The organism is Paraburkholderia sp. GAS334 (assembly GCF_050436625.1).
GTDB lineage: Bacteria > Pseudomonadota > Gammaproteobacteria > Burkholderiales > Burkholderiaceae > Paraburkholderia.
In genome coordinates this window covers 173,015-229,039 of record NZ_JBNDMO010000005.1, presented here as the reverse complement: position 1 = coordinate 229,039, position 56,025 = coordinate 173,015, and the positions used below count along the sequence as shown (strand labels likewise).

Sequence of the window (56,025 nt, the reverse complement as noted above, 5' to 3'; positions counted from 1 at the left end):
GCGCAGTGACGATGTCATCTTTCAGCAAGAGCGGTCCAAACAACTCTGTACCCCAGGCAAGTTGTGGAAGGGCGGTGAATCCGTGTGCTGATGCAATCGACCCGATGCTGCCTTCAAGCATCGTGCCACCATACAGGGACACGCCGGCTGCGTCCGCAATGGCGGCTGTACGCATCATTCCGTAGATTCCACCGGACTTCGCAATCTTCAGTGCAAACACGTCCGCACATGCACCGCGCACGAGTTCAAGGGCGTCCTCCGGGCCTGTCACTGCTTCGTCAGCCATGATGGGCACGATGAAACGTGATGCAAGTCTGGCGAGGGCGCCGCGCTGTTCTCGCGGAGTGGGTTGCTCGATGAGGTCAATGCCAGCAGCTTCGAGCGCTTCGATGCCGAGCGCTGCATCAACCTCGTTCCAGGCCTGATTCACGTCGACGGTGACTTTGGCGCGGTCGCCAAGCGCAGCTTTGATTTGTGATACGTGTGCTACGTCATCGCGAACACTACGCCGGCCAATCTTCAGCTTGAAAGTATTGTGGCGACGTTCGGCAAGCAGCATTTCTGCTTCATCGATGTCGTGCTGGGTATCGCCACTTGCGAGCGTCCACAGGACCGGAAGCGTCTTGCGGACAGCGCCACCAAGAAGCGTTGAAACCGGAACGCCCAGGCGCTTGCCCTGAGCGTCCAGCAGAGCCGTTTCAAGAGCGCACTTGGCGAACCGGTTTCCCCGAGCAACCTTGTTCAGCTTGAGCATCGCGTCGTTGATGTTGGTCGCGTCTTGCCCAACGATTGCGGGTGCAAGGTAAGTGTCGATGGTCAGCTTGATGCCTTCGGGACTCTCCTCGCCGTACGACAGACCGCCAATCGTAGTGGCTTCACCAATACCCTCGATGCCATCGCTTGAGCGCAGACGGACGACGACCAGGGTTTGTTGCTGCATCGTCGCCATTGCTAGCTGATGCGCGCGAATGGTTGGGAGGTCAACCAGAATCGCTTCGACGGAGGTGATTTGGGCGTTCATACCTGGAATGTTGGAGTTGAGGGGTCGCTGAAGTATTGCGTGCCCAATAACCCCCTGTCCAACACCATCGACGTCTAGTGCCATACCTCTTGGGTATGGCAGATATCACCGCCCGACGTCGTTGCGAGGCGCGTAGGGTATCTTTTCCTCCTCGTACAGCCGATAGATGAGTTCAAGCATTTCCCGAATGTCCCGCGACTCGTCGAGCGCACGCATGCTCATGATGATTGGGGAAACCAGAGTGGGGTCGTCCAGTTCCTTGTAGCTCACATCGTCCCGCTTCAGGCCGTACACACTACTCGGCACAACAGAAATTCCTTCCCCCGCTGCTACGAGGCCTAGCGCAATCTGCAACTCACGTACTTCATATATCCGGCGAGGTTTGAGACCACGGTCTTCGAATGCCGATAGCACCTGGTCTGCGTAACTCGGTCGCGGCGCCTTAGGAAAAACAATCAGGGTCTCGTTGACCAGGTCGCTAAGAGCGAGGACGGGCTTGACGAGTGAGAGTGGATGGCCCTCCGGGAATGCAACAATCATCTTCTCTTCGCGAAGAATCACCCGACGGATGTTTGCGTCCTCATGCCGGATACGGCCGAACCCGACATCAATCTGACCGTCCTTCAGCGCTCTAATCTGGTCCATCGTCGACATCTCGTGGAGGCTGAGTTCGACTGTAGTGTTCTCATCGCGGAAGCGTCGGATGATTTTGGGCAGCATTCCGTACAACGTCGAACCCACGAAGCCGACAGAGAGGCTGCGCTCGATGTTGCCCACGCGCCGCGTCATTGATTCGAGTTCGGACGTCTGGGCCAGCAACTGGACGGCGTGAGCATAGAAGAACTTACCCGTCTCGGTTAGCTTCAATGGGCGCGAGTCACGCTGGAATAGCTGCACCTCAAGAATCTCTTCAAGTTGCTGTATCTGACGACTTAAAGGCGGTTGGGCCATGTTCAGTCGCTGTGCCGCGCGCGTGAAATTGCGTTCCTCGGCGACAGCGACAAAATAGCGAAGATGCCGCAGTTCCATCTCAATACCTCGTAGATATAGACCGATACTAAATCAGTGTTGGACGGGGCCTTCCGACGCCCATTATTCTGCTTTCACACTCTGTTTCAGTGCCCGATTATACCTCCCAAGCATATTTAAATGGGCGCTAAACCAAGGGTTAACCCCACCAGAAAATAGAGATTCAGGAGCAGACATGAGCGTTGAAGTGTTTGATACAAAGGAAGTGCAGGACCTGCTGAAGGCCGCTGCGAATCTCGGAAGCCAGGATGGCAATACTCGCGCAAAGCAGATTGTCAATCGCCTGCTGGGCGACCTGTTCAAGGCCATCGACGACCTCGACATGACGCCCGACGAAATCTGGGCTGGCGTCCACTACTTCAACAAGCTCGGCCAGGACGGCGAAGCTGCGCTGCTTGCTGCTGGTCTCGGTCTGGAGAAATACCTCGACATCCGCATGGATGCGGAGGACAAGGCGGCTGAAATCACCGGCGGCACGCCGCGTACCATCGAAGGTCCGCTGTATGTCGCCGGTGCGCCCGTGCGCGATGGCGTATCGAAAATTGATATCAATCCGGACGAGGATGCCGGCCCGTTGGTCATCCACGGCACGGTAACCGGTCCACATGGCAAGCCCGTTGCAGGGGCGGTGGTCGAATGTTGGCACGCCAACTCGAAAGGGTTCTATTCGCACTTCGACCCGACCAGCGCGCAGAGCGAGTTCAACTTGCGCGGAGCGGTCAGCACCGGTCCCGATGGCAAGTATGAATTCCGTACGCTCATGCCGGTCGGTTATGGCTGCCCGCCGCATGGCGCGACCCAGCAACTGTTGAACGTGCTCGCCCGCCATGGCAATCGCCCAGCGCATGTGCACTTCTTCGTCACCACCGACAAGTACCGCAAGCTGACGACGCAAATCAACATTGAGGGCGATCCGTTGATCTGGGACGACTTTGCCTACGCCACCCGCGAGGATTTGATTCCCCATGTGGTCGAAAAGACGGGCGGCACTGCGCTGGGTATGAAAGCCGATACGTATAAGGAAATCGAGTTCAACATCGAGTTGACTCCGCTGGTTCAGGGCAAGGATAACCAGGTCGTCCATCGCCTGCGTGCGTCTGCTAACGCCTGACCGCTGAACGCGGCTGCTACGTCGTACCACTGCTGCCGCTCAATTCTTCGCAAGAATCTTTCGACACCGATGCGCGTGCTCCATAACCAGGAGCACGCGTAGGGAGAGCACTCATGTCTGCAATTATCGACAAAGCCTCGCAACTGGATGAACTGCTGCACACCGCCGTTCAGGACGACAAGCAAAACGGTGTATTCCGTTGCCGCCGCGACATCTTCACGAACGCCGATTTGTTCGAGCTCGAAATGAAGCATATTTTCGAGAGCAACTGGGTGTACCTGGCGCATGAAAGCCAGATTCCCAACAACAACGACTACTACACCACCTGGATCGGCCGCCAGCCTGTCGTGTTAACGCGTGACAAAAGCGGCGAACTGCATGCGGTCATCAACGCCTGCGCGCACAAGGGCGCGATGCTGTGCCGGAAAAAGCACGGCAACAAAGGCACCTTCACGTGTCCTTTCCACGGTTGGAGCTTCGCCAACACCGGCAAGCTGCTGAAAGTGAAAGATGTGAAGACCACCGAATACCCGGTGCAATTCAATACCAACGGTTCGCATGACCTGAAAAAAGTCGCACGCTTCCAGAGCTATCGCGGCTTCCTGTTCGGCAGCCTCAACGCGGACGCGATTCCACTGGAGGACTACCTCGGCGAGACCAGGGTCATCATCGATCAGATCGTTGACCAGGCCCCGGACGGGCTGGAAGTGTTGCGCGGCAATTCATCGTACGTCTACGACGGTAACTGGAAGATGCAGATGGAGAACGGCTGCGACGGCTACCACGTCAGCACCGTGCACTGGAATTACGCTGCGACGATGGACCGGCGCAAGGTCGAGGGCACCAAGGCCGTGGATGCGAACAGCTGGAGCAAGTCGGTAGCCGGAGTGTACGGGTTCGACCACGGCCACATCCTGCTGTGGACCAGGACGATGAACCCGGAAGTGCGGCCGGTCTATCAATACCGCGACGAAATCAAGGCACGTGTGGGCGACGTGAAGGCGGACTTCATCGTCAACCAGACCCGGAATCTTTGTCTGTATCCGAACGTGTTCCTGATGGACCAGTTCAGCACGCAGATTCGCGTCGTACGTCCAGTCAGCGTGGACAAGACCGAAGTCAGCATCTTCTGTTTCGCTCCGAAGGGCGAGAGCGCAGCCGACCGGGCGACCCGCATCCGTCAGTACGAAGACTTCTTTAACGTCTCGGGTATGGGCACCGCAGACGACCTCGAAGAGTTTCGCGCCTGCCAGGCTGGCTATGCCGGCACCACTGCGTTGTGGAACGACCTTTCACGCGGGGCGCCGTTGTGGGTCGAAGGTCCCGACGCAAACGCGAAAAGTATGGGCCTGAAGCCGCGTATCTCAGGCGAGCGTAGCGAAGACGAAGGCCTGTTTGTGTGTCAACACGAATACTGGGTGCACCTGATGCGCGACGCACTCAAAAAGGAACAAGGGGAGGCCTTGGCATGAGCTTCGATTATCAGAAAATTTGCGCCGTGCTGTTCCGCGAAGCGCGCCTGCTCGACGACCGTCAATGGGACGACTGGCTTGCCTGCTATACCGAAGACGTCACTTACTGGATGCCGGCGTGGGATGACGATGACCAGCTCACCGACGACCACGAGAGTCAGATTTCGCTGATGTATTACCCCGACCGTGGCGGCCTGGAAGACCGTGTGTTCCGCATCAAGACCGAACGCAGTGGTGCTTCGATGCCTGAACCACGTACCAGCCACAACGTCACCAATGTGGAAGTGCTGGCCGAGCGCGACAACGAAGTGGACGTGCGCTACAACTTCAACACGCTCAGCCACCGATACAAAACCACCGACCAGTTTTTCGGCACGATGTTCGTGACTCTGCGAAAGGTCAACGATGAACTGTTGATTTCCTGCAAGCGAATTGTGCTTAAGGACGACTACATCCGCCAGGTGCTCGACGTCTATCACGTTTGATGTCGAGCATCGGCGGAAATTAGAAGTACAGGAGGCAAAATGTCCAGCTACAACATTGCACTGAATTTTGAAGACGGCGTGACCCGCTTCGTCACATGCAAGGTGGGCGAGAAGGTGCTTGATGCCGCCTTTCGCGCGAAGATCAACCTGCCGATGGATTGCTCTGATGGCGTATGCGGTACCTGCAAGTGCCGCGCCGAGAGTGGAAGCTACGATCTTGGCGACGACTACATCGAAGATGCGCTGAGCGAGGACGAGAAGGAAAGTGGTCTCGTGCTGACCTGCCAGATGGTGCCAGAAAGCGACTGTGTGATTGCAGTGCCGGCATCTTCCACTGCATGCAAGACCGAGCAAAGCAAGTTCGCCGCGACCATATCAAAGGTGGAGCCGCACAACGATGCGGCCATCGTGCTCGAACTGGATGTGGATGCGACCGCGCCGGTATTCCTGCCAGGCCAGTATGTCAACATTGATGTTCCAGGCAGCGGCCAGCACCGTTCGTATTCTTTTTCGTCGGCGCCGGGTGAGTCGAAAATCAGCTTTCTGATCAAGAAGATTGCCGGTGGCGTGATGAGCACCTGGCTCGAATCCGCACAGGCAGGCAACAAGGTGGAGCTGACCGGACCGCTCGGCAGCTTCTATCTGCGCGCTGTTGAGCGGCCGTTGCTGTTCCTCGCCGGCGGCACAGGCCTGGCACCGTTCCTGTCGATGCTCGAAGTGCTGGCTCGCGCGAATTCGCAGCAGAAGGTTCATCTGATTTATGGCGTAACGCGAGACCTCGATCTCGTGCAAGTCGATGCAATCGACGCGTACGTGGCGAAGTTGCCGAATTTCACCTACAGCACCGTCGTGGCCGACACGGATTCGTCGCATCCCCGCAAGGGCTGGGTGACGCAGCACATGCCGGCGGAGGCCGTCAATGATGGTGACGTGGACGTATACCTGTGCGGGCCGCCGCCGATGGTCGATGCGGTGTGTAAGCATTTCGACGACAACGGCGTGAAGCCCAACAGCTTCCACTACGAGAAGTTCACTCCCAACGCAGCACCGAGGACGGCATGAGCACGCAACGATTTGCTGGCAAGGTCATGGTGGTCACCGGCGCCGCACAGGGCATTGGTCGCGCGGTGGCGCTTCGCGCGGCCGCCGAAGGCGGCAAGGTGCTGTTCGTCGACCGCGCCGACTTCGTCTCCGAGGTCGCCGCGGAAGCGAGTGGCGCGGACACCGCCGGGTTTGTCGCCGACCTCGAGACGTATGAAGGCGCTGCGTCGGCGATGGCCTTTGCCGTGCGCAGGTTTGGTGGCATCGACATTCTGGTCAATGGTGTCGGCGGCGCGATTCGCATGCGTCCATTCGCTGAGTTCGAACCCGCACAGATTGATGCGGAAATTCGGCGTTCCCTGATGCCTACGCTGTATGCCTGCCATGCTGTTCTGCCGCACCTGCTTGAGCGCCGCGGCGGCACCATCGTCAACGTGTCCTCGAATGCCACGCGCGGTATCCGCCGCGTTCCGTATTCGGCGGCGAAGGGCGGTGTCAACGCGATTACGCAGTCACTGGCGATGGAATACGCGGAGCACAACATCCGTGTGGTCGCCACTGCGCCGGGCGGGACCGACGCGCCTCCGCGACGTGTCCCTCGCAATATCGCTGGCGACAGCGAGCAGGAGAAGGCCTGGATGGGAGATGCGGTGAAGCAGGTCACCGAATCAACCTTTTTCAAGCGCTACGGCAGCATCGACGAACAGGTCGCGCCGATTCTGTTCCTCGCTTCGGACGAGGCAAGCTATATCACCGGCACCATATTGCCAGTTGCCGGTGGTGACACCGGCTGACTCAGGCATGCCTTGAGCCAACTGCGCCGACACGTCGTATCGAGCTCTGTACAGACAGCTACGGCCGCTTTTCCCAACGTGACATGTAGTCAATTTCGGAGCAGGGCCGACGTAACGACTGCGACGTTTCATGATCAACGTGACCGTCTACATCATCGGCATATGTAAATGATGCGGATCGTTAAGCGTCTCCGCGACGCGTTGTAAGGCGTCGCGGCAATCGTCGCGATCTTGCGGCCCGCCGAGGCACACGCGGATGGCGTTGGGCGGATTGCCGTCAGTCGAGAACGCGGCACCTGCCACCACACCGACGCCCTGATTGCGCAGTTGCAATGCCAGCTCGGGTGCGCTCCAGTTGCATTGCGCCGGAACAGGCAGCCACAGGTGAAAGCCGTCGACGTGCGCGTCGTAGCGCAATTCCGCCAGTTCCTGCGCGGCGATCGCCTGGCGCGCATTGGCCTCCACGCGAATCGCGTCGAGCATCTCGCGCGCGGTGCCATCGTTGACCCATTGCGTCGCCAGCATCACCGTGAATGGACTGGGCATCACCGTCGTTGCGCGCAACGCGCCGGCAATGCGTTGTGTTTGCCGCGCAGTCGGCGCGCGCAGGTAGGCGACGCGCAAACCGGCGCCGAGTGTCTTCGAAAAGCCGGTGATGTGATAGGTCAACTCGGGTGCGAGCGCGGCAAGCGCGACAGGCTTGCTCGTCGGCAGCCAGCCGTATGCGTCGTCTTCGATGATGGGCACGCTATAGCGCAACGCGACGTCGGCCAGCGCTTCGCGGCGCTGACCCGACAACGTGAGCGTGCTTGGATTCTGCAGCGTCGGATTGCAATAGAACGCGCCGGGTTTTTCGCTCTTGCATAGCGCTTCGAATGCATGAGGCAGCGGCCCTTCGTCGTCGCGCGGCAGCGGTTGCAGGCGCACGCCGAGTTGCGACGCGATAGCCTTGATGCCTGGATACGCGAGCGTGTCGAGGCAGATCGTCTCGCTGCGGCGCGCGAGTTGCGAAACGAGCGCAACGAGCGCGCTATGAATGCCCGGGCAGACGAGCACGGTATCGTCTGCGCAATGGGGCAGACGCTCCTTCAGCCAGGTGCGGCCCGCCGCGCGATCGTCGGGCGTGCCGCCGAAATCCTGATAGCGCAGCAGGCGGTATGGATCGGCGTGCGCGAAAAGACTCGCAGCCGACTCGCTCAGACGCGCCGCAAGTTCGGGCGGCTCGGGTGGCATGTTCATCGACATCTCGACACTGCTGCCGCCCGCGAGCGGCAACGTCTGCGTCCGGCCGCGCACGAAGGTGCCGCTGCCGGCGCGCGCATCGAGCAGGCCGCGCTTGCGCGCTTCGGCATAGGCGCGCGCGACGGTCGTGTAGTTCAGTTGCAGCGCGGCCGCCAGATCGCGCAGACCCGGCAGACGGTCACGCGGACGCAGACGCCCACTCGCGAGGTCTTCTTCAATCAGATCCGGAATCACCAGATAAGCCGGTTTGCGGCTATCGGTTAATCGCTTGAGCCAGTGATGCGTGAGACTGTCCATGCTAAACATTCCTTAATGCGGTCGATCAAAAGTAGCACGCGGCTCGCAATAAAAATAAATCATTTCTCATCCGGTCTGAAAGTTGATCGCATTGATTGGATGAATGCACGTTTTCGGGGTTTGCCGCACCATGAGCACGCACGACCATATCTTGCGCTGCGCTGAGACGGTGCGCAGCCGGCTTCGCGATTCGGCGCAAAGCCGCGTCAGACAAGGCATTCAAAGATTTTTTTCGGGTCACTCGAACAATTGCCGTTTGAATGATTGGAAGTTGATCGCATGTTTCGGGCCGGATGGTGGCATATCCGTTGCGTTATTGAATTCGCCAGCCGGCCATTTTCCGGTGGCCAGATACGATCAATTACACGACTTATTGGAGAGTGATATGCCTGCCGTCAATAAACCTTTGCATCAGAAAGGCGATTTTCTGGTCGATTACGAAGAGAAGGTTTTCCCCGACGTCAAAGCCGAACCCGGTGAAAAGGCGCTGGTGACGTTTCACACCGTCGCGTTCGAAGGCTCGATCGGTTTCGTCAATCTGTTGCAGGCCACGCGTCTGCAACGCAAGGGCTTCGATACTTCCGTGTTGCTGTACGGGCCGGGCGTCACGCTCGGTCTGCAACGCGGCTTTCCGACGCTCGGCGACGAAGCCTTTCCGGGTCATCTGAACTTCAACAAGCAACTGACGAAGTTCATGGAAGAGGGCGGCAAAGTGTACGCCTGCCGCTTCGCATTGCAGGCGCTGTACGGTCAAGGCGAAGCGTCGCTGATCGAAGGCATCCGTCCAGTCAATCCGCTCGACGTGCTCGATATCCAGCTTCTCCATCGCAAGGAGAACGCGCTGGTCATCCACACGTGGACCGTTTGAGCGCGGGCCGGATGCCGATCATGTCCGACCAGCGAATCATCCGAGCGGCCGCGGTGCAGATTGCACCGGAGTTCGATCGTCCCGGCGGCACGCTCGACAAGGTGTGCACCGCGATCGACGAGGCTGCGGCCAAAGGTGTTCAACTGATCGTCTTCCCCGAGACGTTCGTGCCGTACTACCCGTACTTTTCGTTCGTGCGTCCGCCCGTCTCGTCGGGCGCCGACCACATGCGGCTGTATGAGCGGGCCGTTGTCGTGCCGGGGCCCGTGACGCAGGTGGTCGCCGAACGCGCGCGCCGTCACGCGATGGTGGTGGTGCTCGGCGTGAACGAGCGCGATCACGGCAGCCTGTACAACACGCAGCTCGTGTTCGACGTCGACGGTCGCCTCGTGCTCAAACGCCGCAAGATCACGCCGACTTTTCACGAGCGGATGATCTGGGGGCAAGGGGACGCGGCGGGACTGAAGGTCGCGCATACGGGCATCGCGCGCGTCGGCGCGCTCGCGTGCTGGGAGCACTACAACCCGCTCGCGCGCTATGCGTTGATGACGCAGCACGAAGAGATCCATTGCAGCCAGTTCCCGGGATCGCTCGTCGGGCCGATCTTCGCCGAGCAGATCGAAGTCACGATCCGTCATCACGCGCTCGAATCGGGCTGTTTCGTCGTCAACTCGACAGGCTGGCTGAGCGAAGCGCAGATCGATTCGGTGACGAGCGATCCGAAGCTGCAAAAGGCGCTGCGCGGCGGCTGTCATACCGCGATCGTGTCGCCGGAAGGACAGCATCTCGCCGAGCCGTTGCGCGAAGGCGAAGGGATGGTGATCGCCGATCTCGACATGTCGCTGATCACGAAGCGCAAACGGATGATGGACTCGGTCGGCCATTACGCGCGGCCCGAGTTGCTGAGCCTTGCGATCAACGATCGTCCCGCGACCCCGGTCGCGCCGATGAACACGGCGTTCGAGCGACCCGGCGCCGATGCCGCTTTCGATACCACGGGTGGAGGTCAGGATGAATGCCAGCGCGAATCTGCCGGCCATGAACCGGCAGTCAACTGAAGTGGGAACCGAACGGCACAGGCAGATGATGCAACTGCGCACTGAGTTGCAGTCTGCGGGCCTGCGTCTGGTCGATCCGAATGCGGGCGTCGCGAGCCGGCGCGGCGGCGCGGGGCCGTCAGATCACAAGGCGGTCACCGTCGACGGCGTGACGATCATGGTGCCGGTGCATACGAGTTCGGCGTGGAACTCGCCATTCGTCGCCAGTGCGCCGGATGAAGCGGGCGCGAGCGCGCTGCTGCGCGGCACGATACCGATCGCGGACATCAGTTTTCCGAAGGCGCCGCGCTTCACGCGTTTGCAAACGCTGGACGGCGTGCCGTATTCACACATTGCCACGCTGCACGGTACCGATGTGCTCGCGACGACCGTGCTGCAAACGTGCATCCGTTATGAAAGCCGCCGCAAGACCTGCAAGTTTTGCGCGATCGGCCAGTCGCTCGCGGCGGGCCGCACGATTGCGCGCAAGACGCCTGAACAGCTCGCCGAAGTCGCGCGCGCGGCCGTGCTGCTCGACGGCGTCAAGCACATGGTGCTGACGACGGGCACGCCGCCGACGAGCGATCGCGGCGCGCGGATTCTGTGCGAAAGCGCGTTCGCGATCAAGGCCGCTGTCGATCTGCCGATCCAGGCGCAATGCGAGCCGCCCGACGACGACCGCTGGTTCGAACGGATGAAAGCGAGCGGTATCGATACGCTCGGCATGCATCTGGAAGTGGTGACGCCTGCCGTGCGCGAACGCGTGATGCCCGGCAAGGCGAGCGTGCCCGTGTCGCGCTATATGGAGGCGTTCAAGGCCGCCGTCGCGGTGTTCGGCAGAGGGCAGGTGAGTACGTACATTCTCGCGGGACTTGGCGACACCGCCGACGCGATCCTGTCAATCTCGCGTGAACTGATTGCGCTCGGCGTCTACCCGTTCGTCGTGCCGTTCGTGCCGATCAGCGGCACGCCGCTCGAAGATCATCCGGCGCCGACGCCGGAGTTCATGAAATCGGTGCTCGCTCCGCTCGGTGCGATGCTGCGCGACGCGCAGATGCGTTCCGCCGACATCAAGGCGGGCTGCGGCAAATGCGGCGCATGTTCGTCGCTGGCATCGTACGAGGAGTAGCCATGTTCTGCGAAGCCGTCGATGAGCTGGACGCATTGCCGATTGCATTCACGCCGGCGGAATACCGCGTGAAATGGGCGACGCTACCGTGGGAGAGCAACGAAGCCTATGCGCTGCGACGCGCGGTGTTTTGCGTCGAGCAGGGCATCTTCGCCGGCGACGACCGCGATGAAATCGACGCTCACGCGAAGCTGCTGGTCGCATTGAGTTGCATCGCGGGCGTGCCGGAGCAGGTAGTCGGCACCGTACGGATTCACGAGACCGAGCCGCATGTGTGGCTAGGCTCGCGGCTCGCGGTGCATGCGGCGTTCCGCTCGCACGGCAAGCTCGGCTCGACGCTGATCCGGCTCGCCGTGAGCAGCGCGCACGCGCTCGGTTGCGAAACTTTTCTTGCACATGTGCAAAGCCAGAATGTGCCGTTGTTCCGGCGTCTGCACTGGCAATCGGTTGGCGAGGAGATGCTGTTCGGCCGCGCGCATCATCTGATGGAAGCGGACCTCGCGCACTATCCGCCGTGCTTTACGCCGGAGAGCGGGCTCGTCACGTCGTCGCGGGGACGCTCATGAGCATCGCTTCGCTCGTTCAACGGCTAAGGGACAGCCGCGGCTTTCAGCATAAGACCGATATTGCGGGAGTCGTCGCGTCGTTGGCGCAGCGCATGCCGCACGGCGTGCGCGATCTCGCGCAGGAGGTCGCGGTCGGCGACGACTGCGCGGCGATCCGCGATGGCGACGGCTACCTGCTCTTTGCGATCGAAGGGCTGGTGAGCGATTTCGTGAAAGCCATGCCGTGGTTCGCGGGCTACAGCAGCGTGATGGTCAACATCAGCGACGTGTACGCGATGGGCGGCCGGCCGCTTGCCGTCGTCGATGCGTTGTGGAGCGACGGTCTCGGCGCGGCCGAAGAAGTGCTGGCCGGCATCGCGGCGGCGTCGGTTGCGTACGGCGTGCCGGTGGTTGGCGGGCATAGCAATACGCGCAGCGCGCAGCCGCAACTCGCGGTGTCGATTGTGGGCCGTGCGCGCGCGTTGCTGTCGAGCTTCAATGCGCGCGCAGGCGATCGCCTGGTGATGGCCGTCGATCTGCGTGGCCGCTTCGAAGAGCCGTATCCGTTCTGGAACGCATCGGTCGGCGCGCTGGCGCAGCGCTTGCGCGACGATCTCGAACTGCTGCCCACACTCGCGGAATGCGGCCTGTGCGATGCCGCGAAGGACATCAGCATGGCCGGCGTGCTGGGCACATCGTTGATGCTGCTCGAATGTTCGGCGATGGGCGCGCGAATCGATCTGGACGCGATTCCACGACCGCAGGGCGTCGACTTCGAGCGCTGGCTCGGCGCGTTTCCGAGCTTCGGGTTCGTGCTGTCGGTGCGCGCGGAACACGTTGACGAAGTGCTCGCGCGCTTCGATGCACGCGACCTGGCGTGCGCAGTGATCGGCGAAGTCGATACGTCGCGCGAAGTGGTGCTCACTCAGCGCGGCGACGCGGCGCTGCTCTGGAATTTCGGCGATGGGCCGTTCATCGGCGCGCCTTCGGGAGCGCGCACATGAAGGCACGTTCCCTTCGAATCGCGCTCTTCACGCATTCGGTGAACCCGCGCGGCGGCGTCGTGCACACGCTCGAACTCGCGCGTGCATTGCATGACGCAGGGCATCGCGTAACGATCTTCGCGCCGTCGGCCGGCGGGGCCGCGATGTTCCGGGCGTCGCCGTGCCGGATCGTGCTCGCTCGCGTCGCGGCGAACGCGAGCGACACAGTATCGATGGTGCAGGCGCGTATCGACGCGTTAAAGGCCGCATTGCTGGCCAGCGATCCGGCGAGCTTCGACGTTCTTCACGCGCAGGACAGCATCAGCGGAAACGCACTCGCCGAGCTTCGGCATGAAGGCGCGATCCGCGGGTTCGTGCGAACGGTCCACCATCTCGACGACTTTACCGTGCCGCGCCTCGCAGAATGGCAGCGGCGCGGGTATGCGGATGCCGATGCCGTTTATTGCGTCAGCGATGCGTGGACGTGCCGGATGCAGCGCGACTTCGGCGTGAACGCGGTGACCGTGACGAACGGCGTCGATCTAAAGCGCTTCACGGCAACAGGTGACAATTCCGAGGACACGGCGCTCCTCGCAAGATTCGGCATTGTCGGCGCGCCCGTCGTGCTGGCTGTCGGCGGCATCGAGGAACGCAAGAACACACTGCAACTGCTCGAAGCGTTCGCGGCGCTCAGGCAGACGCATGCCGATGCGCAACTCGTCGTGGCGGGTGGCGCGAGTCTTCTGGATCACGACGCCTATGGCAGGCGGTTTTCCGAGCGTGCGGCGGCGCTGGATCTTGCGATTGGCGCGGGCTGTCCGATCGTCGTCACCGGCCCGCTCGACGACGACGTCATGCCCGCGCTCTTGCGCCGCGCCGATGTCGTATCGATGGTTTCGTTGCGCGAGGGTTTCGGGCTGGTCGTGCTGGAAGCGGTGGCGTCGGGCACGCCGGTTGTCGTCTCGCGGATTGCGCCGTTCATCGAGTACCTCGATGAACGCGTCTGCTGCTGGGCGCAGCCTCACGACGCGCACAGCATCGCTAGCGCGCTGCGCCGTTCGCTCGATGCGCGCGGGGGGATCGATTTCTCTCACGCGGTACCTGAGTTGTTGCAGCGCTTCAGTTGGACCGCGAGCGCCCGCCGTCACATCGCGTTATACAGGCGGCAACTGCAACTCACGCCCGCCTGAACCCATCACTTATCGAGGATATGTCATGCCAGTCATGCACTTCAGGGTCCAGTGGCCCGATGGCACCGAGGCCAACTGCTATTCGCCGTCGACGGTAGTCGGAGAGTTCTTTGCCGCGGGCGAGAGCTACGCGTTAAGCGAATTTGTCGAACGCTCGCGCGAGGCTTTGCATATCGGCTCCGAGCGCGTGCGCGAGAAGTACGGCTTCGCCTGTTCCGCCGCAATGGATCAGCTCGCGCAGATCGAGCAGCAGGCCGAGGGCTTTTCGTCGAACCCGCTGGCGGTCGTGAAGGTCGTCGAACTTTTGTGAAACCTGAATGCGACGTGCCCTTTGATGAAGCGATGGCAGTGGGCGCCGGAACATTCATACGGAAGCCAGGAAAAAACCATGTCGAACACAACCGTTAGCCTTCAAGCGGCACATGCGAATCGTCACTACACGGTCATCGTCGCCGGTGGCGGCCAGGCTGGCCTGTCAATCAGCTACTACCTGAAAGAGGCAGGCATCGATCATCTCGTCCTCGAGAAGCATTCAGTCACGCACACCTGGCGTTCGCAACGCTGGGACGCATTCTGTCTCGTCACGCCGAACTGGCAATGCGCACTGCCGGGCTACCCGTATCGTGGCGACGACCCGCATGGCTTCATGAAGAAGGATCAGATCATCGCGTATCTGGATGGCTTCATTGCGATGGTCGACGCGCCGGTGCTCGAACACACCGAGGTCAAACGCGTGAAGCGTGACGCCGATGGACGCTACAACGTGTCGACGTCGAATGGCGAGTTCACCGCGGATCACGTCGTCGTGGCGTCGGGCGGTTATCACACGCCGATCGTGCCGCGCATGGCCGAGCGTCTGCCCGCCGGGATTGTGCAGATACAGTCTTCACAATATCGCAATCCTGAGGTCTTGCCGGATGGCGCGGTGCTCGTCGTCGGCTCGGGGCAGTCCGGTGCGCAGATCGCCGAAGATCTGCATCTGGCCGGGCGCAAGGTGTACCTCGCGGTCGGCGAGGCGCCGCGCTGCGCGCGTTTTTATCGCGGACGCGACGTGGTCGACTGGCTCGCGGACATGCACTACTACGACATGCCCGTCGAGCAGCATCCGTTGCGCGAAGGCGTGCGCGACAACACGAACCATTACGTGACAGGCCGCGACGGCGGACGCGATATCGATCTGCGGCGTTTCGCGCTCGAAGGCATGGAACTGTATGGCCGGCTCGAGGATCTGTGCGACGGCCGCCTGCAGTTCGCGCCGAACCTGATCGAGAACCTGGATAGCGCGGACGATACCTACAACCGTATCAACGCGAGCATCGATGCGTTCATCGACAAGCAGGGCATGGACGCGCCGCGCGAAGCGGCCTATGAGCCGGCATGGCGGCCGGACGGCGAGCGCACGTCGCTCGATCTGGCGGCGAGCGGCATCACGTCGATCATCTGGTGCATCGGCTTCACGCCGGACTTCAACTGGATCGATGCGCCCGTGTTCAATGGACGCGGCTATCCGGCGCACACGCGGGGCATCACGCCGCAAGCGGGGCTGTATTTCATCGGCTTGCCGTGGCTGCATACGTGGGGTTCGGGGCGCTTCTCGGGCGTCGCGCGTGACGCGGCTTATGTCGTCGAGGCGATTCGTGCGTCGGTCGATGCGTCCGTCCCGGCAACCGATAGTCTCGCGGCCTGACCGACCGAAGCCTATGCAGAACACGACTGGACGCTATCGCGCCGGCATGCCGCAACTAAGCTTCACCGGCCTGTCGGAGAACTGGCTGCTGAAGGAATGCGGGCATCGCCATTGGGAGGCGCTGGCCGCGCACACGGGGCGAGCCACGCCGGATTTCAGCGACGACAACGGCGGCCGATCATATGCCGCCTTCACCGCGATCCGCCTGTGGGCGCACGGTTTCGATGCCGTGCGCGAGAACGACGACTTCGAGATTCACACCGCGTTATGCAGGACCGGTCCGGTCCGGCACTTCAGCACTCACCGCATCGTGCGTGGCGGTGCGTCGATCGCGGAGGTGTCGATGTCGTCGACGTTCGTCACGCGCGGAGAAGCGCGCAACAATCGCTCGGTCGCACGCGCAACGCTTGCCGCGCTGGCGGGTGCGGTCAGTCCGGCGCCCGACGAAGCGCTTGCCATGACGCAAACGGGCAAGCGCCTGAGGGCAGGAGACTGGGCATCATGCGAAGGTCTTGCGCCTGCCGTGCACGAGGCCGCCGAGTTTCTTCCATGCCCGAACAACGACTTCAACGGCGCGGACTTTCTCTACTTCGCGAGCTTCCAGTCGTTCGTTGATCGCGCCGAATGGCAACGGCACCGGTTTGCGGAGCCGCCCGTGATCGCGAGCCGGTCGCTGCACTTCTATGGCAATGTCAATGTCGGCGACGCGTTGAGCGTGCAGGTCATTGGCGAGCGCGAAAACGGGCAGGGCATCACGCATTGGAGTGAAGTGCGACGTGGCAGCGACAACCTGAAGATCGCCGATGTCGTCACGGAAAAACACTGGAGACAGCGATGAGATCCGCCGTCAGACGCGAGGCGCCGATGCGAGTGCGGTCCCGACGGCGCGCCGTGCCGCTGAAGACGCTTTATACCGCCTCCGATCTAGCCAACGTCGCGCATCTGAACGGTATGCCTGGCACCGCGCCGTTCGTGCGCGGTCCGTACGCGTCGATGTACACGGCGAAGCCGTGGACGATTCGACAATACGCAGGCTACGCAGAAGCCGCCGATTCGAACTTCGCGTTTCGCACTGCGCTCGAGGAAGGGGCGCAGGGTTTGTCTGTTGCGTTCGATCTGCCGACCCAGCGCGGCTACGATTCTGACGATCCGCGCGCGAGCGCCGATGTCGGGTTGACCGGGGTCGCGATCGATACGGTCGAAGATATGATGCGTCTTTTCGCGGGCATTCCACTCGACCGAACGTCGGTATCGATGACGATGAACGGCGCGGTGCTGCCGGTGCTGGCTGCCTTCATTGTTGCGGCCGACGAGCGCGGCGTGGACGCGGCACAGCTCACCGGCACGATTCAAAACGACATTCTCAAAGAGTTCATCGTGCGCAACACCTGCATCTTCGCGCCTGAACCGTCGTTGCGAATCGCAGCCGATGTGGTCGACTATCTTGCGCAGCATGCTCCCCGCTTCAACGCACTATCGGTGTCCGGCTATCACTTTCAGGAGGCCGGCGCCGATCCCGTGCTCGAACTGGCGCTGACGATGGCCAATGCGCGCACTTACGTCGAAACGCTTGGCGAGCGCGCAATGAGTGCCGACGACGCCTGTGAGCGCATGAGCTTCTTCTTCGGCGTCGGCACGGATTTCTATGTCGAGGTGGCGAAGCTGCGCGCGGCGCGTCTCGTCTGGTCGGAACTGGCAACACAGTGCGGTGCGACTTCCGATAAAGCGCGCGCTCTCCGGATGCATTGCCAGACGTCCGGCTGGTCGCTGACCGCGCAGAAGCCGTCGAACAACATCGTGCGCACCACCGTCGAAGCGCTGGCGGCCGTATTCGGCGGCACGCAGTCGCTGCATACGAACGCTTACGACGAAGCGCTCGCCTTGCCGTCGGCATCGTCGTCGCGCCTCGCTCGCGACACGCAACTCATGCTTCAGCACGAAATGGGACTGTGCGACGTCGTCGATCCGTGGGCCGGTTCGTACATGATGGAAGCGTTGACGGCCGACATCGCAGCGCGCGTCCGTTCGCTGATCGGCGAGATCGACGCGCGCGGCGGCGTCGTGCAATCGATCCGCTCGGGATGGATTCGCGAACGCATTCACGAATCGGCTGTGACGCTGCAGGCGGAAATCGATAGCGGGCAACGAATCGTGGTGGGCGTCAATGCGTTCGTTCATGGCGATGCGGACGAAGCCCACGCATGTTTCGAGCTGGACGGAAAACAGGCGCGTGGCCACCAGGTGCGTCGAATCGCAGAGGTCAAACTGCGGCGCAATGCGGAGCATGTGGCGCGTGCGTTGGGAGCGCTTGAAACGGCCGCGCGCGAGGGCACAGGCAATCTGCTCGCGTTGACGATCTGCTGCATGCGTGCGCGCGCGACAGTCGGTGAATGCACGCGCGCTCTCGAAGCCGTGTGGCCGCGTCCTGGAATCAGTTTGCATGCTAGCGCTGGCATTTATGAAAAAACGCTTTCATCGGATGCAATGTGGAAGGCTGCCTGCGACCAGGTCGACAGGTTGACATCGACGCTGGGACGCAAACCCCGCGTGATGATCACGAAGCTCGGGCAGGACGGCCACGATCGCGGCGCGCAAGCGGTGGCTGCCGCGTTGTTCGATGCGGGCTTCGACGTCGTGTCCAATGAGCTCTTCATCGCGCCCGCGGAAGTTGCGCAGCGCGCGCTGGCAAATGACGTCGACATGATTGGCGTGTCGTCGCTCGCGGGCGCCCATGTCGAGTTGACGTCGCAATTGATGCATGAACTGCGCGTGCGTCGTGCCTCGATACCCGTTGTGCTGGGCGGGAACGTTCAGGCGGAAAGCACGAGTGTGCTGAAAGCGCTGGGCGTCGCCGATTTTTTTCTGCCTGGCACACGTATGCACGAAATTGTGCTGCGCATGGCGCGGCTCGTGGAGGGCGTCGCAGACCGGCAAGCGGGCGAAATGGACGAGCGAACGGTGGCGTGAGCAGCTGACGGAGGCACGCGAAGCGCGAGGCCGGGTTACGGCAATGACTTTTCTCACGCGTTCATCGCCGCCGCGATGGTTGCCGTCATCATCTTCGTGTCGGTGTGTCGAATCGGGCGTTGATTGCACAGCGTTGTCGCCGTTAATATGAAAGGCTCAGGCGCATTCCCGCGCGCCGGAACGACGGACGTTTGATGAGACGATACGAAGTACTCGCCAACACGATGGCGACAGAAATACGCTCGGGCAGCCTTGCCGTCGGTGCGCGTATGCCCTCGCTGCGTCAGGTCATCGTGCAGCATGGTGTCAGCCAGTCCACTGTGTTTCGTGCGTACTATCTGCTTGAAGAGTGGGGCCTCATTCGCGCGCAGGAGCGCTCCGGCTACTACGTTGCGCGGGGCGCGGCGGTGTCGGGCGAACGGGCGCCGCGGCCGGCGCGGACGCTTGCCGACTCTGCGAAGGTCGATATCAGCGAGCTGGTCTTCAACGTTCTTGAAGCTGCCAGACATCCGGGCGTGGTGCCGCTCGGCTCGGCGTTTCCGTCTCCGTTGCTGTTTCCGTTGCCACGGCTTGCAAAGTCGCTTGCACAATCGGTGCGGCTTATCAGTCCGTGGAGCACGGTGGTCGATTTGCCGCCTGGCAATGAGGCGCTGCGTCAGCAGATTGCGCTTCGCTATCTTGGCATGGGCCTTTCGCAGCCGATGGAGGAGATCGTCGTGACCAACGGTGCGCTGGAGGCGTTGAACCTGTGCCTGATGGCAGTGACGCGGCCAGGCGATGTGGTCGCGGTGGAGTCACCTGGTTTCTATGCGGCGCTGCAGGCGATCGAACGGCTCGACTTGCGTGCCGTCGAAATTCCGGTCGATCCGCTGACTGGCCTCGACCTCGACGCGCTCGCGCAAGCTTTGGACAGACATCCGATCCGCGCGTGCTGGTTCATGACGAACTTTCAGAATCCCACTGGCGCAACGTTGTCGCTGGAGAAGAAGAAGGCGTTAGTCGAATTGCTCGCGCAACATGACGTGCCGTTAATTGAGGACGACGTCTACGGCGAACTGCATTTTCAGGCTGACTATCCATTGCCTGCGATTGCATTCGACAAGAAAGGACTTGTGATGCACTGCAGTTCTTTCTCGAAGACGCTCGCGCCCGGTTACAGAATCGGCTGGGCGGCTGCCGGTGGATTTGCGGACAAGGTGCAGCGGCTCAAACTGATGACGACGCTTTCGTCGAGCATTCCCGCGCAAGCGGGCATCGCGGACTATCTGCAGCATGGTGGCTATGGCAAGCACCTGCGCAAGCTTCGCGCTGCGTTGTGCGCGCAGCGCGAAGCGATGGATGCGGCGCTGCGCCGCTGGATGCCGCCCAGCGTTCGCTGGACGTTGCCGGCAGGCGGTTATTTCGTGTGGCTCGAATTCCCCGACGAGATCGACGCGTTGGAACTGCACAGGCTTGCGATCGAACATGGTTTCAGCCTCGCGCCGGGACCCATTTTCTCGGCGACCCGAGCGTTCAGAAACTGTGTGCGGCTCAACTTCGGGCATCCATGGAGCGCGAAAATCGATCGCGCAATGCGTGTCCTCGCCGAACTCGTGCAGCAGGCGATACGGCGCGATAACGCCCGGCACTCGTGAGTCACATTTAACACGTTACCGCCACCTGTTGCACTGAAAACGAGTGGCCCTTCTTTACACGCGATGCGTCAGATCGCGCTGATAAAACGCTGGGAATCGATCAAACTGCTTCCGCGCGTCCGCTGGATCGAGGCCCTCGTTCAACACAGCGCTCGAAAAACCCGTGCGCTCCATCTGGAGCAACTGGTCGACGAGCACGTCACCGGTTGCACGCAAGTCGCCTTTGAAACCGAGCCGGCGACGCAGCAGATACGCCTGGCTATACGCGCGGCCATCGGTGAATTGCGGAAACTCGAGCTCGATGCGGTCAATGCCATCTAACGTGTCTTTCAACGACAACGGGTCTTCGTCGTTAGCGAGTCTGAGCACGCGCAATGCGTACTCCGCCTGGTGCTCGGGCATCGTCAGAAGCCGGATGCGCTCCGTTGTCATGCGAGATCCTCCACTTTGACGCGGACTTCATCGGCCGCCGACCTGAACGGACCCAGTCCGATACGCTGGACGGTTTCGGTGAACCGTTCCGTTTGTCCTTCCACATCGCATCGCGCGTCGCGATAGGTGGCGATAAGCGCCTCCACGACGTCCGGCACTTCCGCCGCCGAAAACGACGGCCCGATCACCTTCCCCGCGCGCGCGGCGCCGCTTGCATTGGAACCGTCGGCGCCGCCGAGCGTGACCTGATACCACTCTTGTCCATCCTTGTCGACGCCGAGAATGCCGATATGACCGCTGTGATGATGGCCGCACGAGTTGATACAGCCGCTGATGTGCAGGTCGATTTCGCCGATATCGTGCAGTTCGTCGAGATCCTGATAGCGCTCCGTGATGGCCTCAGCAATGGGAATCGAACGGGCGTTGGCGAGTGCGCAGAAGTCGCCGCCGGGGCACGCGATCATGTCGGTCAACAGATGCACGTTTGCACTCGCGAGACCCGCGCTGCGGGCTGCCTGCCAGAGATCGAACAGGTCGTCGACATGCACCCACGGCAGCACGACATTCTGCGTATGCGTGACGCGTGCTTCACCGGCAGAAAAGCGCTCGACGAGATCGGCGACGAGATCGAGCTGTTCTGCCGACGCATCGCCCGGCGCCTGGTTCAAGCGCTTGAACGAGAGCGTGACGATACGCATCGATGGATTTTTATGCGACGCGACGTTGCGCTGCAGCCAGCGCGCGAACATGGGATGTTGCGCAGCCATCGCGTTCAGCGCGGCAAAAGAGGCTTGCGGGTCGTGCGCGGTTCTCGCGCGTCGCTGCGGCGGCACGAACGACGCTCGCACGCGATCGAGCTCCGATTGCGGAATCGTGTGAGGCCCGCCATCCTCTTCGACGATCGCGCGGAATTCCGCTTCGACGTCGTCGATGTAGCGTTGTCCCTCGGCCTTGACGAGGATCTTTATGCGCGCCTTGTACTTGTTGTCGCGCCGTCCATAGCGGTTATACACGCGTACCACCGCCTCGATGTAGTTCATGATGTGCTGCCACGGCAGGAACTCGCGCAGCACCGTCGCGGTCATCGGCGTGCGCCCCATGCCGCCGCCCACGGAGACACGAAAGCCCAGATCACCATGCTCGTTCGACAGCAGTCGCAAGCCGACATCATGCCAATCGGTGGCAGCGCGATCGTCGATGGCCCCCGTTATCGCGATCTTGAATTTGCGTGGCAGGAACGCGAACTCGGGATGCAACGTCGTCCATTGCCGCATGATTTCGGCGAAAGGACGGGGGTCGGCGATTTCGTCGGGCGCCACGCCCGCGCGTTCATCACACGAGATGTTGCGAATGCAGTTCCCGCTCGTCTGGATACCGTGCATATCGACGCTTGCCAGCAGATCCATCACGTCGGCTGCTTTCGACAGCGGAATCCAGTTGAACTGTACGTTCGTGCGGGTCGTGAAGTGCGCGTAATGCGTCGGCAGGTTCAACGTGCCCAGCTTGCGCTGGGTCGTTGACGCGAGCTCGTACACATTCGCTTCGGGCGCGTCGTATTCGCGCGCGATGCGCGCCAGCACGCGCAGCTGTGCGGCCGACAGTTCACCGTATGGCACGGCGACGCGCAGCATCGGCGCGTGGCGTTGCACATACCAGCCGTTCTGCAGGCGCAGCGGACGGAATGCGTCCTCGTCCAGCTTGCCGGCCTGCCAGCGCTCGAGCTGATCACGGAACTGCGCAGCGCGGCTGCGCACGAACGCCTTGTCGAATTCGGTGTATTGATACATGGGGAAGTTTCTGCGGACGTGTCGCGGTAGCCGAAGTTAGCTGTCGCGCGCACGCGAGACAAGAAGCAGATGTCGACGAAACGAACGCAGCAGACGGGTTTCCGGTTTACCTCGCCCGACGCGTGTGACCCGTTTCCGCCTGCTGTCGTCAAACCGGAGCCAACTGCTGCTGTCTCGTGCGCCGCAACCGCTTTATGATCAAGTGGAGGGCAATGCTTTGCCGTTGGTCAACCGCGAGGGGTGTGCCGTGACTTTCCTTAGAATGTTGAGAATCGTGCTGTGGAGTTTTTTTGGTGTAGGCAAGGGCGCGTCGCATCAGGCCGACATGGCGGCGATAAAATTGCCGTTTCTGCCCTTGGTGGCGATTGGGCTAGCGGGAGGTTTCGGTGTGCTCTTATTCTGCCTTGCGCGGTTTGCGACGACCGTAGCGCACTGAGCCATCTGAGCAAACCGGATGACGTGTGCTGACTGATGAAGCATCAGTTGAAAAAATTTGCGTTAAACCAATAGGCCAAATTTGTTTCCAACTTTCGCTTTATTAGTCACCACGCACGCAGCGAAACCCCGCATACACGTATTGATATCGCGGCTGGAACCAGTTGCGAAACGTCGGACGTAGCATGCACGCCGCCGTGCGCGCCGATCCGCCTTTGAGCACGTAATGCTGGCCGTCGAAGAAGTTCGCCGAATAGCCCAGATAAAACGGAAATGCCTCGAAGCCTGGCAACGCATCGAACAACGTCGACGTCCATTCCCAGCCGTTGCCGAACTGCCCTTCGACGCCGAACGCGCTGACGTTATCCGGATGCGCATCGACGGCCTGAGGATCCCAGCTACGGAAGTCGAAATTGCCGGACGCCGCGTGCGGCGCGCCGTGCGCTGCGCGTTGCCACTGCGCTTCGGTCGGCAGCGTCTTGCCGGCCCAGCGTGCGTACGCGCTGGCTTCGGCGTGGCTCACATACACGGGCCAGTTTTCGGGCAGCGGAATATCGTCGAACATCGTGCGCAAGCGCCAGCCGCGCGCGCCATCGCCGTTACCTTCGCGCAGCGACCAGCTGGCGGGGTGTCCGATGTGTTCGGCTTCCTTCCACGCCCAGTCCCTGTCGGTCCACAGCGACTTGTCGCGATAACCGCCTGCCTCGACGAACGCGCGATACGCGCCGTTTGTCACCATATGACGGTCGATCTCGAACGCGGGCACATCGACGCGCAGTTCGCCGAATTCGTTATCCCAGCCGAAGGCGCCGGCTTCGCGCGACATACCAAGAACGGTCGAGCCAGCCGGGACGCTGACCATCGAATTGCCTGTGATCTCGCCGCTCCCGAACGTCGTGTTGACGGATTGCTGCGGCACGACCTTCTGCTCGATGGGCAACTGATGCAGCATGTACGCGAGCGTTTCGGCGTGCATCAGCCGATGCTCGATCGCGACGTGCAGCAGTTGCTCTGCTGACGCCGTGCGCATGCCTTCATTCGTGATTTCCAGCGACGTGAGCTTCTGGTCGATCTGCGCGCGCGCCTGCGCGGCATATTCACTGACGACCTCGAGCGATGGCCAGTCGGACGGCACATCAGTCGGAAAGCCGTCGTCGACCGGATCGATGCCGAACGCGAAAAGCTGGTCGAGTTCGGAACTGAGCGCAGGGAGGTCGAACAGGCGTCGATCGAAGAGATTTCGATCGAACGCTTCGAGATGGCCGATGTAGAACACGATCCGGTGACGTTCACGGATCGGACGCTCGTAAAGAAACTCGGGTTTGACGACGGCAAACAACGCGTCGGTGACGCGGCGGGCTTCGATGAGTCGATGGACGAGCGGGTGCTGCAGTGCGGGATCGCGATTCATTGCGCCGGGTCTCCTTGGAGGGCACGGTACGGAAACTGTACGTGCTTGCAGAAGGCATGCCAAACCGCAATGATATCCGCCATTTTGCGGCCGCGCTCTTGCGCGCGGCCCGGAGCGACCGAGGCGGCGGCCGCGTGCGCTGACTAGAGCTGACGCAGTCCGTCAAAATCGACGATGCGGATGAATTTGCCCTGCGTGTCGATCAGGCCGCGCTTTTGAAATCTTGACAGCGTACGGCTGACCGTTTCGAGCGTGATGCCAAGATAGCTGCCCATTTCCTCACGCGTCATGCGCAGATTGAATTCGTTTGACGAATATCCACGCTGCGCATTGCGTTCGGACACATCCACCAGGAAAGCAGCCACGCGCTCGTCGGCACTCTGCGAGCCGAGCACCATCATCTGCTTCGCCTCGCGCACGATCTGATCGCCCATCAGCTTGTGCAGCCGGTCCTGCATCGAACCGATTTCACGGCACAGACGTTTGAGCGCCGGATACGGGACGATACATACCGAGCTGTCCTCAAGCGCGACCGCGCTGCACGCGTGGTGGTCGGTGCTGATGCCGTCGAGGCCAAGCGGCTCGCCTGCGAGTTTCAGCCCGGTTACCTGTTCGCGGCCGAGACGGTGTGCCATCACCGTTTTCAGCGCGCCCGACCGGACGGCGTACAGGTTATCGAACGGGTCGCCGGTTCGATAGAGCGCTTCGCCACGTCGCACCGTGCGCGCATTGCAAATGAGCGCCTCGAGCTTTGGCAGATCTTCGGCGCGCAGGCCTTGCGGCATGCAAAGCTGCCGCATCGCGCATGTCGAACAGCGGGCCGCATCGCGCCCGGCGCGCACGGACGGGACAGCGCGGGCGGACCGATGCGCGGCAGACTGGGAAAGCGCGACGGGAGTGAGCATGTTCGGAAGGCCGGGAAAGTGATGATGTCCTGATTGTCCCACCGGCCTCTGCATGGCCTGAGTGACAAAAGGACGCGTGGGCGTCTTGTCTGAAAATGTCAGGCGGCGCTGGTTTTTTCTGGCGACGGTTGCCCGTCTCCGACTGCGGAAGGCACCAGCAAGACAGGCAGCTTTGCCTGCCGTACGCAGCGTTCCGCGACGCTGCCGAGAATCAGCCGCTGAAAGCCGCGCCGGCCGTGCGTGCCCATCACGAGCAGATCCGCGTTGAACGCGGCGGCGGCCTTGAGCACCAGCACGGAAACATCCTCGAGCGACGAGGCTTCGCCCGTCGCGACGGCGCCTTGTACGCCGGCGTCACGCATGAGCTGCAGTAATTCCGCGTCGAGTTCCTTGCCCTGTGCGATCAGACTGTTGCGCAGGATCGACGGGTCATAGCCGGGCGCGTCGAAATACATGGGCGAGTTCTCGACGGCGTAGAACGCCTGCAACACTGCACCGTTCGACTTCGCGAGATCGAGCGCAGCGTGGAACGCACGGCGCGACGTTTCGCTGCCGTCGACCGCAACCAGGATACGTGAGTACATGAGACCTCCGCAGCAGAGGGGTCGACGCACGATGCGGAACGACCCAGGAGAAAGGGCACTGCGAGAACACTACGAGCGCACTTGATTAAAGCCTGAGATTAAATGATCACCTAAAACCGCAGACATTTCCTTGATGTAAATCAAGTCGTAAGGTCGGGGTACTTGACCGCGAGGAAGCAGCGGAGCCATACCGGGCGAGGCTTTCAGCCGCCACACGGCTTGCCGTCTATCAGAATCAGGCGGGCACGGCGCAAAGTTTGCCTTACAATCATGCTCTATTCAGACAAGCTGCGGCATCGATGATGAACGAGCGGAAATCCTCGGGGTTGCCCGAAAAGATCTACGGCGACATCCTGAACCAGATCCTGGAAGGCGAGTACAAGGAGGGCGAGCGGTTGCCTACCGAGCACGCGCTGGCGGAGCGCTTCGAGACATCGCGCCCGACGGTGCGGGAAGCGCTCGCGCGTCTGCGCGCCGACGGCATCATTGTCACGCGGCACGGCTCGGGAACCACGGTCGCGCGCCGGCCCGATCCGGACGTGCGCCGCTTCGCGCCGCTCGAAACGCTCTCGGACATCCGTCGCTGCTACGAATTTCGCATCGTCACGGAGGCGGGCGCTGCGGCGCTGGCCGCGCAGCAGGCCGAAGCCGACGATGTCGCGGCGATCCAGCATGCATGGGATGAGCTCGAACGCATCATCGAAACACAGGGCATTGGCGCAAAAGACGACTTCGCATTCCATCTGGCAGTCGCGCGGGCGTCGAAGAACCAGTTTTTCATCACCGTGATGTCGTTCATCGAAGAGCAGATCGTGTTCAGCATGAACCTGTCGCGCAATCTGTCGCTCGTGAAAACGCTGGAGCGGCAGCGTCTCGTGCAGCGCGAACATCTTGCCGTGCTGGAGGCGATCCGCAGCAAGGACTCCGCCGCCGCTGGCCAGGCCATGCGCGCTCACCTCGAAAACGCGCTCAACCGGATGTTCGGGTCGTGAGCGGCGAATAAACGCCGCCCTGTGCGCAACTGTCCGCACACCGGCCTGCACACCGGCCCACAACCCGCACGCATCAGGCTGCGGCAGCCATCGGCCCGAATAGCGCGGCCCGCGTCTGCGGGCTGACCGCGATCTCCAGCGCCACCGCATTTTCCACGCCGATCCGCAGCGGCGGCCCGAGCCGTCGCAGCTCGATGCCCGTCTTGCGCAGCAGGCGCTCGATCGGCGTCGTCGTCACCGTGACGTAGCGCGTGATGCCCATCCGGTCGGCGAATGTCACGAGTTCGTGGATCGCGTGCATCGTCAGATCGGCAAAGCCAAACGTTTGCTCTTCGCCGCCGGTCTCGACGACAAAGCGGCTCAGTTCCCAGATATGCCGCCCGACCGGCGCTGCGTCGCCATGCAGCAGTTGCGGGAACGTGTCCTTCAGCATGTTCGGGCCTTCGGTCGTCATCAGGCGCCAGCAGCCGCGCACGGCGCCCGCCTTGTCCTGTATCAGCATGTAATGCGGGCCGAGTGCGTCATAGCCGTCGATCTCCATCCCCGCGATCGTCGGAATGTCCCATCCAAGCCGCCCATGAAACACACGGGCGCGCAGCCGGTACATCTCGTTGATGTGATCGTTGTCAAATTCTTGACGCAGGCCAATCCGGATAGCTGCTTGCATGTCGTTCTCCATTACGCGTTGGTTAGCCAATACGCATGAAAACTTATGCATTTCGGGTCGAAATACCACCTACCTACCTGGATAGGTGTGCCCCGTTCCGGAGTCCGTGGAGAATCGATTTACCGATCCCGGCAGCAGCCAGTCAAACAGGCGGACATCATGGAACTACTAGAAAATTATTGGCAACCGGCTCATCGCGCGGCCAGCGCGGACCGTTCGTCGGAGGCGTCTTCGTCCGTGGACCGCGTGCTGATCATCGCGTTCCGGAAAAAGAAGAAGGAGAGCCAGCGGCGCTTCTGGGCGCGGTTCGGCGTCACGCAATCGCGTGGCAGCCGGTTTGAGTCCGGCGCGGAGATTCCGGCGCCGGTGTCGATCCTGCTCGGTCTTTACTTCACCCGGACGGTCTCCGACAGCGATCTTGGCCGGGCGGAACGTGCGCTGCACGACCGCAAGGTGTTCGACCTCGTCAATCAGGGTCAATAACGCCGAGTTGCGTTGCGATGACCGCGGCCGCGCGCCGCGAGTTCACGCCGAACTTCGTCCGGATGTTCTTCATGTGAAAGTTCACGACGGCTTCCGAGCAGTTCAGGATGTGTGAAATCTCCCACGTGGACTTGCCTCGCGCAGTCCACTTCAAACATTCGCGTTCGCGCGGCGTGAGCTTCGGGATCAACTCCTGCGTATGTGCGTTCACGTGACGCTGGCTCGTATCGATCACCAGATCGCGCAACAGCACAAGATTCGGCAGCGCGACATCCACATGCCGCCAGAAATCGTCAGTCGGCGAGCTGTCGTTGACGAAGCACAGCATGCCCGCTTCCTGCCTTGGCCCGTGAATCGGCAGCGTTACGCCGGCGCGCAGGCCGTACGCGCGGGCTTCCTCGTACATGGATTGTTGCGGCTCGGTCGCAAAGATTTCGGGCGACCACACGAGCGGCGAGGAACGGGTCGCGCAGTGCGAGACGGTCGGGTCGATGTGCATGTGGCCCTGCTCGACATAGGCGCGTCGCCAGGAAGGCGCGTAGGTGCTGCGCACATAGGCGTCCTCCAGACGCATGCCCGGGCGCGGCAGCATCGCCAGCAGAACCTGGTTGAAGCCCCATCCGTCGGCGAGACGCGTGATGGCGTCGAACCAGGTGGTTTCTTCGGTGGCCTCGAGCAGCGGTGACATCTGCTCAATAAAATGTAATGGCACGGGCGACTCCCTCAGATCGCGGCGGGCCAGGCCGCTAATAATAACGGTGCGAACGCGTGGTTTGCGCCTGTCTGTTTCATTAATCTATCACCATTTTTATTCTGCTCCGCAAGCCGTATGAACATTGCGGGTTTCAGAAAGCGGCATTCCGCGTTGATTTTTTGCATTTTGCCGCGCCCCTGCCAGCGGGCGTCTTTGCTGTGTGGCGACTGGACGCTATATCAGCAGGGACATAGCGGGAAAATGCGGCGTTTTGAATCGGATTTAATTGAACCGTGTCGATATGAGTCGATTAATTTCCTCGTTGACGCGAGGCCGACGGAAATCTTTTTGGCGCACCCACGCGCAAACGGCGGATTCGCGTGACGAGCGCTTCGTGTTGTCATACGAGACAGATAACGATAAATCGACATATCGCGCCGCAGACAGCTGGAAAGCGTCATAAAACCGGTTGAGAATCAGGCTTCCATGCTGCGTCGCGGCGTGGATCGACCTCTCCGGTACGGATCAGGTAGTCGCCCGACTTGTTTGACAACTTGGGCGCACGGTGCTACCCTGGCATGCGCGCTCCGACCCGATCCGTGCTGCTGAGGTGCCATGAACGTCTCCCCGATTTCCGACAACGAGTTTGCCGCCACCGTGATGGCGGTGCCGCCGCTTGCCCGCCGCGCCGACTATTCGCTCGATGCTGTCGAGAACCAGAAGCTGATCCGGCACATCGAGTCGGGCGGTGTGCGCACGCTGCTGTATGGCGGCAACGCGAATCTCTATCACGTCGCGGTCAGCGAATATCGTGAACTGCTCGATCTGCTCGCGGAAAGCGCCGGCCACGCGACGCGCGTGATCCCCGCGATCGGCCCCGACTACGGCAAGATGCTCGATCAGGCGCGCATCCTCGCGCAGACGAACTACCGCACCGCGATGGTTCTGCCGCTCGGCGGCTTCACAACTTCGGAAGGCGTCGAGGAAGGCCTCACGCGCATCGTCGATGTGGCGGGCATGCCGCTCACGCTCTATATCAAGAGCGAGGACTACGTCGACGTCGATACGCTCGCGCGTCTCATCGATCGCGGCACGCTGATCGCCGTGAAATACGCCATCGTCCGCGACAATCCCGGCGATGACGCCTACCTTCGGCGTCTGCTCGAAAGCGTGAGCCCGTCGAAGGTGATCTCGGGCATGGGCGAGCGGCCGGCGCTCGTGCATGTGCGCGACTTCGGCCTCGCCGCGTGGACCACCGGTTCGGGCTGCATCGCGCCGCATTCGGTGATGGCGCTCCTGCGAGCCGCGAAAGAAAACCGCACGGCCGAGGCGCAGCGCATCTACGACGCCTTCATGCCGCTCGAAACGCTGCGCGATGACATCTCGCTGATCCGCGTCCTGCACGACGCGGTGACCTTCTCGAAGATCGCCGACATGGGCGCGATCCTGCCACTGCTCAGTTCGACGCCGGTCGAACATCATGCGAAGATCAACGCTGCGGCTGAGGCGCTGCTCGCATTCGAGCATCAATACGCGGAACCGTCAGCGAAGGCCTGACGCCGCTTCCCACTATCTGATTTGCGCTGCGTGGCGAGGGAAGGCTGTCGCCCGCAACGTTCGACTGGAGTTGCAAGATGCAGATCACAGGAGACATGCTCATCGGCGCGTCCGCGGTGCGGGGCGCCGAGGGCACACTGCGCGCGTTCGACCCGGCCCGCAACGCGGAAATCGAACCCGTCTTTGGCGCGGGCAGCGCCGCCGATGTCGACCGGGCGTGCAAACTCGCTGCGCTCGCGTTCGATCCGTACCGCAGCGCGCCGCTCGAAACCCGCGCGCGCTTTCTCGAAGCGATCGCCGACAACATCGTCGCAATCGGCGACGAACTGATTGAACGCGCGCATATCGAATCGGCTTTGCCGAAGGCGCGCATCGAAGGCGAGCGCGGCCGCACCGTCGGTCAGCTAAAGCTCTTCGCTTCGCTCGCGCGCGAAGGCCGCTGGCTCACCGCGACGCTCGATTCGGCGTTGCCTGATCGCAAGCCGCTGGCGCGTCCCGATCTGCGTCTGCAGAAGATTCCCGTCGGACCCGTCGCCGTCTTTGGCGCGAGCAATTTTCCGCTCGCGTTTTCGGTGGCTGGCGGCGACACGGCGTCGGCGCTGGCGGCGGGCTGCCCGGTTGTCGTGAAAGCGCATCCGGCGCACCTCGGCACGTCGGAACTCGTCGGCCGCGCGATCCAGAAAGCGGTCGCCGACACGGGCTTGCCGGAAGGCGTGTTTTCGCTTCTCGTCGGCGCTGGCAATGCAGTTGGTGAAGCGCTGGTCGCGCATCCGGCGATCAAGTCGGTCGGCTTCACGGGGTCGCGTCGCGGCGGTCTTGCGCTGGTCGATATTGCATCGAAGCGTCGCGAGCCGATTCCGGTATTTGCCGAGATGAGCAGCATCAATCCGTTCTTCCTGCTGCCCGGCGCACTGGCTAAGCGTGGTCAGGCAATCGCTTCCGCCCTCGTCGATTCGGTGACGCTCGGCGTCGGCCAGTTCTGTACGAATCCCGGTCTCGTGATCGTGCTCGATAGCCCGCACACGCAGGCGTTCATCGACGCCACCGCGCAGGCGCTCGCAAAAAAGGAAGCGCAGACGATGCTGTCGCCGGGCATCGCTTCGGCGTACAAGGCTGCCGTCGAGCAACGTGCCGAAACGGATGGCGTGCGCAGCGTCGCGCAGGGCACGCCTTCGCGCGCATCGTGTCCGGCGCTGCCCGCGCTCTTCACGACGAGCGCCGCGCAGTTTCTTGCTGCGGCGGAACTTGAAGACGAAATCTTCGGGCCGACTTCACTGATCGTCACGTGTGGCGACATCGACGAAATGATCAAGGTGACCGGGTATATCGAAGGCCAGCTCACGGCCACATTGCAACTCGAGCCGGACGACTACGATCTCGCGCGCAAGCTGCTGCCGACACTCGAGCGCAAGGCCGGCCGAATTCTCGCGAACGGCTTTCCGACGGGCGTCGAAGTGTCCTACGCGATGGTGCACGGCGGGCCGTTCCCGGCTACGTCGGATTCGCGCGCGACGTCGGTCGGCGCAACGGCGATCGAGCGATTCCTGCGGCCAGTGTGTTATCAGGATTTGCCGGCGGCGCTGTTGCCTGAAGCATTGCACGACGACAATCCGCTGAAGCTGTGGCGTCTGCGTGACGGCAAGCTCGGGCAGAGCTGATCGTCGGTTGATTGTTTGACGAACGTTGTCGCGCGTCGCGATGTGCTCCGCTCCCGTCACCAGTAACGGGAGCGCGGCGGCAACCGGCAGAGCACGCGCGGCGCGATCCGCCAGCGGCACGCTTCCATCCACCGCGCATCGCACACAAGAAGCGCATAAGAAGCGCATAAGGAGACTCATGACAGACAACAACCGTCGCTATCCCGATCCCGCCATCCGCGTTCTCGATCATCGTTTCAACGCGCTGCGCATCGCTTCGGCATCGGTCGAATGCCTGTATCAAGGCGCGCGCTGGTCTGAAGGGCCAGTATGGTTCGGTGACGGGCGCTATCTTCTGTGGAGCGATATCCCGAACAACCGCATCCTGCGCTGGGACGAAGAGACCGGCGCGGTCACGCCGTTTCGTCAGCCGTCGAACAACGCAAACGGCCATACACGCGATCGCGAAGGACGCCTTGTCAGTTGCGAGCACCTGACGCGCCGCGTCACGCGCACCGAATACGACGGCACGATCACCGTGCTCGCCGACGGCTATCTCGGCAAACGCCTGAACTCGCCTAACGACGTCATCGTGAAGTCGGACGGCTCGATCTGGTTCACTGACCCAAGCTTCGGCATCGATGGTTTTTACGAAGGCGAAAAGGCGGAGCCGGAATTGCCGCAGTGCGTGTATCGCATCGACGGGCAGAGCGGCGAAGTTACCCTCGTTGCCGACGATATCGAAGGTCCGAATGGCCTGGCATTTTCGCCCGATGAATCGCGACTGTATGTGGTTGCATCGCGCGAGTCGCCGCGCACGATACGCGTGTTCGACGTCGCCCCCGATGGCCGCACGGTGGATAACAACCGCGTACTGATCGATGCCGGCAAAGGCACGCCAGACGGCTTTCGCGTCGATATCCACGGCAACCTGTGGTGCGGCTGGGGCATGGGCACGGACGAACTCGACGGCGTCCGCGTGTTCACGCCGCATGGCGAGGCGATCGGACATATCGCGCTGCCGGAGCGGTGCGCGAACGTGTGCTTCGGCGGACGCCATCGCAACCGGCTCTTCATGGCGGCGAGCCACGGCCTGTACTCACTGTACGTGAATACCCAGGGGGTAAAAGGCGGCTAGGCACGCGACTGCAAGTGGATAGAGTTGCCTGACATGTACCGGGCTAAACCCGTAGAGCGGCGCGCTTTCTGGGAAATCAATATGCCGTTAAGCCATTGTCTATAAAGGGATTGACGGAAATCACGGCTCGCGGGAAAGCATAGCCGGCACCCTACAATTTGCTTGACGTCAGATGTGCGCGTTGGCAATGTTCCATAACGCGAGACACGTACCGCCGGCAGCGCACCTGAACTGGCGGACTTCCATACCAACGAAGCGAGGAGATGCAATGACTATTTCCGGCATGTTGTCAGTGAGGATTGCGGCTGTCTGTCTGGCGGTCGGCGCGGCATTCGCGCCTGCTGCGCGCGCGGCGGATCCGGTGACCCTGAACATCGTCGACGTCGCGGGCGATCTTCAACTGACGCAGAAGGGCTTCGAGGCTTTCAAGGCGAAGTACCCGAACCTCGTTTCGAACATCACTTACACCAACGCACCTGCGCCGCAACTGCCGGGCAAGATCAAGGCGATGCAGGCCGCGGGCCGTTCCGACATCGATCTCGTGCTGACGGGCACCGATGCGCTTGCCGCCGGCATCGAACAGAACCTGTGGCAGAAGCTGCTGCCGGACAGCGCGGCCGCTTTCCCGGGCGTGCTCGATAACTACGCGCCGGGTCCGCGCAGGATGCAGGACCTCGCGCAAGGCTTCGGACTCGAAGTGGCGTACATGCCGGCGGGCCCGCTGCTCGAATACAACCCGGGGAAGGTCAGCGATCCGCCGAAGACGCCCGAGCAGTTGCTGCAATGGTGCAAGGCGCATCCGGACAAGCTGATCTACGCGCGTCCGGCTAACTCCGGCCCGGGCCGCACGTTCCTGATGGGCCTGCCGTACATTCTTGGCGACAAGGATCCGCACGATCCGATCAACGGCTGGGACAAGACGTGGGCTTTCCTCAAGCAGTTGAACGACTGCATTCCGTATTACCCGGGCGGCACATCGGCCGTGATGAAGGAGCTTGGCGAAGGCACGCGCGACATGACCGTCAGCGTGACGGGCTGGGACATCAACCCGCGTGCGCTCGGTATCGTGCCGGCCGAATTCCGCGTGCAGGCGTTCGACAACATGACGTGGGTCAACGACGCCCACTTCATGGTGATTCCGAAAGGCGTGCCGAAGGAAAAGCTCGATGTGCTCTACAAGCTGATCAATTTCATGCTGGAGCCGGCGCAGCAGGCACTGACCTATGACGACGGCTACTTCTATCCAGGCCCGGCGATCAAGGGCGTGACGATCGAACAGGCGCCCGCGCAAAGTCAGGACGTGTTGAAGAAGTTCGGCCGGCCCGAGTATGCGAAGTTGCTGGCGGATCGTCCGCACGTTTTGCCGTTGAACGCGGCCGCGATGGTTGCTGCGTTCCAGAAGTGGGACCGCGAAGTCGGCGCACAGAAGACGAAGTAAGGGTGTTTCCAGGTCGCGTTAAGGGTATCGCTTTTCCGCGCTGCCCTTCACGCGGCAGCCATGGCAAAGGCACGTTTATACGATCGGCGCGGTGGAGCTGGAGCATCTCGCGGTGCCGTCGCCAGTATCAGGAAACCGTCATGAAGCATCACTTTGAGCAGTTGCGTCTCGATTCGGTCAGCCGCAGTTTCGCGAATGCCGAAGGCCATGCGATTGCGGCCCTGCAGGGTCTCGATCTGAACATTCAGCGCGGCGAATTCATCGCGCTGCTTGGGCCTTCGGGTTGCGGCAAATCCACTGCCCTGAATTGCATCGCGGGCCTTCAGCCGTTAACGGGCGGCGGCATCTGGCTCGACGACACACGCATCGACGTGTTGCCGCCGGAAAAGCGCGGCTTTGGCATGGTGTTCCAGAGCTACGCGCTGTTTCCGCACATGTCGGTGCTGGAGAACGTCGGCTTCGGTCTGAAGATGCGCGGCGTTCCGAAAAGCGAAGCCGCGCGTCGCGCGCGCGAAGCGCTGCAACTCGTGCAGCTTGTTGGTCACGAACGCAAGCTGCCGGGGCAGTTGTCGGGCGGTCAGCAGCAGCGCGTCGCGATTGCGCGCGCGATCGTGATCGAGCCCCCGCTCATTTTGATGGACGAGCCGCTGTCCAATCTCGACACCAAACTGCGCATCGAAATGCGCGCCGAAATCCGCCGTATCCACAACCAGCTTGAACGCGCGACGATCTACGTGACGCACGATCAGGATGAAGCCCTCTCGATGGCGGACCGTATCGTCGTGATGAAGGAAGGCGTGGTGCAGCAGGTCGCATCGCCGAAGGAAGTCTATGGCCGGCCGAAGAATCTGCACGTCGCGCGTTTCATGGGTTATCGCAACGTGGCTGAATTCACGCTCGAGGGTACGCAGGGCGAAGGTGTCGCGATGACGGCGAACGGTGTGCGGCTTGTCGGCACGCCGATGGAAGGATTCAACAGCAAACGCGTGAGCGTGGCCCTGCGTCCCGAAGACCTGGAGCGCGCAGCGCCAGGCGCGGAAAACGCATTCGACGCCGACGTGACGACCGTCGAATACGGCGGCCGCGATTCGCTGATTCGCGTGAAGACGGCGTTCGGCGAGCTTTGGGCGCGTCTAGCGGGCGAGTTCACCGAAGGCGAGCGCATCAGTCTGCGCGTGCCGCCGTCGCGCACGCTGGTGTATGACGGAGAAGCGTCATGAGCACGGCGCTGCTGTTGCCGCCGCGCGCGCCGCGCGACACCAGGGCGTGGCTCGTCGCGCCTGCGCTGATCTTCATTCTTGCGCTCTTCATCTATCCGTTTGCCTACGGCCTCGTGCTGTCGTTCCAGCCGATGAACGGTGGCGGCGTGTGGGGCAACTACAGGACGTTCTTCTCGGACACGTCGATGTGGCCGACGATCATCGTCACGTTGAAGCTCGCCGTGCCCGCGACGCTGATCAACGTCGGTGTGTCGATTCCCGTGGCGTTCGCGTTGCGCCGCAATTCTCCGTACCAGAAGTTCGTCACGACACTGCTTGTGATTCCGGTCACGCTCGGCACCGTGCTGATCGCCGACGGCATGCTGACGTACTTCGGTCCGAACGGCTGGTTCCCGCAGGCGTTGCAGGGCCTGCATCTCTATTCCAGCGAAGTGCGGCTCACGCATAACTACTGGGGCGTGCTGATCTCGCTGATTGTGTCGGGCTTTCCGTTTGCGTTTCTGCTGACGCTCTCCTACGTGACCGGCATCGATCCGACGCTCGCCAGTGCCGCCGCGACGCTTGGCGCAGGTTCGTGGCAGCAGTTCCGCCAGATCTATCTGCCGCTGCTGGTGCCCGGTCTGACGATGGCCGCGTGTCTGTCGTTCGTGCAGGCGTTTTCCGTGTTTCCGTCGGCGGTGCTGCTGGGCGCACCGGCGGGGCCGACACGCGTGATGTCGATCGCGGCCGCTGAAGCCGCGTTCGAAAGTTACGACTATTCGCTCGCATCGGCCATTGCGATGGTGATGGGCTTTGTGCAGCTGGTAGTCGTTGCAGCGATGCTCGGCGCGCGTCGGTTCTTCTATAGCGGACCGGTGACGGGAGGGAAGGGCTGATGGCAACCGATCACCACGCCACGCGTCCGTGGTCACCTTCGGCGACGCAGTCTGACGGTAATCGCAAGGGTGGTAACGATGGCGCGCAACCGTCGCGCGCGGAGAAGCAGCGCACGAGTCTGTCGGATCGTCTATGGAAAGCGTTCGTGTGGGGGGTGATGGCTTTCTTCCTGCTGAACGTCGTGCTGCTGATCGCGACAGTCGCGGTCAACTCGATCGCGACGCGCTGGTTTGGCACGCTGTTGCCGCAAGGTTTCACGCTGCACTGGTACGCGCAGGCGTGGCGCGACTTCCAGCTGGCGAACGTATTGTGGGTGACCGTTGAAGTCGTGGGTGCGGTCGTGCTGCTGTCGGTCGCGCTCGGCGTGCCGGCGGCCTATGCGCTCGCCCGCGTGCAGTTTCCCGGCAAGCGCTTCGCCATGCTCGTCTTCCTGCTGCCGCTGATGGTGCCGCCCGTCACGTACGGTATTCCGATGGCGACCGTGATGTACAAGGTCGGCCTGGCCGGCACGCTGTCTGGCGTGATCCTCGCGAATCTGGTGCCGGCGCTGCCGTTCGTGATTCTCGTGATGACACCGTTTATCGAACAGATCGATCCGAACCTGGAATCGGCGGCGCGCATTTTCGGCGCGAACACGTTCCGGTATTTTCGCTACGTGCTGCTGCCGCTGCTCGTGCCGGGTATGCTGGCGGCCGGGCTGCTGGTGCTGGTGCGTACGATCGGCATGTTCGAGCTGACATTTTTCACCGCCGGACCGGCCACGCAGACGCTCGTCGTCGCGTTGTATTACGCTGTGTTTTCAACCGGTGTACGCGCGCCGCAGTCGATCGACGCGATGGCGATGATCTATATGGCCATTACGCTGATCTGGGTGCTGATCGCGTTGCAGTTCGTGAGCCCGACGCAGATCGTGTCGCGCGTGAAACAACAGAAAGCGTGACGCGTGCGCATGCACGCGCAACGTTGTATGTAACCAGGACGTGGCTGGAGATAGTGTGACCAAACGGAAGACGCCCGAAGAACTGCGCAGCCATCGCTGGTATGGCGTGAACGATCTGCGTTCGTTCGGCCATCGTTCGCGTACGGCGCAGATGGGCTTCAGTCGCGAGGAATATGCCGGCAAGCCGGTGATCGCCATCCTCAACACGTGGAGCGAGATGAATCCGTGCCACACGCACTTCAAGCAGCGTGTGGAGGAAGTGAAACGCGGCATCTGGCAGGCCGGCGGCTTCCCGATCGAGCTGCCTGTGCAGACATTGTCCGAGCCGTTCCAGAAGCCGACGACGATGCTCTATCGCAACTTCCTCGCGATGGAAGCCGAAGAGACGTTGCGCTCCTATCCTGCCGACGGCGTCGTGCTGATGGGCGGCTGCGACAAGACCACGCCCGCGCTGCTGATGGGCGCGATCTCGATGGATCTGCCGGCTATCTTCCTGCCCGCAGGCCCGATGCTGCGCGGTAACTGGAACGGCGCAACGCTCGGCTCCGGCTCCGACACCTGGAAATACTGGGCCGACCTGCGCGCGGGCAAGATCACCGAAGAAGACTGGCAGGGTGTGGAAGGTGGCATCGCGCGCTCGCCGGGCCACTGCATGACCATGGGCACGGCTTCGACAATGACGAGCGCTGCCGAGGCGCTCGGCTTCACGCTGCCCGGCTTTGCGTCGATTCCCGCGCCCGATTCCCGCCACGCGCAGATGTCGGCGAAAACGGGCATGCGCATCGTCGAAATGGTCTGGGAAGACCTGAAGCCATCGGACATCATCACGGCCGGTTCGATCGATAACGCCGTGACGACCTGTCTTGCGCTGTCCGGTTCGACGAACGCGATCGTCCATATGATTGCGCTCGCGCGCCGCGCGGGCGTCGAACTCACGCTCGACCGTTACGACGACATCGCGCGCCGCACGCCGGTGCTTGCGAACATCCGTCCGACGGGCTCGTATCTGATGGAAGACTTCTTCTATGCAGGCGGCCTGCCGGCGATGCTCTCAGAACTCGGCGACCTGATCGACCGGTCGCAGAAAACGGTAAACGGCCAGACGATCGGCGAGAACATCGCGGACGCGAAAATTTTCAACGACGACGTGATCCGTCGCCGTCACGCGCCGCTGTTGCCGGACAACGGTCTTGCGGTTCTGCGCGGCAACATCGCGCCCGATGGTGCAGTGATCAAACCGGGCGCGGCCGATCCGAAACTGCATGTGCATACGGGCCGCGCGGTCGTCTTCAGCGACTACAACGATATGGCGGCGCGCATCGACGACGATGCACTCGACATCGACGAGAACAGCGTCATCGTCCTGCAGCACGCCGGGCCGGTCGGCGCGCCGGGCATGCCGGAGTGGGGCCAGCTGCCGATTCCGAAGAAGCTGTTGCAAAAGGGCGTGCGCGACATGGTGCGCATTTCCGACGCGCGGATGAGCGGTACGAGCTACGGCGCGTGCGTGTTGCACGTCGCGCCGGAATCGTTCATCGGCGGGCCGTTTGCGCTGGTGCGGGACGGCGATCTGATCGAACTCGACGTGCCGCAGCGCAAGCTGAACGTGCTCGTATCAGACGAGGAACTCGCGCGCCGCAAGGCCGCGTGGGTGCAGCCCGCGCCGCGCTTTGAACGCGGCTACGGCGCGATGCACCAGGTCCACGTCCTGCAGGCCGACAAGGGCTGCGATTTCGACTTCCTGCAACGCGGCGGCGCGAAGAGCAAAGACGAGCCTGAGATTCACTGATCAGTACCCGACGCGATAAACCTGCCCGGTCTGCGCGCCCTCAACGCTACGCAGGTAAGCCAGCGCCGCGCGCTTCGCGCTCACCGGCTCGAAGCCGCGGAAAAACGGCGCATACGCGTCCATCGACTCTTCCAGCACCGTCGGGCTCACGACGTTGATGCGGATCCCGCGCGGCAGTTCGATGGCCGCGCCGCGCACGAAACCTTCCAGCGCCAGATTCACCGAGGTCGCGCTCGCGCCGAGGCGGATCGGCTCGTCAGCGAGAATGCCGCTCGTCAGCGTGAACGAGCCGCCGTCGTTGACGTATTGATGCGCGCCGAGTACGACATTGATCTGACCCATCAGCTTGTCGCGCAGGCCGACCCAGAATTGCTCGACCGTCATGTCGGCGAGCGGGCCGAAGTGCACCTTGCCGATCGTGGTGACCACAGCGTCCACCTTGCCGACTTCGCGGAACAGACGCTCGACGCTTGCCGGATTCGTGCTGTCGACGCGATATGCGCCACGCGTCGCGCCGACCTCGATGACCTCATGCGGCGCCTTGAGTTCGCTGGCGACGGCCTGCCCAAGCGTTCCCGTTGCGCCGATCACGATAACCTTGTTCATGTTGATACTCCACAAATGGGGAATGGGAAAATCAGGAAATGGCTAACCCCGATTGTCGAGGCATCGGGGCACGCGATAAAGATGCGCGCGGGCACAGGTGTCGAAACCCGCAGTTCGCAATCGTGCAACGTGTGGCCTGACAAAACCCGAATCAAACGCAATTCAAAAAAGAAAGCCCGCGTGCCGCAAGCGATACACGGGCAAATCAAACACAGGACAGACGAAAAAGGCCTACTTGCCGCGTTGAATTTCGATCACGCGCGCGGGCCTCAGATGGTTCAGCACATAGTGAATGCGGCCGCGATACTGTCGGGCGCCGACGGTGCGTGGGTCGTCGAACTGATAGTCGAGGTCATACGGTTTCTCGGGCACGACCATGCCTTTATCGATCAGCGTGTAACCCGGCTCCAGAGCCAGCAGAAGATGGTTGCCGCCCACGCGGCTATCGAAGCCGGCGATCTCGCCGAGCATATCGGGCACGCTGTTTTCAAGCGATGCATTGCTGCAGGTCATTTCGTCCGGACTGATCCGGCCTTGTCCGGCAATTCGTGCCGCTTCGTGGTTCTTGCCGTCGGTATCGACGGTGCTGTCATGCGTGCGGTCGTTATGCATCTCCGCGCTGACCGGGCCTTTGGCGACCGGCTTCGCGGCGTCCCCCTGCGGTTTTTTGACGTCGATGCTGTCCATAGCGGTACCTCCATTCAGGAACTTCGGGCGAAACACCTACCCGTACTGCCAGCAAGACCCGTTCCGGCAACCGCTCATTCAACGCCCGCCTGGGTGCCGTTTAGCTTGCTCGCATGTCCAGCAAATTTTTGCTTTTTTTCCGTGGAACACGCATTTTCTACAGAGTATGATCTTAGTCCGAACGAGATGTCGCGTATCAAATCACGGCCGCTGTGAACGGCCGCTGGCGGCCCGGCCGCAACACAATACCGCGCGTCACTCACATCATCTACGAGGCAGTCAGGGCGGGTGACTCATGCACTTCGATGCTGCATTCACACATCGCGGCTACTTGCTGAACTGTGCGCCGGCGCGAGCCGGCGATGGCATGTACCAGCCGTATGTGGTGATCTCGCGTTCCAGCGACGGTGAGCTCGTCGCCAACCGGTTTTTCCCCGTCGATCTCCGCTTCGCTGACGAAGCCTCTGCGATCGCACACGCGCGTGACTGGGCAGTGCGCTGGATCGATGCGAGCAGCGTGACAATCTGACTGCGGCGCCGGCCGCGCTCCGTCGCAGCGTGCGTCACGCGGACGGACACAAAACGCGGTAATCTTGGGGACACTTCACCTTGAACCGCACGCCGGCGCCGTCCTCATCATGTCAAATGTGTCTTCTCATAACTGGGGTCTCGAACAGATCGTCGCCGAACTGCGGGCGTCGCGCGAAGAACTGCATCGAACGCGCCACCCTCGCGGTATTCGCGAACTGCCGTCGCGCGATGGCGTGATCAATATCGTCGCGGGTCTGCGCGCGGCGCTGTTTCCGACGCATTACGGCGCGCCCGACCTGACGGATGAGAGCGTCGACTATTACGTCGGCCACACGCTCGAAAGCACGTTGCGACTGCTCGCCGAACAGATCCGCCGCGCGCTGCGTTTTCTGCCGGAATACGCGGAGACGCCCGACGCCGAACTCAGCGTGCACGCATTCGACGTCGCGCGTGAATTCGGCAAGCAGTTGCCCGGCATCCGCGCGATGCTCGTGAGCGACATCCAGGCCGCGTTCACCGGCGACCCCGCCGCGCAGCACATCACCGAAATCCTGCTCTGCTACCCGGGCGTATGGGCGATGACGCACCACCGTCTCGCGCATGCGCTGCACCGGCTCGGCGTACCCCTGCTCGCGCGATTTATCAACGAGATCGCGCACTCGGCCACCGGCATCGATATTCACCCGGGTGCGACGATCGGGCCCAGCTTCTTCATCGACCACGGCACGGGCGTGGTGATCGGCGAGACCGCGATCATCGGCGAACGCGTGCGTCTGTATCAGGCGGTAACGCTCGGCGCGAAGAGTTTTGCGGCGGACGTCGACGGCTCGCTGGTGAAGGGCAACGCGCGCCATCCGATCGTCGAGGACGATGTCGTGATCTACGCAGGCGCGACGATTCTTGGCCGCGTGACGATCGGCCGTGGCTCGGTGATCGGCGGCAATGTGTGGCTCACGCACAGCGTGCCGGCGGGCAGCAGTGTGTCGCAGGGCAAGATCCGCGAAGGCGATCGCAGCGACGAGGGCAAACGCTGATGTCGCCACGGCCGCCCGCGACGCTCACCGGCTGAGATCAGCATGCAGCGCGGCCGCGTCCAGATGGTTCGCTGTGCCATTGACGGCGTCGAAGCGACGGTCGCGGAAACCGCGCATGCCTTTCCGCGTCATTCACATGATGGCTTCGGTATTGGCGTGATCGTGCGCGGCGGGCAGCGTTCGGCGAGCGGTCGCGGTCCGGTCGAAGCGCGCGCCAATGATGTGATCACCTGCAATCCCGGCGAAATCCACGACGGCAGTCCGCTCGACGCGCGCGGCCGCGCCTGGCGCATGCTGTACCTCGCGCCATCGCTGATGTTCGAAGCCGCGGGCGAGCTGACGCTCACCCCCTCGCGCTCCGTAGAATTGACGCAGCCCGTCGCACATGATCCCCTGTTGAAGCAGCTGTTCGAGCGCGTGTTTACGGCCGCCGTCGACGATGCCGCGCATGTCGACGACATGGCGCGCGAAGAGGTGCTGCTCGCATTGCTCGCCCATGTCGGCGCGAAGCACACGACACTGGCAGCGCCCCGTCTGACGGCCGCGCCCATCGCGCGGGCGAAGGCGCGCATCGACGATGATCCATCGTCGGCATTGACGCTCGCCGATCTGGCGGGCGAGGCGGGTATGAGCCGCTTCCAGTTGCTGCGCAGTTTCGCGCATGAACTCGGCTTGCCGCCGCATGCATACCGGATGCAGCGGCGTGTGGCGCTCGCGCGCCGGCTCATCGCGACAGGCGCGGCGCTCGCCGACGCGGCCGCTGACGCTGGATTTGCCGACCAGAGCCACATGACCCGCGCGTTCGTGCGCCTGCTCGGCATCACGCCCGCGGGCTACGCGGCGGCGACGCGCCGTCCCTGAGCCCGAGCGGCCGTCGCTGGAACGCCGGCCGCCGGAACCGGCCGCCGCAACGCCTGCCGCCCGAACGCTGCAATTTCGTTCAAGACCCGCTTTCCCACTCGCTCTACGCTGCGTCCACATTCCCAACGGACAAGGACGCGGCATGAATTCCCGCTCGATCGGCTATCTCTTTTGCGCGCTGGCGATGATCGGCGTCGGCAGTACGGTGGTGGTCAGCAAGACGATCGCGGCCGGCCTGCCGCCTTTCTCCGCGACAGCATTGCGGTTCGCGATTGCGTTTCCCGTTCTTGTGCTGATCATGCGCATGCGCGGCGCGACATTCCCGCGCCTGAACCGGCGCGATACGTTGCTCGTGATTGCGCAGGCAGGCGCGGGCAGCGTCGGTTATACGGTGCTGCTAATCAGTGGCATGAGGCTCGCATCGGCCGCGGATGCGGGCGTCATCGCGGGCACGCTGCCCGCAGTCACGGCGGCCGTCGCGATGATCGCGTTCGGGGAGCGGCCGCGACCCGCGTTGCTCGGCGCGATTCTGCTGGCGACAGCCGGCGTGCTGTCCTGTACCGTGCGCCTCGATGACATCGCGGGGGCGAGGACCGTTCGCGCGCTGGCCGGCGACGCACTCGTGTTCGCCGCGGTCGTCTGCGAAGTGTTGTTCATCCTGCTCAACCGCAAGCTCAAGACGCCCGTGCCCGCGCTGCCACTGTCGGCGTTGATGAGCGGTATCGGATTTGCAGTTGCGGTTGTGCCGGCGCTGTTTGAAAAACCGTGGCTCGGACACGTCGACGTAGCGGCGATCTCAGGCGTGATCTACTACGCGCTGGTGCCGACCGTGGCAGGCTTCGTGCTCTGGTACGCAGGCGCGGCCCGCATCAGCGGCGCTGAAGCCAGCCTGACGACCGCGCTCGTGCCTGTATCCGCGGTCGCGCTCGCGGCGTGGCTGCTGCGCGAGCCGGTGAGCCTCGCGCAACTGGGCGGCGTGACCTGCGTGCTGGGCGCGGTGCTGCTGGCGAGCATGGACGGCTTCGTGCGCGCGCGCAGACGCGTGAGCGTGTGAGCTTGCGAGCGTTTCAGCATTCCAGTACTCGCAGGCACGAACGGAAAAAGTGCGTGAGGTTCAGGTATTCGCCACACTAAGCGTCGAAGGATTCCCCACGATCGACAGAAACTCGCGACGGGTCGATGGATCGGTACGAAATGTGCCGAGCATCCGTGAGGTGACCATCTCGACGCCTGCCTTGTGCACGCCACGCGTCGACATGCATTGATGCGACGCTTCGAGAATCACCCCGACGCCCTTCGGCTGCAGCACTTCGTTCAGCGTGTCGGCGATCTGCACGGTCATCTTTTCCTGGATCTGCAGACGCTTCGCAAACGCATCGACGAGCCGCGCAAGCTTCGAGATACCTACCACGCGATGTTCCGGCAGATACGCCACGTGCGCGCGGCCGATGATCGGCACCATGTGGTGCTCGCAGTAGCTTTCGAAGCGGATGTCTTTCAGCACGATCATTTCGTCGTAGCCGTCGACTTCGGAAAACGTGCGGACCAGCAGTTCCTTCGGATCAACCATGTAGCCCGCGAAAAACTCTTCATACGAGCGCACCACGCGCGCGGGCGTATCGCGCAGCCCTTCGCGCATGGGATCGTCCCCAGCCCAACGCAATAGCACGCGAACCGCCGCTTCAGCTTCTTCGCGCGTCGGGCGAGTGGCCGGTTCTTCGGATTTTGTTGTTCGGGTCATCCACCGCTCCTGTCAGGTCATGTCTGTCGGTCATTGTTCCATGTTTTGCGAAATGCTGTCACTTAGGCCATTCGTCCATCGCATCGTTGAACAACTCCGATACAACGCCGCGCAGCCAGCCCGCGCGCGGGTCGTTGTGAAACTTGCGATGCCAGTGTTGCCGGAGGTCGAAACGCGGTAACTGCATCGGCGGTTCGACGATCGTGATCGACGCATGTTCCGACACGTACGCGAAGCCGATCGCGTGCGGCACAGTCGCGATCAGATCGGTGCGCGCGAGGATGAACGGCAGGCTCATGAAATGCGGCGTCTCGAGGACTGCGCGCCGGCGGATGCGCTTCTTCTCCAGAAACTGTTCGAGCACTTCCTGGCTGCGGCCCTCGGCACGCACCACCGCATGCCCGCATGCAATGAACTGCTCGAGCGTCAGCGGCGCCTTCGCAAGCGGATGACCGGTGCGCATCAGGCAGATGAAGCGATGCGTGAAAAGCCGCTGCTGAAAGAAGTTGTTGCCCGACAGATCCGGGAAAAACCCGACCGCCAGATCGATGTCGCCTGATTCAAGCCCGCGTTCCACCTGCGCCGGCGGCAGCGTGACCGAGCGCAGATTCGCGTGCGGCGCGCGCTCCGTGAACATCTGCAGGAGTCTCGGCAGGAACACGATCTCGCCGACGTCCGAAAGCGCGATCGAAAACGTATGCGTCGACGTCGCGGGATCGAACTCCTGCGAATCGAGCAGGCCGGTCTCGATGCGTCCGAGCGCCTCGCGCGCGGCCGGGATCAGCGCGAGCGCACGCGGCGTCGGTTCCATCCCGCGCGATGTCCGTACGAAGAGCGGATCGCCGAAGTATTCGCGCAGCCGCCCGAGCGCCGTGCTGACGCGCGGCTGGCTCACGCCAAGGCGTTCGGCGGCGCGGCTCACGTTGCGCGTGTCCTCCATCGCAACGAGGTAAGGAATCAGGTTCAGGTCGAGTTCAGGCATGACGGCGGCGGGGCAGTATCGCGATGACGTATACACCGTAACCGCAAAATCGCATTGCCGCATATTGGGGAAAGCGCCCACCAGCGGTTCAGTTCGACGCGTCACCTTGCCTTTTGCCGCGCAAGGTAGATCATGGAAGTCCGGTCCTTGACAAGCGGGTCGGACGCCGACCATAATGCACCCGAACGTTCGCTAAACGAATCGTTGTTCGCGTATAGAACAAATTCGCAAAAACAGCAGTCGCGGGCAGACCAGCATATAGCGGGCATGTCGCGCGCATCCGGAACCCGGCAGCGCGCAGTCATCACGACGCGGAGACGGTGCCATGCAGCTTCCTTGAGCGGCGCGGCGCAAGGCGTCCAACAGGGAACCGGCATGATCAACAAGATTTTCGAATCACTTCAGTCAGCGGTGGCCGACGTCAACGACGGCGCAACGGTCATGATCGGCGGCTTCGGCACGGCGGGCATGCCGTCCGAACTGATCGATGCGCTCATCGAGCAGGGCGCGCGCGAACTCACGATCGTCAACAACAACGCCGGCAACGGCGACATCGGCCTTGCCGCGTTGCTGAAGGCGAAACGCGTGCGCAAGATCATCTGCTCGTTCCCGCGCCAGACCGATTCGTATGTTTTCGACGCGCTCTATCGCGCAGGCGAGATCGAACTCGAACTCGTGCCGCAGGGCAACCTCGCGGAACGTATCCGCGCGGCGGGCGCGGGCATCGGCGGTTTCTTTACGCCCACCGGCTATGGCACGAAGCTCGCTGAAGGCAAGGAAACGCGGGTGATCGACGGCAGGCACTATGTGCTCGAAGCGCCGTTGCATGCCGATTTTGCCCTGATCAAGGCGCTCAAAGGCGACCGCTGGGGCAATCTGGTCTATCGGAAGACCGCGCGCAACTTTGGTCCGATCATGGCGAGTGCTGCGAAAGTCGCGATTGCGCAGGTATCGGAAGTGGTGCCGCTCGGCGCGCTCGATCCTGAAGTCATCGTGACGCCTGGCATCTTCGTGCAACGCGTGATCGCGCTGCCGCAAGCTGCCCAACACACCGCAGCGGCCTGAGAGGAGACACAACATGAAACGACTGACCCGCGATGAAATGGCGAAGCGCGTCGCCCAGGACATCCCCGAAGGCGCGTATGTGAATCTCGGCATTGGCGTGCCGACGCTGGTGGCGAATCACCTCGATGCGAACAAGGAAATCTTCCTGCACAGCGAGAACGGTCTGCTCGGCATGGGCCCGGCACCGGCCAAAGGCGAGGAAGACGACGAACTGATCAACGCCGGCAAGCAGCACGTCACGTTGCTGACCGGCGGCGCCTATTTCCATCATGCGGATTCGTTCGCAATGATGCGCGGCGGCCACCTCGACTTCTGCGTGCTCGGCGCGTTCCAGGTGTCGGCCAAAGGCGACCTCGCGAACTGGCACACCGGCGCACCCGACGCGATCCCCGCAGTGGGTGGCGCGATGGATCTGGCGATCGGCGCGAAGCGGGTGTACGTCATGATGGAACACCTGACGAAGCAAGGCGAAAGCAAAATCGCCGCTGAATGCACGTATCCGGTGACGGGTGTGAACTGCGTCGACCGCATCTATACTGATCTCGCCATGATCGATGTGACGCCTGAAGGGCTCGCCGTGCGCGAGATCTTCTCGGATATCGGCTTCGACGAATTGCAGAAGCTGACGGGCATTCCGCTCATCAACGCCACGCAGGCATCCGCAGGCGCAGCGTAAACACGGCGTGACGGTGACGCGGTGCCCGGCGACAATGACGCCTGGCGCCGCGCTTGCCAGGTTGCCGGCACACGCGGCTATCGTCTCTCTCCTCGATGGTTGACGCCACCATGCTCGAATCCAGCGCCCGTCTGACGGGCCTCATCTGCGGTACGCAGCCGATGAACGACCTCTGGTCGCCGCGTGCCACATTGCAGCGGATGCTCGACGTCGAGGCGGCGCTGGCGCGTGCGTCGGCGGCACACAACGTGATTCCTCAAGCGGCCGTACCCGCGATCGAAGCGGCGTGCAAGGCGGATCAACTCGACGCCGACACGCTCGCACGCGACGCTGCACTCGGCGGCAATCTCGCGATCCCTCTCGTTAAACAGCTGACTGCACGCGTGAAAGCGGCGGATACGGAAGCGTCGAAATACGTCCATTGGGGCGCGACGAGCCAGGACATCATCGATACGGCGACGGTTCTGCAACTGCGCGATACGTTCGATCTGCTCGATTCAAGCCTGCGCGCGACGTGCGACGCCATCGCCGCGCTCGCGCTCAGGCATCGCGCGACGCCGATGATCGGCCGCACGTGGCTGCAACAGGCGCTGCCGATCACACTGGGTCTGAAGTTCGCGCAATGGCTCGATGCATTGCTGCGTCATCAGGAGCGGCTCGACGTGTTGCGTTCGCGTGTGCTTGTACTGCAATTCGGTGGCGCGGCCGGCACGCTCGCGAGTCTTCGCGATGCCGCGCCTGCCGTGACGCAGGCGCTCGCGAAAGACCTCGATCTGGCCGTGCCGACGCTGCCGTGGCATACGCAACGCGATCGCATCGCAGAAACGGCGTCCGTGTTCGGCATGTTGATCGGCACGCTAGGCAAAATCGCGCGCGATATTTCGCTGCAGATGCAGACCGAACTCGGCGAACTCGGCGAGCCGGCGGCCGCAGGTAAAGGTGGCTCATCGACGATGCCGCACAAGCGCAATCCCGTCGGTTGCGCGGCGGTGCTGACGGCCGCGGCACGCGCACCGGGTCTCGTTGCGACTGTGCTCTCCGGCATGGTTCAGGAGCATGAACGCGCGCTGGGCGGCTGGCAGGCCGAGTGGGACGCGTTGCCTGATCTCGCGCGTCTCGCGGGTGGCGCACTTGCGAATATCGAACAGATCACCGCCGGCCTCGATGTGAATGTCGAGCGACTTGCAGCCAATCTCGACGTCACGCATGGGCTGATTCTCGGCGAAGCGGTGATGCTCGCGCTTGGTGACAGGATCGGCCGGCTCGACGCGCATCATCTCGTTGAGCATGCATCGAAAGCGGCCGTGCAGACGGGCCGCTCACTGTTCGATGTGCTTTCCGCCGATTCGAACGTCACGCACCATCTTCCGGTCGCGCAGCTGCAACGGCTGCTCGATCCCGCACAGTATGTCGGCCAGGCCCACGCATATGTGGACGCTACGCTGGCTCTTTACACCGCGCGCGCAGATCGCGCCAACCATTATCAGGAGTAACGGCAATGCCCTACGCCGCAGTGAACGGCACTGAGCTTCATTATCGTGTGGATGGCGAGCAGAACCGCAACGCCCCGTGGATCGTGTTCTCCAACTCGCTTGGCAGCGACCTCTCGATGTGGACGCCGCAGGTTTCAGCATTCTCGAAGCACTTCCGCGTGCTGCGCTACGACACGCGCGGTCATGGGCATTCCGGCGTACCGAAGGGGCCGTATACGATCGAGCAGTTGACGGGCGACGTGCTCGGCTTGATGGATGCGCTCAAGATCGAGCGCGCGAATTACTGCGGCGTGTCAATGGGCGGCCTGACCGGCGTCGGCCTCGCCGCGCGTCACGCGGATCGTCTGGATCGCGTCGTGTTGTGCAACACGGCGGCGCGCATCGGCTCACCGGAAGTGTGGGTACCGCGTGCGGCGCGAGCACGTAGCGAAGGCATGCTCGCGCTCGCTGATGCGGTGCTGCCGCGCTGGTTCACTGCAGGATTCTTCGAGCGCGAGCCGCTCGTGATCGCGCAGATCCGCGATGTGTTCGTGCATACGGACAACGAAGGCTATGCGTCGAACTGCGATGCGATCGACGCCACCGATCTGCGTCCGGAAGCGCCGGGCATCAAGCTGCCGACGCTGGTGATCTCCGGCACGCACGATCTCGCCGCGACGCCCGCTCAGGGCCGCGAACTGGCTGAATCGATCACGGGTGCGCGTTATGTCGAACTCGACGCCGCGCATATTTCCAACATCGAGCAGGCCGACGTCTTCACGAAGACCGTGCTCGACTTTCTGGCGGAGTAAGCATGACCGATGACGAACGCTACGAAGCCGGCCTGAACGTGCGGCGCGGGGTGCTGGGTGACGCGCACGTCGAGCGGTCGCTGGCGAATCGCACCGAGCTGACCACGGAATTTCAGAACTTTATTTCGCGCTATGCGTGGGGTGAAATCTGGACGCGCGAAGGCCTGCCGCGTCACACGCGCAGTCTCCTGACGATCGCGATGATGGTCGCGCTCAACCGCAGCGAAGAGCTGGCCTTGCATCTGCGCGCCGCGAAAAATAACGGCGTGACGCGCGACGAGATCAAGGAAGTCCTCATGCAGACCGCGATTTACTGCGGCGTGCCGGCCGCGAATTCGGCGTTTCATCTCGCGGATAAACTGTTCCGTGAAGACGACGCCGCGGCTGCCGCAAAGCCTTAAAGGTTTGCGCTGATTAAATTCGCTGTTAACGTGTCGGGTTCAACCGAACTTTCCCGATGCGCCTGAGTGGCGCTGAATCGCAGGCCGCCTGGGGCAACGATGCTTTCGAATCTGCTGGTACAGCTTGTCAACGGACTGGCCGATGCGTCAGCGCTTTTTCTCGTCGCGGCGGGACTGTCTCTGATCTTCGGCGTGACGCGCATCGTCAACTTCGCGCACGGTTCGTTCTACATGATCGGCATTTACGTGGCGTACGGCATCGCGAGCCGCTTTGGCGCGACCACGGGTGGCTTCTGGCTGTCGGTACTTGCGGCCGCACTGGTTGTCGCCGCGCTTGGCGCGCTGGTCGAGATGGTTGTGCTTCGGCGCATCTATCGCGCGCCTGAACTGTTTCATCTACTTGCCACGTTTGCGCTCGTGCTGATTTTCCGCGATGCCGCGTTGTGGCTTTGGGGGCCGCAGGATCTGTTCGGTCCGCGCGCGCCGCATCTGGCAGGCGCGGTCGATCTGCTCGGCCATCCGCTGCCGACCTACGATATCGCGTTGATCGTGATGGGTCCGCTGGTGTTGCTGGTGCTCTGGTACGGCCTGACGCGCACGCGGTGGGGCACGCTCGTGCGTGCCGCGACGCAGGATCGCGAGATGCTCGGCGCGCTGGGCATCAATCAGGCGTGGCTCTTTACCGGTGTGTTCTTTATCGGCGCGTTTCTGGCGGGCCTGGGCGGCGCGTTGCAGATGCCGCGCATGTCGGCGAATCTGTCGCTGGATCTGGAGACGATCGGCAATGCGTTTGTGGTGGTGGTGGTCGGCGGTATGGGCTCCATTCCGGGCGCGTTCGTCGCGGCTTTGCTGATCGCGGAGATCAAGGCCCTGTGCATCGGGATCGGTCATGTGTCGATCGGCGGTATCGATCTTTCGCTTAGCAAGTTCACGCTGGTAGCCGAATTCGTCGTGATGGCGATCGTTCTCGTGGTGCGCCCGTGGGGTTTGCTGGGTCGCGCTACCACGGCCGTGCGCGGCATGGCCGCCGCTGAGGCGCCATTGCGTCCCGCGGGCAAGCGCCTGCGTGTGCTGGCCATCGCTGCGCTTGTCGTGCTTGCGCTTGCACCGCTTGCCGCCAATGCCTTTCCCTACATGCCGGTGTTGCTCGTCGAAATCCTGATCGCTGTGCTGTTCGCGACAAGCCTGCATTTCATCATGGGACCGGGCGGGATGCACTCGTTCGGGCACGCGGCGTATTTCGGGCTCGGTGCTTACGGCGCAGCGCTTTTTCTCAAGGTCCTGAATCTGCCGATGGAAGCCGCGTTGCTGTTTGGACCGCTGCTTGCAGTGGGTGGCGCGCTCGTATTCGGCTGGTTCTGCGTGCGACTCTCCGGTGTCTATCTCGCGATGTTGACGTTGGCGTTCGCACAGATTGTCTGGTCCGTGGTCTTCCAGTGGGACGACGTCACAGGTGGCAGCAACGGCATTCTTGGACTGTGGCCATCGAACTGGCTGTCATCGCCGGTTGCGTATTACTACCTGACGCTCATATGCACGGCCATGGGTGTGTGGCTGCTGCGCAGAATGCTGTTTTCTCCGCTCGGTTATGCGATGCGCGCGTCGCGCGATTCCGTGCTGCGCGCCGAAGCGATCGGCATCGACGTCAAGCGTGTGCAATGGGCCGCGTTCGTGATCGCGTCGCTGTTCTGTGGGCTCGCCGGGTCGCTGTATGCGTTCTCCAAGGGCACGATCTCTCCGGAGGTGATCAGCGTAAGCCGTTCCGTCGATGGCCTTGTCATGGTGCTGCTAGGCGGTCTGCAGACGCTGACGGGACCGGTCATCGGCGCTGCGGCGTTCACGTGGCTGGAGGACACGGTCGCGCGTCAGACGGATTACTGGCAGGCGCTGCTCGGCCTCGCGATCCTGCTGCTCGTGATCGCGTTCCCTCAAGGCATCGTCGGCTTTGTTCGCGACCGCTTTGGCGACGATGACGAAAGCACGAAGAACGGTGTCGCGACCGCTAAAGCGCCGGGCGCTGCGGTAAAGGAGGGCCAGTGAGCCTTCTGCGCGTATCCGGACTCTCGAAGTCGTTTGGCGGCGTTGCGGCCGTCGATGGAGTCTCGTTCGATCTCGAAGCGGGGCAACTGCTTGCGTTGCTCGGACCGAACGGTGCCGGCAAATCGACCTGCTTCAACATGGTGAACGGGCAACTGCGACCCTCGTCAGGGTCGATCGTGTTCGATGGCCACGAACTCGTCGGCAAGCGTCCGCGCGATATCTGGCGGCTAGGTGTCGGACGCACGTTCCAGATCGCCGCGACCTTCAACTCAATGACAGTGCTCGAAAACGTGCAGATGGCGCTCGTCTCGCGCGAACGTAAGCTGTTCGGCCTGTGGAAAGCGGCGTCGTCGTGGTTCGCGGATGAAGCGATGAATCTGCTCGAACAGGTCGGCATGGCCGCCGACGCGCATCGCGCGTGCGGTGTGCTTGCTTATGGCGACGTCAAGCGCGTCGAACTGGCGATCGCTTTAGCAAATCGCCCCAAGCTGTTACTGATGGATGAGCCGACCGCGGGCATGGCGCCTAAAGAGCGCAACGACCTGATGGCGCTGACTCAACGCCTTGTCACCGAACACCAGATCGGCGTGCTGTTCACGGAGCACAGCATGGACGTCGTTTTCGCTTACGCAGACAAAATGATCGTGCTTGCGCGCGGCAAGCTGATCGCGGAAGGCAGTGCCGAGGCGATCCGTAACGATGCGCGCGTGCAGGAAGTGTATTTCGGCACGGGCAAGACGTTCCAGCCCCGCGCGCCGCTTGCCGATGCCGGTTCAGAGGGAGCGCCGCAATGAGCGAGCCGATGCTGAAAGTGTCTGGCCTCAACGCGTTCTATGGTCGCGCGCACATTCTGTTCGACGTCGGCCTTGAAGTCGGACACGGCGAAGTGGTTGCGCTGATGGGCCGCAATGGCGCGGGCAAATCGACCACGATGAAAGCGGTGATGGGTCTGCTGCCGCGCAAACAGGGTTCCGTCATGTTTCGCGGCGCCGACATCACGACGCTGCCGCCCTATCGCATCGCGCGGATGGGGATGGGTTTCGTACCGGAAGATCGACGCGTGTTTGCCGATCTCACGGTGATGGAAAACCTCGACACGGGCCGCCAGCCGCCGCGCGAGGGTGCGCCGCAATGGACGCCCGACAAGCTCTTTCGTCTTTTCCCCAATCTCGGTGAAATGCCGAAACGTCCCGGTGGACAGATGAGCGGCGGCGAGCAGCAGATGCTGACCGTGTCGCGCACGTTGATGGGCAATCCGCATCTCGTGCTGCTCGATGAACCATCTGAAGGCGTTGCGCCCGTCATCGTCGAACAGATGGCGAACATGATTATCGAGTTGAAGCGCGAAGGGCTGTCGATTCTTTTGTCGGAACAGAACCTGCATTTCGCGGAGCTGGTCAGCGATCGCGCGTACGTGCTTGAGAAAGGACAGATCTGTTTTAGCGGCACGATCGCCGAACTTGCAAAGAATGAAACCGTCAGGCGCGCTTATCTGAGCGTTTGACCAATGTTGAACGCGGGCTCCGATTCGGCGTCGTGGACGCCGACGTCGAGACGCCGGACAACCTGATTCGCGTGGGTCTCGCGCATCGTCCAACATGCACGGCCGCAACCCGGTACGATGCCGGCTTGTCGCGAAAACTTCAACGATGTGCAATCACAGAACCCGTCTCGCGCCTGCGTCAGCAGCTCGCGGGCGGCCGGCCCTGCCGGACGACCCGGTTTCCGGTAACACCGAACTCGCAGCATCCCGCAATTCCTCGATAACGGAGAAAAGCAATGACCACGCGCGCAGGATGGATCACACGCATGACGGTTTCGCTGACGCTCTCGCTTGCCGCGCTCGGCGCGAACGCGCAGCAGACGATCAAGATCGGCGAAATCAACAGCTACAAGGCACAACCCGCTTTCCTCGGGCCCTACAAGAACGGCTGGAATCTCGCGCTCGACCAGATCAACGCTTCAGGCGGCGTGCTCGGCAAGCAGATCGAAGTCGTCTCGCGCGACGACAACGGCAATCCTGGCGACACCATCCGCGTCGCGCAGGAGTTGATCGCGCGTGAGCAGGTGCAGCTGCTGTTCGGCGGTTTCCTGTCGAACACGGGCCTCGCGCTGACCGACTTCGCAAAGCAGCGCAAGATTTTCTTCCTCGCCGCCGAGCCGCTGACCGACAAGATCGTCTGGGCCGACGGCAACAAATATACGTACCGTCTGCGTCCTTCGACGTATATGCAGGTCGCGATGCTGGTACCGGAAGCCGTGAAGCTCAAGAAGAAGCGCTGGGCGCTGGTGTATCCGAACTATGAGTATGGGCAATCGGCCGTTGCGACCTTCAAGAAGCTGCTGAAAGCCGCGCAACCCGACGTCGAATTCGTCACCGAACAGGCGACGCCGCTCGGCAATCTCGATGCGGGCGCGGTCACGCAGGCGCTTGCGGATTCGAAGCCGGACGCGATTTTCAACGTGCTGTTCAGCGCCGACCTCGGCAAGTTCGTGCGTGAAGGTAATACGCGCGGCCTCTTCAAGGATCGTAGTGTCGTGTCGCTGTTGACCGGTGAGCCGGATTATCTCGATCCGCTCGGCGCCGAAGCGCCGACTGGCTGGATCGTCACCGGTTACCCGTGGTATTCGATCGATACGCCGGCCAACAGGAAGTTTGTCGATGCGTACCAGGCGAAATATCACGACTATCCGCGGCTCGGCTCGGTGGTGGGTTATTCGGCGTTGATGTCGATTGCGGACGGCATCAAGAAAGCCGGCTCGACCGATCCCGACAAGCTCGCCGCAGCGTTCAAGGGTCTTGGCGTCGATACGCCGTTCGGACCGATCACCTATCGCGCGCAGGACAACCAGTCGACGATGGGCGCGTACGTCGGCGTAACGGGCTTGAAGGATGGCAAGGGCGTGATGACGTCGTATCGGTACATCGACGGCGCAAGCGTGCAGCCATCCGACGCGGATGTGAAGAAACTGCGCGCAGCAGAATAAACGCGAAGCTGGCGCAGCGCAGGTATCACGCGGAGGTGGTGAACGCCTCCGCGCGTCGCGCGCTATTCCTCGTGGTCGTGTTCGGCGACGAAGTGGCGTAGATAGGCGAGCACGGCCGCTTCGGCGGCGCGGTGATCGGCGCCGTTTTTGGAGCCGGCGTTCTCCTCGTCGCCAAATAGCGCCGATGGCGCGTCATGGACATCCACTTCCTGGCCCTCGCGATACAGACGGATCTCATGGGCCGTTTCGATATATTCGGCGATCCAGTGGACACCTTCGATATGCGTGCCCGCACGTATAACAGGTGGTTTCATGTCTGCGTCTCCCGATCGAGCTGGCGTAAAGCGCCGCTCTTGCTCTAACAATAGGCGCTCGGAACGTTTGGCGCATCCTTTGTTGAATTGCTGCCCGACCGTGAGTTTCCTGCAAGGCCGTGCAAATTTGCGTCAGTCTCGCTGGCGAACGCCACGCAAAACACGATTTTCGAGCGCGTTTTCTTCACTTTTCTACGGGCACACGCGTTGCTGTGTAGTGGGGGCAATCATTACCTGGGAGAACTGTCATGCCCGAAAGGAAAACTGTCGCACGCGCGCAAGCGGATAAACGCGCGGG

Annotated in this window: 56 protein-coding genes (2 of these 56 only partly in view); 41 read left to right on the top strand and 15 right to left on the bottom strand. The window is 62.3% G+C overall.

The features are described from left to right. Window positions 1-1,021 carry the 5' portion of a muconate/chloromuconate family cycloisomerase gene (locus tag P3T21_RS11900; protein ID WP_429256126.1) on the bottom strand. It extends 107 nt beyond the left edge of the window, so 1,021 of the gene's 1,128 nt are visible here — the first part of the coding sequence; its start codon is at window positions 1,019-1,021; its stop codon lies off the left edge, out of view. A gap of 105 nt (window positions 1,022-1,126) precedes the next feature. Then, a complete protein-coding gene (locus P3T21_RS11895; protein WP_429256125.1) occupies window positions 1,127-2,050 on the bottom strand; it encodes a LysR family transcriptional regulator in 924 nt (307 codons plus the stop codon). A gap of 175 nt (window positions 2,051-2,225) precedes the next feature. On the opposite strand from P3T21_RS11895, the gene catA reads away from it, so the two are divergent. The 5 genes from catA (at window position 2,226) to benD (ending at window position 6,953) form a co-directional block, all read left to right on the top strand. Beyond that, window positions 2,226-3,161 carry a catechol 1,2-dioxygenase gene (gene catA / locus P3T21_RS11890; RefSeq protein ID WP_429256124.1) on the top strand — a complete coding sequence of 312 codons (936 nt, stop codon included), beginning with the start codon at window positions 2,226-2,228 and terminating at the stop codon, window positions 3,159-3,161. A gap of 113 nt (window positions 3,162-3,274) precedes the next feature. Further along, window positions 3,275-4,633: a Rieske 2Fe-2S domain-containing protein gene (locus P3T21_RS11885; RefSeq protein ID WP_429256123.1), complete on the top strand. Its 1,359-nt coding sequence runs from the start codon at window positions 3,275-3,277 to the stop codon at window positions 4,631-4,633. Beyond that, a complete protein-coding gene (gene benB / locus P3T21_RS11880; RefSeq protein ID WP_429256122.1) occupies window positions 4,630-5,118 on the top strand; it encodes a benzoate 1,2-dioxygenase small subunit in 489 nt (162 codons plus the stop codon). The genes P3T21_RS11885 and benB overlap by 4 nt, the downstream gene beginning before the upstream one ends. 39 nt (window positions 5,119-5,157) lie before the next feature. Then, window positions 5,158-6,180, top strand: a complete 1,023-nt coding sequence (gene benC, locus P3T21_RS11875) for a benzoate 1,2-dioxygenase electron transfer component BenC (protein ID WP_429256121.1) — start codon at window positions 5,158-5,160, stop codon at window positions 6,178-6,180. After that, window positions 6,177-6,953, top strand: coding sequence for a benzoate diol dehydrogenase BenD (benD, locus tag P3T21_RS11870; RefSeq protein ID WP_429256120.1), 777 nt, complete (start codon window positions 6,177-6,179; stop codon window positions 6,951-6,953). The genes benC and benD overlap by 4 nt, the downstream gene beginning before the upstream one ends. A 147-nt stretch (window positions 6,954-7,100) precedes the next feature. Here benD and P3T21_RS11865 read toward each other — a convergent pair whose 3' ends face one another. After that, entirely contained in the window at window positions 7,101-8,492 is a 1,392-nt protein-coding gene (locus P3T21_RS11865) for a PLP-dependent aminotransferase family protein (RefSeq protein WP_429256119.1), read from the bottom strand. A gap of 385 nt (window positions 8,493-8,877) precedes the next feature. On the opposite strand from P3T21_RS11865, the gene P3T21_RS11860 reads away from it, so the two are divergent. The 11 genes from P3T21_RS11860 (at window position 8,878) to P3T21_RS11810 (ending at window position 20,532) form a co-directional block, all read left to right on the top strand. Further along, a complete protein-coding gene (locus P3T21_RS11860) occupies window positions 8,878-9,360 on the top strand; it encodes an MSMEG_0572/Sll0783 family nitrogen starvation response protein (RefSeq protein ID WP_429256118.1) in 483 nt (160 codons plus the stop codon). A 20-nt stretch (window positions 9,361-9,380) separates the two neighbouring features. Beyond that, complete coding sequence (locus P3T21_RS11855; RefSeq protein ID WP_429256117.1) at window positions 9,381-10,418, top strand: Nit6803 family nitrilase; 1,038 nt, start codon at window positions 9,381-9,383, stop codon at window positions 10,416-10,418. Then, window positions 10,372-11,526 carry an MSMEG_0568 family radical SAM protein gene (locus tag P3T21_RS11850; protein WP_429256116.1) on the top strand — a complete coding sequence of 385 codons (1,155 nt, stop codon included), beginning with the start codon at window positions 10,372-10,374 and terminating at the stop codon, window positions 11,524-11,526. The genes P3T21_RS11855 and P3T21_RS11850 overlap by 47 nt, the downstream gene beginning before the upstream one ends. Before the next feature lie 2 nt (window positions 11,527-11,528). Then, window positions 11,529-12,092: an MSMEG_0567/Sll0786 family nitrogen starvation N-acetyltransferase gene (locus tag P3T21_RS11845; RefSeq protein ID WP_429256115.1), complete on the top strand. Its 564-nt coding sequence runs from the start codon at window positions 11,529-11,531 to the stop codon at window positions 12,090-12,092. Further along, a complete protein-coding gene (locus P3T21_RS11840; protein WP_429256114.1) occupies window positions 12,089-13,075 on the top strand; it encodes a sll0787 family AIR synthase-like protein in 987 nt (328 codons plus the stop codon). The genes P3T21_RS11845 and P3T21_RS11840 overlap by 4 nt, the downstream gene beginning before the upstream one ends. Next, on the top strand, window positions 13,072-14,244 hold the full coding sequence (locus tag P3T21_RS11835) for an MSMEG_0565 family glycosyltransferase (protein ID WP_429256113.1): 1,173 nt from the start codon (window positions 13,072-13,074) through the stop codon (window positions 14,242-14,244). The genes P3T21_RS11840 and P3T21_RS11835 overlap by 4 nt, the downstream gene beginning before the upstream one ends. 25 nt (window positions 14,245-14,269) lie before the next feature. After that, on the top strand, window positions 14,270-14,554 hold the full coding sequence (locus P3T21_RS11830) for an MSMEG_0570 family nitrogen starvation response protein (protein WP_429256112.1): 285 nt from the start codon (window positions 14,270-14,272) through the stop codon (window positions 14,552-14,554). Window positions 14,555-14,632: 78 nt separating this feature from the next. Next, the gene (locus P3T21_RS11825) at window positions 14,633-15,931 is read left to right on the top strand and encodes an MSMEG_0569 family flavin-dependent oxidoreductase (protein ID WP_429256111.1); all 1,299 of its coding nucleotides are present in this window, start codon (window positions 14,633-14,635) and stop codon (window positions 15,929-15,931) included. Between the two features lie 13 nt (window positions 15,932-15,944). Then, window positions 15,945-16,769, top strand: a complete 825-nt coding sequence (locus tag P3T21_RS11820) for a Pnap_2097 family protein (protein ID WP_429256110.1) — start codon at window positions 15,945-15,947, stop codon at window positions 16,767-16,769. Beyond that, on the top strand, window positions 16,766-18,898 hold the full coding sequence (gene scpA / locus P3T21_RS11815; protein ID WP_429256109.1) for a methylmalonyl-CoA mutase: 2,133 nt from the start codon (window positions 16,766-16,768) through the stop codon (window positions 18,896-18,898). Before P3T21_RS11820 ends, scpA begins: the two co-directional genes overlap by 4 nt. Window positions 18,899-19,092: 194 nt before the next feature. Further along, complete coding sequence (locus P3T21_RS11810; protein WP_429256108.1) at window positions 19,093-20,532, top strand: PLP-dependent aminotransferase family protein; 1,440 nt, start codon at window positions 19,093-19,095, stop codon at window positions 20,530-20,532. A 54-nt stretch (window positions 20,533-20,586) separates the two neighbouring features. On the opposite strand, the gene P3T21_RS11805 is transcribed toward P3T21_RS11810, so the two are convergent. Together P3T21_RS11805 and P3T21_RS11800 are read right to left on the bottom strand one after the other, a co-directional pair. Beyond that, a complete protein-coding gene (locus tag P3T21_RS11805) occupies window positions 20,587-20,934 on the bottom strand; it encodes a DUF934 domain-containing protein (protein WP_429256316.1) in 348 nt (115 codons plus the stop codon). Window positions 20,935-20,960: 26 nt separating this feature from the next. After that, window positions 20,961-22,751, bottom strand: coding sequence for a nitrite/sulfite reductase (locus P3T21_RS11800; RefSeq protein WP_429256107.1), 1,791 nt, complete (start codon window positions 22,749-22,751; stop codon window positions 20,961-20,963). Window positions 22,752-23,013: 262 nt separating this feature from the next. On the opposite strand from P3T21_RS11800, the gene P3T21_RS11795 reads away from it, so the two are divergent. Further along, entirely contained in the window at window positions 23,014-23,187 is a 174-nt protein-coding gene (locus P3T21_RS11795; protein ID WP_429256315.1) for a DUF2970 domain-containing protein, read from the top strand. Window positions 23,188-23,289: 102 nt separating this feature from the next. On the opposite strand, the gene P3T21_RS11790 is transcribed toward P3T21_RS11795, so the two are convergent. From P3T21_RS11790 to P3T21_RS11780, 3 genes are all read right to left on the bottom strand, one after another. Further along, complete coding sequence (locus P3T21_RS11790; protein ID WP_429256106.1) at window positions 23,290-24,597, bottom strand: SUMF1/EgtB/PvdO family nonheme iron enzyme; 1,308 nt, start codon at window positions 24,595-24,597, stop codon at window positions 23,290-23,292. A gap of 143 nt (window positions 24,598-24,740) precedes the next feature. Then, complete coding sequence (locus P3T21_RS11785) at window positions 24,741-25,502, bottom strand: helix-turn-helix domain-containing protein (RefSeq protein ID WP_429256105.1); 762 nt, start codon at window positions 25,500-25,502, stop codon at window positions 24,741-24,743. A 98-nt stretch (window positions 25,503-25,600) separates the two neighbouring features. Beyond that, a complete protein-coding gene (locus P3T21_RS11780; RefSeq protein WP_429256104.1) occupies window positions 25,601-26,086 on the bottom strand; it encodes a universal stress protein in 486 nt (161 codons plus the stop codon). 302 nt (window positions 26,087-26,388) lie between these two features. Here P3T21_RS11780 and P3T21_RS11775 point away from each other — a divergent pair, with 302 nt between their 5' ends. After that, window positions 26,389-27,078 (top strand): FadR/GntR family transcriptional regulator, encoded by a 690-nt coding sequence (locus P3T21_RS11775; RefSeq protein WP_429256103.1) that lies wholly within the window; start codon window positions 26,389-26,391, stop codon window positions 27,076-27,078. 73 nt (window positions 27,079-27,151) lie between these two features. Here the strand turns inward: P3T21_RS11775 and P3T21_RS11770 are convergent, their stop codons facing one another. Next, window positions 27,152-27,745: an acyl-homoserine-lactone synthase gene (locus P3T21_RS11770; protein ID WP_429256102.1), complete on the bottom strand. Its 594-nt coding sequence runs from the start codon at window positions 27,743-27,745 to the stop codon at window positions 27,152-27,154. A gap of 159 nt (window positions 27,746-27,904) precedes the next feature. Between P3T21_RS11770 and P3T21_RS11765 the strand changes: the two genes are divergently transcribed. Next, window positions 27,905-28,228, top strand: a complete 324-nt coding sequence (locus tag P3T21_RS11765) for an XRE family transcriptional regulator (protein WP_429256101.1) — start codon at window positions 27,905-27,907, stop codon at window positions 28,226-28,228. On the opposite strand, the gene P3T21_RS11760 is transcribed toward P3T21_RS11765, so the two are convergent. Further along, on the bottom strand, window positions 28,212-28,916 hold the full coding sequence (locus tag P3T21_RS11760) for a helix-turn-helix transcriptional regulator (RefSeq protein ID WP_429256314.1): 705 nt from the start codon (window positions 28,914-28,916) through the stop codon (window positions 28,212-28,214). The genes P3T21_RS11765 and P3T21_RS11760 overlap by 17 nt on opposite strands. Before the next feature lie 621 nt (window positions 28,917-29,537). Between P3T21_RS11760 and P3T21_RS11755 the strand changes: the two genes are divergently transcribed. The 8 genes from P3T21_RS11755 (at window position 29,538) to araD (ending at window position 39,517) form a co-directional block, all read left to right on the top strand. Next, window positions 29,538-30,479, top strand: coding sequence for a dihydrodipicolinate synthase family protein (locus tag P3T21_RS11755; RefSeq protein ID WP_429256100.1), 942 nt, complete (start codon window positions 29,538-29,540; stop codon window positions 30,477-30,479). Window positions 30,480-30,556: 77 nt separating this feature from the next. Further along, window positions 30,557-32,137: an aldehyde dehydrogenase (NADP(+)) gene (locus P3T21_RS11750; protein ID WP_429256099.1), complete on the top strand. Its 1,581-nt coding sequence runs from the start codon at window positions 30,557-30,559 to the stop codon at window positions 32,135-32,137. Window positions 32,138-32,315: 178 nt separating this feature from the next. Then, a complete protein-coding gene (locus P3T21_RS11745; RefSeq protein WP_429256098.1) occupies window positions 32,316-33,254 on the top strand; it encodes an SMP-30/gluconolactonase/LRE family protein in 939 nt (312 codons plus the stop codon). Between the two features lie 283 nt (window positions 33,255-33,537). After that, a complete protein-coding gene (locus P3T21_RS11740) occupies window positions 33,538-34,692 on the top strand; it encodes an extracellular solute-binding protein (RefSeq protein WP_429256313.1) in 1,155 nt (384 codons plus the stop codon). A 140-nt stretch (window positions 34,693-34,832) separates the two neighbouring features. Then, window positions 34,833-35,912 (top strand): ABC transporter ATP-binding protein, encoded by a 1,080-nt coding sequence (locus P3T21_RS11735; protein ID WP_429256097.1) that lies wholly within the window; start codon window positions 34,833-34,835, stop codon window positions 35,910-35,912. Beyond that, window positions 35,909-36,787 (top strand): ABC transporter permease, encoded by an 879-nt coding sequence (locus tag P3T21_RS11730; RefSeq protein WP_429256096.1) that lies wholly within the window; start codon window positions 35,909-35,911, stop codon window positions 36,785-36,787. Before P3T21_RS11735 ends, P3T21_RS11730 begins: the two co-directional genes overlap by 4 nt. Next, window positions 36,787-37,728 (top strand): ABC transporter permease, encoded by a 942-nt coding sequence (locus P3T21_RS11725; protein ID WP_429256095.1) that lies wholly within the window; start codon window positions 36,787-36,789, stop codon window positions 37,726-37,728. Before P3T21_RS11730 ends, P3T21_RS11725 begins: the two co-directional genes overlap by 1 nt. Window positions 37,729-37,783: 55 nt before the next feature. Next, the gene (gene araD, locus P3T21_RS11720; protein ID WP_429256094.1) at window positions 37,784-39,517 is read left to right on the top strand and encodes an L-arabinonate dehydratase; all 1,734 of its coding nucleotides are present in this window, start codon (window positions 37,784-37,786) and stop codon (window positions 39,515-39,517) included. Here the strand turns inward: araD and P3T21_RS11715 are convergent, their stop codons facing one another. Continuing rightward, window positions 39,518-40,123 (bottom strand): short chain dehydrogenase, encoded by a 606-nt coding sequence (locus P3T21_RS11715; protein WP_429256093.1) that lies wholly within the window; start codon window positions 40,121-40,123, stop codon window positions 39,518-39,520. Window positions 40,124-40,354: 231 nt separating this feature from the next. After that, window positions 40,355-40,810: a DUF3005 domain-containing protein gene (locus tag P3T21_RS11710; protein WP_429256092.1), complete on the bottom strand. Its 456-nt coding sequence runs from the start codon at window positions 40,808-40,810 to the stop codon at window positions 40,355-40,357. A gap of 295 nt (window positions 40,811-41,105) precedes the next feature. Here P3T21_RS11710 and P3T21_RS11705 point away from each other — a divergent pair, with 295 nt between their 5' ends. From P3T21_RS11705 to P3T21_RS11690, 4 genes are all read left to right on the top strand, one after another. Beyond that, window positions 41,106-41,339, top strand: a complete 234-nt coding sequence (locus P3T21_RS11705) for a hypothetical protein (RefSeq protein WP_429256091.1) — start codon at window positions 41,106-41,108, stop codon at window positions 41,337-41,339. Between the two features lie 109 nt (window positions 41,340-41,448). Then, complete coding sequence (gene epsC, locus P3T21_RS11700) at window positions 41,449-42,375, top strand: serine O-acetyltransferase EpsC (protein WP_429256090.1); 927 nt, start codon at window positions 41,449-41,451, stop codon at window positions 42,373-42,375. A 42-nt stretch (window positions 42,376-42,417) separates the two neighbouring features. Then, window positions 42,418-43,236 (top strand): AraC family ligand binding domain-containing protein, encoded by an 819-nt coding sequence (locus tag P3T21_RS11695; RefSeq protein WP_429256089.1) that lies wholly within the window; start codon window positions 42,418-42,420, stop codon window positions 43,234-43,236. A gap of 142 nt (window positions 43,237-43,378) precedes the next feature. Then, the gene (locus P3T21_RS11690) at window positions 43,379-44,290 is read left to right on the top strand and encodes a DMT family transporter (protein WP_429256088.1); all 912 of its coding nucleotides are present in this window, start codon (window positions 43,379-43,381) and stop codon (window positions 44,288-44,290) included. Between the two features lie 60 nt (window positions 44,291-44,350). Here P3T21_RS11690 and folE read toward each other — a convergent pair whose 3' ends face one another. Further along, window positions 44,351-44,977 (bottom strand): GTP cyclohydrolase I FolE, encoded by a 627-nt coding sequence (folE, locus tag P3T21_RS11685; protein WP_429256087.1) that lies wholly within the window; start codon window positions 44,975-44,977, stop codon window positions 44,351-44,353. 58 nt (window positions 44,978-45,035) lie between these two features. Continuing rightward, window positions 45,036-45,959: a LysR family transcriptional regulator gene (locus P3T21_RS11680; protein WP_429256086.1), complete on the bottom strand. Its 924-nt coding sequence runs from the start codon at window positions 45,957-45,959 to the stop codon at window positions 45,036-45,038. Window positions 45,960-46,334: 375 nt separating this feature from the next. Here P3T21_RS11680 and P3T21_RS11675 point away from each other — a divergent pair, with 375 nt between their 5' ends. The 9 genes from P3T21_RS11675 (at window position 46,335) to P3T21_RS11635 (ending at window position 55,413) form a co-directional block, all read left to right on the top strand. Then, window positions 46,335-47,024, top strand: a complete 690-nt coding sequence (locus P3T21_RS11675) for a 3-oxoacid CoA-transferase subunit A (RefSeq protein ID WP_429256085.1) — start codon at window positions 46,335-46,337, stop codon at window positions 47,022-47,024. 13 nt (window positions 47,025-47,037) lie between these two features. Further along, window positions 47,038-47,700, top strand: coding sequence for a 3-oxoacid CoA-transferase subunit B (locus P3T21_RS11670; RefSeq protein ID WP_429256084.1), 663 nt, complete (start codon window positions 47,038-47,040; stop codon window positions 47,698-47,700). 110 nt (window positions 47,701-47,810) lie between these two features. After that, a complete protein-coding gene (locus tag P3T21_RS11665) occupies window positions 47,811-49,193 on the top strand; it encodes a 3-carboxy-cis,cis-muconate cycloisomerase (protein ID WP_429256083.1) in 1,383 nt (460 codons plus the stop codon). A gap of 5 nt (window positions 49,194-49,198) precedes the next feature. Next, window positions 49,199-49,984: a 3-oxoadipate enol-lactonase gene (gene pcaD / locus P3T21_RS11660; protein ID WP_429256082.1), complete on the top strand. Its 786-nt coding sequence runs from the start codon at window positions 49,199-49,201 to the stop codon at window positions 49,982-49,984. A 2-nt stretch (window positions 49,985-49,986) separates the two neighbouring features. After that, the gene (gene pcaC / locus P3T21_RS11655) at window positions 49,987-50,385 is read left to right on the top strand and encodes a 4-carboxymuconolactone decarboxylase (RefSeq protein ID WP_429256081.1); all 399 of its coding nucleotides are present in this window, start codon (window positions 49,987-49,989) and stop codon (window positions 50,383-50,385) included. 99 nt (window positions 50,386-50,484) lie between these two features. Further along, entirely contained in the window at window positions 50,485-52,425 is a 1,941-nt protein-coding gene (locus P3T21_RS11650) for an ABC transporter permease (protein ID WP_429256080.1), read from the top strand. After that, window positions 52,422-53,219, top strand: a complete 798-nt coding sequence (locus P3T21_RS11645) for an ABC transporter ATP-binding protein (RefSeq protein ID WP_429256079.1) — start codon at window positions 52,422-52,424, stop codon at window positions 53,217-53,219. Before P3T21_RS11650 ends, P3T21_RS11645 begins: the two co-directional genes overlap by 4 nt. Continuing rightward, window positions 53,216-53,929 (top strand): ABC transporter ATP-binding protein, encoded by a 714-nt coding sequence (locus P3T21_RS11640; protein WP_429256078.1) that lies wholly within the window; start codon window positions 53,216-53,218, stop codon window positions 53,927-53,929. The genes P3T21_RS11645 and P3T21_RS11640 overlap by 4 nt, the downstream gene beginning before the upstream one ends. Before the next feature lie 275 nt (window positions 53,930-54,204). Beyond that, complete coding sequence (locus P3T21_RS11635) at window positions 54,205-55,413, top strand: ABC transporter substrate-binding protein (protein WP_429256077.1); 1,209 nt, start codon at window positions 54,205-54,207, stop codon at window positions 55,411-55,413. A gap of 62 nt (window positions 55,414-55,475) precedes the next feature. On the opposite strand, the gene P3T21_RS11630 is transcribed toward P3T21_RS11635, so the two are convergent. After that, the gene (locus P3T21_RS11630; protein WP_429256076.1) at window positions 55,476-55,727 is read right to left on the bottom strand and encodes a hypothetical protein; all 252 of its coding nucleotides are present in this window, start codon (window positions 55,725-55,727) and stop codon (window positions 55,476-55,478) included. 248 nt (window positions 55,728-55,975) lie between these two features. Between P3T21_RS11630 and P3T21_RS11625 the strand changes: the two genes are divergently transcribed. After that, window positions 55,976-56,025, top strand: partial view of a DUF6496 domain-containing protein gene (locus P3T21_RS11625; protein WP_429256075.1) — the start only. It continues 475 nt past the right edge of the window; the window shows 50 of its 525 coding nt (coding positions 1-50); it begins with the start codon at window positions 55,976-55,978; its stop codon lies off the right edge, out of view.

Coding starts and splice junctions, on each gene's coding strand:
- P3T21_RS11895 (WP_429256125.1), bottom strand. CDS start 2,050: ATGGAACTGCGGCATCTTCGCTATTTTGTCGCTGTCGCCGAGGAACGC.
- catA (WP_429256124.1), top strand. CDS start 2,226: ATGAGCGTTGAAGTGTTTGATACAAAGGAAGTGCAGGACCTGCTGAAG.
- P3T21_RS11885 (WP_429256123.1), top strand. CDS start 3,275: ATGTCTGCAATTATCGACAAAGCCTCGCAACTGGATGAACTGCTGCAC.
- benB (WP_429256122.1), top strand. CDS start 4,630: ATGAGCTTCGATTATCAGAAAATTTGCGCCGTGCTGTTCCGCGAAGCG.
- benC (WP_429256121.1), top strand. CDS start 5,158: ATGTCCAGCTACAACATTGCACTGAATTTTGAAGACGGCGTGACCCGC.
- benD (WP_429256120.1), top strand. CDS start 6,177: ATGAGCACGCAACGATTTGCTGGCAAGGTCATGGTGGTCACCGGCGCC.
- P3T21_RS11865 (WP_429256119.1), bottom strand. CDS start 8,492: ATGGACAGTCTCACGCATCACTGGCTCAAGCGATTAACCGATAGCCGC.
- P3T21_RS11860 (WP_429256118.1), top strand. CDS start 8,878: ATGCCTGCCGTCAATAAACCTTTGCATCAGAAAGGCGATTTTCTGGTC.
- P3T21_RS11855 (WP_429256117.1), top strand. CDS start 9,381: ATGTCCGACCAGCGAATCATCCGAGCGGCCGCGGTGCAGATTGCACCG.
- P3T21_RS11850 (WP_429256116.1), top strand. CDS start 10,372: ATGAATGCCAGCGCGAATCTGCCGGCCATGAACCGGCAGTCAACTGAA.
- P3T21_RS11845 (WP_429256115.1), top strand. CDS start 11,529: ATGTTCTGCGAAGCCGTCGATGAGCTGGACGCATTGCCGATTGCATTC.
- P3T21_RS11840 (WP_429256114.1), top strand. CDS start 12,089: ATGAGCATCGCTTCGCTCGTTCAACGGCTAAGGGACAGCCGCGGCTTT.
- P3T21_RS11835 (WP_429256113.1), top strand. CDS start 13,072: ATGAAGGCACGTTCCCTTCGAATCGCGCTCTTCACGCATTCGGTGAAC.
- P3T21_RS11830 (WP_429256112.1), top strand. CDS start 14,270: ATGCCAGTCATGCACTTCAGGGTCCAGTGGCCCGATGGCACCGAGGCC.
- P3T21_RS11825 (WP_429256111.1), top strand. CDS start 14,633: ATGTCGAACACAACCGTTAGCCTTCAAGCGGCACATGCGAATCGTCAC.
- P3T21_RS11820 (WP_429256110.1), top strand. CDS start 15,945: ATGCAGAACACGACTGGACGCTATCGCGCCGGCATGCCGCAACTAAGC.
- scpA (WP_429256109.1), top strand. CDS start 16,766: ATGAGATCCGCCGTCAGACGCGAGGCGCCGATGCGAGTGCGGTCCCGA.
- P3T21_RS11810 (WP_429256108.1), top strand. CDS start 19,093: ATGAGACGATACGAAGTACTCGCCAACACGATGGCGACAGAAATACGC.
- P3T21_RS11805 (WP_429256316.1), bottom strand. CDS start 20,934: ATGCCCGAGCACCAGGCGGAGTACGCATTGCGCGTGCTCAGACTCGCT.
- P3T21_RS11800 (WP_429256107.1), bottom strand. CDS start 22,751: ATGTATCAATACACCGAATTCGACAAGGCGTTCGTGCGCAGCCGCGCT.
- P3T21_RS11795 (WP_429256315.1), top strand. CDS start 23,014: ATGTTGAGAATCGTGCTGTGGAGTTTTTTTGGTGTAGGCAAGGGCGCG.
- P3T21_RS11790 (WP_429256106.1), bottom strand. CDS start 24,597: ATGAATCGCGATCCCGCACTGCAGCACCCGCTCGTCCATCGACTCATC.
- P3T21_RS11785 (WP_429256105.1), bottom strand. CDS start 25,502: ATGCTCACTCCCGTCGCGCTTTCCCAGTCTGCCGCGCATCGGTCCGCC.
- P3T21_RS11780 (WP_429256104.1), bottom strand. CDS start 26,086: ATGTACTCACGTATCCTGGTTGCGGTCGACGGCAGCGAAACGTCGCGC.
- P3T21_RS11775 (WP_429256103.1), top strand. CDS start 26,389: ATGAACGAGCGGAAATCCTCGGGGTTGCCCGAAAAGATCTACGGCGAC.
- P3T21_RS11770 (WP_429256102.1), bottom strand. CDS start 27,745: ATGCAAGCAGCTATCCGGATTGGCCTGCGTCAAGAATTTGACAACGAT.
- P3T21_RS11765 (WP_429256101.1), top strand. CDS start 27,905: ATGGAACTACTAGAAAATTATTGGCAACCGGCTCATCGCGCGGCCAGC.
- P3T21_RS11760 (WP_429256314.1), bottom strand. CDS start 28,916: ATGTCACCGCTGCTCGAGGCCACCGAAGAAACCACCTGGTTCGACGCC.
- P3T21_RS11755 (WP_429256100.1), top strand. CDS start 29,538: ATGAACGTCTCCCCGATTTCCGACAACGAGTTTGCCGCCACCGTGATG.
- P3T21_RS11750 (WP_429256099.1), top strand. CDS start 30,557: ATGCAGATCACAGGAGACATGCTCATCGGCGCGTCCGCGGTGCGGGGC.
- P3T21_RS11745 (WP_429256098.1), top strand. CDS start 32,316: ATGACAGACAACAACCGTCGCTATCCCGATCCCGCCATCCGCGTTCTC.
- P3T21_RS11740 (WP_429256313.1), top strand. CDS start 33,538: ATGTTGTCAGTGAGGATTGCGGCTGTCTGTCTGGCGGTCGGCGCGGCA.
- P3T21_RS11735 (WP_429256097.1), top strand. CDS start 34,833: ATGAAGCATCACTTTGAGCAGTTGCGTCTCGATTCGGTCAGCCGCAGT.
- P3T21_RS11730 (WP_429256096.1), top strand. CDS start 35,909: ATGAGCACGGCGCTGCTGTTGCCGCCGCGCGCGCCGCGCGACACCAGG.
- P3T21_RS11725 (WP_429256095.1), top strand. CDS start 36,787: ATGGCAACCGATCACCACGCCACGCGTCCGTGGTCACCTTCGGCGACG.
- P3T21_RS11715 (WP_429256093.1), bottom strand. CDS start 40,123: ATGAACAAGGTTATCGTGATCGGCGCAACGGGAACGCTTGGGCAGGCC.
- P3T21_RS11710 (WP_429256092.1), bottom strand. CDS start 40,810: ATGGACAGCATCGACGTCAAAAAACCGCAGGGGGACGCCGCGAAGCCG.
- P3T21_RS11705 (WP_429256091.1), top strand. CDS start 41,106: ATGCACTTCGATGCTGCATTCACACATCGCGGCTACTTGCTGAACTGT.
- epsC (WP_429256090.1), top strand. CDS start 41,449: ATGTCAAATGTGTCTTCTCATAACTGGGGTCTCGAACAGATCGTCGCC.
- P3T21_RS11695 (WP_429256089.1), top strand. CDS start 42,418: ATGCAGCGCGGCCGCGTCCAGATGGTTCGCTGTGCCATTGACGGCGTC.
- P3T21_RS11690 (WP_429256088.1), top strand. CDS start 43,379: ATGAATTCCCGCTCGATCGGCTATCTCTTTTGCGCGCTGGCGATGATC.
- folE (WP_429256087.1), bottom strand. CDS start 44,977: ATGACCCGAACAACAAAATCCGAAGAACCGGCCACTCGCCCGACGCGC.
- P3T21_RS11680 (WP_429256086.1), bottom strand. CDS start 45,959: ATGCCTGAACTCGACCTGAACCTGATTCCTTACCTCGTTGCGATGGAG.
- P3T21_RS11675 (WP_429256085.1), top strand. CDS start 46,335: ATGATCAACAAGATTTTCGAATCACTTCAGTCAGCGGTGGCCGACGTC.
- P3T21_RS11670 (WP_429256084.1), top strand. CDS start 47,038: ATGAAACGACTGACCCGCGATGAAATGGCGAAGCGCGTCGCCCAGGAC.
- P3T21_RS11665 (WP_429256083.1), top strand. CDS start 47,811: ATGCTCGAATCCAGCGCCCGTCTGACGGGCCTCATCTGCGGTACGCAG.
- pcaD (WP_429256082.1), top strand. CDS start 49,199: ATGCCCTACGCCGCAGTGAACGGCACTGAGCTTCATTATCGTGTGGAT.
- pcaC (WP_429256081.1), top strand. CDS start 49,987: ATGACCGATGACGAACGCTACGAAGCCGGCCTGAACGTGCGGCGCGGG.
- P3T21_RS11650 (WP_429256080.1), top strand. CDS start 50,485: ATGCTTTCGAATCTGCTGGTACAGCTTGTCAACGGACTGGCCGATGCG.
- P3T21_RS11640 (WP_429256078.1), top strand. CDS start 53,216: ATGAGCGAGCCGATGCTGAAAGTGTCTGGCCTCAACGCGTTCTATGGT.
- P3T21_RS11635 (WP_429256077.1), top strand. CDS start 54,205: ATGACCACGCGCGCAGGATGGATCACACGCATGACGGTTTCGCTGACG.
- P3T21_RS11630 (WP_429256076.1), bottom strand. CDS start 55,727: ATGAAACCACCTGTTATACGTGCGGGCACGCATATCGAAGGTGTCCAC.